The sequence below is a fragment of the Paraburkholderia sp. UCT2 genome, from assembly GCF_014397665.1.
GTDB classification, from domain to species: Bacteria; Pseudomonadota; Gammaproteobacteria; order Burkholderiales; family Burkholderiaceae; genus Paraburkholderia; species Paraburkholderia tuberum.
In genome coordinates, this window is record NZ_VZQO01000032.1 from 1 (window position 1) to 57,671 (window position 57,671).

Annotated in this window: 48 protein-coding genes and 3 pseudogenes (1 of these 51 running past the window's edge); 24 read left to right on the top strand and 27 right to left on the bottom strand. The window is 62.9% G+C overall.

Annotation, left to right across the window (positions count from 1 at the left end; all coding sequences use genetic code 11):
• Positions 1–78 precede the first annotated feature (78 nt).
• The 7 genes and pseudogenes from F6X39_RS23990 to F6X39_RS24015 form a co-directional block, all read right to left on the bottom strand.
• Positions 79–915 carry a site-specific integrase gene (locus tag F6X39_RS23990; RefSeq protein WP_187618392.1) on the bottom strand — a complete coding sequence of 279 codons (837 nt, stop codon included), beginning with the start codon at positions 913–915 and terminating at the stop codon, positions 79–81.
• A gap of 200 nt (positions 916–1,115) precedes the next feature.
• On the bottom strand, positions 1,116–1,397 hold the full coding sequence (locus tag F6X39_RS36960; RefSeq protein ID WP_410450316.1) for a pyridoxal-phosphate dependent enzyme: 282 nt from the start codon (positions 1,395–1,397) through the stop codon (positions 1,116–1,118).
• Positions 1,398–1,500: 103 nt separating this feature from the next.
• Positions 1,501–1,785, bottom strand: a pseudogene (locus F6X39_RS36965) (pyridoxal-phosphate dependent enzyme); the annotation flags it as partial.
• Positions 1,748–2,113: a pyridoxal-phosphate dependent enzyme gene (locus F6X39_RS24000; RefSeq protein WP_187618393.1), complete on the bottom strand. Its 366-nt coding sequence runs from the start codon at positions 2,111–2,113 to the stop codon at positions 1,748–1,750. The pseudogene F6X39_RS36965 and the gene F6X39_RS24000, both read right to left, overlap by 38 nt.
• A 55-nt stretch (positions 2,114–2,168) precedes the next feature.
• Positions 2,169–3,005, bottom strand: coding sequence for an alpha/beta fold hydrolase (locus tag F6X39_RS24005; RefSeq protein ID WP_187618394.1), 837 nt, complete (start codon positions 3,003–3,005; stop codon positions 2,169–2,171).
• A 40-nt stretch (positions 3,006–3,045) separates the two neighbouring features.
• Positions 3,046–4,359, bottom strand: coding sequence for an NAD(P)/FAD-dependent oxidoreductase (locus F6X39_RS24010; RefSeq protein WP_187618395.1), 1,314 nt, complete (start codon positions 4,357–4,359; stop codon positions 3,046–3,048).
• Between the two features lie 546 nt (positions 4,360–4,905).
• On the bottom strand, positions 4,906–5,679 hold the full coding sequence (locus F6X39_RS24015; protein WP_187618396.1) for an SDR family oxidoreductase: 774 nt from the start codon (positions 5,677–5,679) through the stop codon (positions 4,906–4,908).
• 92 nt (positions 5,680–5,771) lie between these two features.
• On the opposite strand from F6X39_RS24015, the gene F6X39_RS24020 reads away from it, so the two are divergent.
• Positions 5,772–6,407: a TetR/AcrR family transcriptional regulator gene (locus tag F6X39_RS24020; RefSeq protein ID WP_187618397.1), complete on the top strand. Its 636-nt coding sequence runs from the start codon at positions 5,772–5,774 to the stop codon at positions 6,405–6,407.
• Between the two features lie 1,032 nt (positions 6,408–7,439).
• Here the strand turns inward: F6X39_RS24020 and F6X39_RS24025 are convergent.
• The 4 genes from F6X39_RS24025 to F6X39_RS24040 are packed head-to-tail and all read right to left on the bottom strand — an operon-like array spanning position 7,440 to position 15,107.
• Positions 7,440–8,450 (bottom strand): Wadjet anti-phage system protein JetD domain-containing protein, encoded by a 1,011-nt coding sequence (locus F6X39_RS24025; RefSeq protein WP_187618398.1) that lies wholly within the window; start codon positions 8,448–8,450, stop codon positions 7,440–7,442.
• The gene (locus F6X39_RS24030) at positions 8,447–12,850 is read right to left on the bottom strand and encodes a hypothetical protein (protein WP_187618399.1); all 4,404 of its coding nucleotides are present in this window, start codon (positions 12,848–12,850) and stop codon (positions 8,447–8,449) included. The genes F6X39_RS24025 and F6X39_RS24030 overlap by 4 nt, the downstream gene beginning before the upstream one ends.
• A 2-nt stretch (positions 12,851–12,852) precedes the next feature.
• Positions 12,853–13,584, bottom strand: a complete 732-nt coding sequence (locus tag F6X39_RS24035) for a hypothetical protein (RefSeq protein WP_187618400.1) — start codon at positions 13,582–13,584, stop codon at positions 12,853–12,855.
• Entirely contained in the window at positions 13,581–15,107 is a 1,527-nt protein-coding gene (locus tag F6X39_RS24040) for a hypothetical protein (protein WP_262414792.1), read from the bottom strand. Before F6X39_RS24040 ends, F6X39_RS24035 begins: the two co-directional genes overlap by 4 nt.
• Before the next feature lie 208 nt (positions 15,108–15,315).
• On the opposite strand from F6X39_RS24040, the gene F6X39_RS24045 reads away from it, so the two are divergent.
• Entirely contained in the window at positions 15,316–15,651 is a 336-nt protein-coding gene (locus F6X39_RS24045) for a helix-turn-helix domain-containing protein (RefSeq protein ID WP_187618401.1), read from the top strand.
• Entirely contained in the window at positions 15,644–16,891 is a 1,248-nt protein-coding gene (locus F6X39_RS24050; RefSeq protein WP_187618402.1) for a type II toxin-antitoxin system HipA family toxin, read from the top strand. The genes F6X39_RS24045 and F6X39_RS24050 overlap by 8 nt, the downstream gene beginning before the upstream one ends.
• A gap of 770 nt (positions 16,892–17,661) precedes the next feature.
• Here F6X39_RS24050 and F6X39_RS24055 read toward each other — a convergent pair.
• Positions 17,662–18,144 (bottom strand): GNAT family N-acetyltransferase, encoded by a 483-nt coding sequence (locus F6X39_RS24055; RefSeq protein WP_187618403.1) that lies wholly within the window; start codon positions 18,142–18,144, stop codon positions 17,662–17,664.
• Positions 18,141–18,413 carry a DUF1778 domain-containing protein gene (locus tag F6X39_RS24060; protein WP_187618404.1) on the bottom strand — a complete coding sequence of 91 codons (273 nt, stop codon included), beginning with the start codon at positions 18,411–18,413 and terminating at the stop codon, positions 18,141–18,143. The genes F6X39_RS24055 and F6X39_RS24060 overlap by 4 nt, the downstream gene beginning before the upstream one ends.
• A gap of 418 nt (positions 18,414–18,831) precedes the next feature.
• Here F6X39_RS24060 and F6X39_RS24065 point away from each other — a divergent pair, with 418 nt between their 5' ends.
• Positions 18,832–21,303 carry a DEAD/DEAH box helicase gene (locus F6X39_RS24065; protein WP_262414793.1) on the top strand — a complete coding sequence of 824 codons (2,472 nt, stop codon included), beginning with the start codon at positions 18,832–18,834 and terminating at the stop codon, positions 21,301–21,303.
• A gap of 91 nt (positions 21,304–21,394) precedes the next feature.
• On the opposite strand, the gene F6X39_RS24070 is transcribed toward F6X39_RS24065, so the two are convergent.
• From F6X39_RS24070 to F6X39_RS24095, 6 genes are all read right to left on the bottom strand, one after another.
• Positions 21,395–22,579, bottom strand: a complete 1,185-nt coding sequence (locus F6X39_RS24070; RefSeq protein ID WP_090800543.1) for a Wadjet anti-phage system protein JetD domain-containing protein — start codon at positions 22,577–22,579, stop codon at positions 21,395–21,397.
• Entirely contained in the window at positions 22,576–25,947 is a 3,372-nt protein-coding gene (locus F6X39_RS24075; RefSeq protein WP_187618405.1) for an ATP-binding protein, read from the bottom strand. The genes F6X39_RS24070 and F6X39_RS24075 overlap by 4 nt, the downstream gene beginning before the upstream one ends.
• Positions 25,940–26,596, bottom strand: coding sequence for a DUF4194 domain-containing protein (locus F6X39_RS24080; RefSeq protein WP_090800540.1), 657 nt, complete (start codon positions 26,594–26,596; stop codon positions 25,940–25,942). The genes F6X39_RS24075 and F6X39_RS24080 overlap by 8 nt, the downstream gene beginning before the upstream one ends.
• Positions 26,597–26,598: 2 nt before the next feature.
• Entirely contained in the window at positions 26,599–28,059 is a 1,461-nt protein-coding gene (locus F6X39_RS24085) for a DUF3375 domain-containing protein (protein WP_187618406.1), read from the bottom strand.
• Between the two features lie 583 nt (positions 28,060–28,642).
• Positions 28,643–29,623 carry an amidohydrolase family protein gene (locus F6X39_RS24090; RefSeq protein WP_187618407.1) on the bottom strand — a complete coding sequence of 327 codons (981 nt, stop codon included), beginning with the start codon at positions 29,621–29,623 and terminating at the stop codon, positions 28,643–28,645.
• 51 nt (positions 29,624–29,674) lie between these two features.
• A complete protein-coding gene (locus F6X39_RS24095) occupies positions 29,675–30,958 on the bottom strand; it encodes an MFS transporter (protein WP_187618408.1) in 1,284 nt (427 codons plus the stop codon).
• A gap of 125 nt (positions 30,959–31,083) precedes the next feature.
• Between F6X39_RS24095 and F6X39_RS24100 the strand changes: the two genes are divergently transcribed.
• From F6X39_RS24100 to F6X39_RS24155, 12 genes are all read left to right on the top strand, one after another.
• Positions 31,084–31,986: a LysR family transcriptional regulator gene (locus tag F6X39_RS24100; RefSeq protein ID WP_184066088.1), complete on the top strand. Its 903-nt coding sequence runs from the start codon at positions 31,084–31,086 to the stop codon at positions 31,984–31,986.
• 120 nt (positions 31,987–32,106) lie between these two features.
• A complete protein-coding gene (locus F6X39_RS24105; protein WP_187618409.1) occupies positions 32,107–32,706 on the top strand; it encodes a 2'-5' RNA ligase family protein in 600 nt (199 codons plus the stop codon).
• Positions 32,707–33,213: 507 nt separating this feature from the next.
• A complete protein-coding gene (locus F6X39_RS24110) occupies positions 33,214–33,615 on the top strand; it encodes a DnaJ family domain-containing protein (RefSeq protein ID WP_187618410.1) in 402 nt (133 codons plus the stop codon).
• Positions 33,612–34,340 carry a tRNA adenosine(34) deaminase TadA gene (gene tadA / locus F6X39_RS24115; RefSeq protein WP_187618411.1) on the top strand — a complete coding sequence of 243 codons (729 nt, stop codon included), beginning with the start codon at positions 33,612–33,614 and terminating at the stop codon, positions 34,338–34,340. Before F6X39_RS24110 ends, tadA begins: the two co-directional genes overlap by 4 nt.
• A gap of 26 nt (positions 34,341–34,366) precedes the next feature.
• Entirely contained in the window at positions 34,367–35,293 is a 927-nt protein-coding gene (ldcA, locus tag F6X39_RS24120) for a muramoyltetrapeptide carboxypeptidase (RefSeq protein WP_187618412.1), read from the top strand.
• Between the two features lie 319 nt (positions 35,294–35,612).
• Complete coding sequence (locus F6X39_RS24125) at positions 35,613–36,326, top strand: GntR family transcriptional regulator (RefSeq protein ID WP_187618413.1); 714 nt, start codon at positions 35,613–35,615, stop codon at positions 36,324–36,326.
• Positions 36,327–36,693: 367 nt separating this feature from the next.
• Positions 36,694–38,175: an NCS1 family nucleobase:cation symporter-1 gene (locus tag F6X39_RS24130; RefSeq protein ID WP_187618414.1), complete on the top strand. Its 1,482-nt coding sequence runs from the start codon at positions 36,694–36,696 to the stop codon at positions 38,173–38,175.
• A 48-nt stretch (positions 38,176–38,223) separates the two neighbouring features.
• On the top strand, positions 38,224–39,006 hold the full coding sequence (locus tag F6X39_RS24135; protein ID WP_187618415.1) for an aspartate/glutamate racemase family protein: 783 nt from the start codon (positions 38,224–38,226) through the stop codon (positions 39,004–39,006).
• 194 nt (positions 39,007–39,200) lie between these two features.
• Complete coding sequence (puuE, locus tag F6X39_RS24140; protein WP_187618416.1) at positions 39,201–40,151, top strand: allantoinase PuuE; 951 nt, start codon at positions 39,201–39,203, stop codon at positions 40,149–40,151.
• Positions 40,148–40,669, top strand: a complete 522-nt coding sequence (gene uraD / locus F6X39_RS24145; RefSeq protein WP_187618417.1) for a 2-oxo-4-hydroxy-4-carboxy-5-ureidoimidazoline decarboxylase — start codon at positions 40,148–40,150, stop codon at positions 40,667–40,669. The genes puuE and uraD overlap by 4 nt, the downstream gene beginning before the upstream one ends.
• Before the next feature lie 67 nt (positions 40,670–40,736).
• Positions 40,737–41,747 carry an allantoicase gene (gene alc / locus F6X39_RS24150; protein WP_187618418.1) on the top strand — a complete coding sequence of 337 codons (1,011 nt, stop codon included), beginning with the start codon at positions 40,737–40,739 and terminating at the stop codon, positions 41,745–41,747.
• Positions 41,744–42,256, top strand: a complete 513-nt coding sequence (locus F6X39_RS24155; protein ID WP_184066077.1) for an ureidoglycolate lyase — start codon at positions 41,744–41,746, stop codon at positions 42,254–42,256. The genes alc and F6X39_RS24155 overlap by 4 nt, the downstream gene beginning before the upstream one ends.
• A 95-nt stretch (positions 42,257–42,351) precedes the next feature.
• Here the strand turns inward: F6X39_RS24155 and F6X39_RS24160 are convergent, their stop codons facing one another.
• The 4 genes from F6X39_RS24160 to uraH form a co-directional block, all read right to left on the bottom strand.
• The gene (locus tag F6X39_RS24160; RefSeq protein WP_187618419.1) at positions 42,352–43,698 is read right to left on the bottom strand and encodes a type II toxin-antitoxin system HipA family toxin; all 1,347 of its coding nucleotides are present in this window, start codon (positions 43,696–43,698) and stop codon (positions 42,352–42,354) included.
• The gene (locus F6X39_RS24165; protein ID WP_187618420.1) at positions 43,695–43,961 is read right to left on the bottom strand and encodes a helix-turn-helix domain-containing protein; all 267 of its coding nucleotides are present in this window, start codon (positions 43,959–43,961) and stop codon (positions 43,695–43,697) included. Before F6X39_RS24165 ends, F6X39_RS24160 begins: the two co-directional genes overlap by 4 nt.
• Positions 43,962–44,232: 271 nt before the next feature.
• Complete coding sequence (locus F6X39_RS24170) at positions 44,233–45,426, bottom strand: urate hydroxylase PuuD (protein WP_184022672.1); 1,194 nt, start codon at positions 45,424–45,426, stop codon at positions 44,233–44,235.
• Between the two features lie 169 nt (positions 45,427–45,595).
• On the bottom strand, positions 45,596–45,949 hold the full coding sequence (gene uraH / locus F6X39_RS24175) for a hydroxyisourate hydrolase (RefSeq protein WP_187618421.1): 354 nt from the start codon (positions 45,947–45,949) through the stop codon (positions 45,596–45,598).
• A gap of 461 nt (positions 45,950–46,410) precedes the next feature.
• On the opposite strand from uraH, the gene F6X39_RS24180 reads away from it, so the two are divergent.
• The gene (locus tag F6X39_RS24180; protein ID WP_262414794.1) at positions 46,411–47,799 is read left to right on the top strand and encodes an 8-oxoguanine deaminase; all 1,389 of its coding nucleotides are present in this window, start codon (positions 46,411–46,413) and stop codon (positions 47,797–47,799) included.
• Between the two features lie 100 nt (positions 47,800–47,899).
• Here F6X39_RS24180 and F6X39_RS24185 read toward each other — a convergent pair whose 3' ends face one another.
• Complete coding sequence (locus tag F6X39_RS24185; RefSeq protein WP_187618422.1) at positions 47,900–48,832, bottom strand: LysR substrate-binding domain-containing protein; 933 nt, start codon at positions 48,830–48,832, stop codon at positions 47,900–47,902.
• 281 nt (positions 48,833–49,113) lie between these two features.
• On the opposite strand from F6X39_RS24185, the gene F6X39_RS24190 reads away from it, so the two are divergent.
• The 4 genes from F6X39_RS24190 (at position 49,114) to F6X39_RS24205 (ending at position 54,039) form a co-directional block, all read left to right on the top strand.
• A complete protein-coding gene (locus F6X39_RS24190) occupies positions 49,114–50,712 on the top strand; it encodes an ABC transporter ATP-binding protein (protein ID WP_187618423.1) in 1,599 nt (532 codons plus the stop codon).
• Between the two features lie 93 nt (positions 50,713–50,805).
• Positions 50,806–51,912 (top strand): ABC transporter permease, encoded by a 1,107-nt coding sequence (locus F6X39_RS24195; protein WP_187618446.1) that lies wholly within the window; start codon positions 50,806–50,808, stop codon positions 51,910–51,912.
• Positions 51,913–51,951: 39 nt separating this feature from the next.
• A complete protein-coding gene (locus F6X39_RS24200) occupies positions 51,952–52,881 on the top strand; it encodes an ABC transporter permease (RefSeq protein WP_187618424.1) in 930 nt (309 codons plus the stop codon).
• A gap of 63 nt (positions 52,882–52,944) precedes the next feature.
• The gene (locus F6X39_RS24205; RefSeq protein WP_184022676.1) at positions 52,945–54,039 is read left to right on the top strand and encodes a BMP family ABC transporter substrate-binding protein; all 1,095 of its coding nucleotides are present in this window, start codon (positions 52,945–52,947) and stop codon (positions 54,037–54,039) included.
• Between the two features lie 109 nt (positions 54,040–54,148).
• On the opposite strand, the gene F6X39_RS24210 is transcribed toward F6X39_RS24205, so the two are convergent.
• Positions 54,149–54,358, bottom strand: a complete 210-nt coding sequence (locus tag F6X39_RS24210) for a dodecin (protein ID WP_018435559.1) — start codon at positions 54,356–54,358, stop codon at positions 54,149–54,151.
• Between the two features lie 297 nt (positions 54,359–54,655).
• Between F6X39_RS24210 and F6X39_RS37650 the strand changes: the two are divergent.
• The 3 genes and pseudogenes from F6X39_RS37650 to F6X39_RS24225 form a co-directional block, all read left to right on the top strand.
• Positions 54,656–54,731 (top strand): annotated as a pseudogene (locus F6X39_RS37650) (NAD(P)-binding domain-containing protein); the annotation flags it as partial.
• 27 nt (positions 54,732–54,758) lie between these two features.
• A pseudogene (locus F6X39_RS37655) lies at positions 54,759–54,905 on the top strand (NAD(P)-dependent oxidoreductase); the annotation flags it as partial.
• A gap of 93 nt (positions 54,906–54,998) precedes the next feature.
• Entirely contained in the window at positions 54,999–56,591 is a 1,593-nt protein-coding gene (locus F6X39_RS24225) for an ABC-F family ATPase (protein WP_187618425.1), read from the top strand.
• A gap of 107 nt (positions 56,592–56,698) precedes the next feature.
• Here F6X39_RS24225 and F6X39_RS24230 read toward each other — a convergent pair whose 3' ends face one another.
• Both F6X39_RS24230 and F6X39_RS24235 read right to left on the bottom strand, forming a co-directional pair.
• Positions 56,699–56,902: a DUF1289 domain-containing protein gene (locus F6X39_RS24230; RefSeq protein WP_090800501.1), complete on the bottom strand. Its 204-nt coding sequence runs from the start codon at positions 56,900–56,902 to the stop codon at positions 56,699–56,701.
• 32 nt (positions 56,903–56,934) lie between these two features.
• A protein-coding gene (locus F6X39_RS24235; protein ID WP_262414796.1) for an Nramp family divalent metal transporter crosses the window boundary here: on the bottom strand, positions 56,935–57,671 show its 3' portion. The gene runs 496 nt beyond the window's last position; the window shows 737 of its 1,233 coding nt (coding positions 497–1,233); its start codon lies beyond the right edge, outside the window — the gene reads right to left on this strand; the stop codon is at positions 56,935–56,937.

The window sequence follows — 57,671 nt, forward strand, 5'->3', positions numbered from 1 at the left end:
GACCGATTGCTGGCGTTCTTGAAGGGCCTGTAGGCCATGCCTATGTCCCGCTGCGCACGGCCGGCTGATGTCGTCCCGTCAGTCTCGTGCGTCACGGGACATAGTTCCGCACGGGAGATAGTCCAGCTTCTTGTGGCCCAGCAATACCTGGATGACACGGATGTCGACTTTCTGCTCCAGCAGATGCGTCGCAAAGCTGTGGCGTAACGTGTGCATCGAGACGCGCTTGTCGATGTCCGCGGCCACGGCGGCGGCATGAATGGCACGGTTGAGTTGCCGCGTGCTGAGCGGATCAACCGGATCGAGGCCCGGAAACAGCCAGCCGCCCTCCAGCATCCGGCCCTGCGCGTGCGCCACGCGCCACCAGACACGCAGGCGTTCAAGCAGCACCGGCGATAGCATGGCGTAGCGGTCCTTGCGGCCCTTGCCCTGCTCGATGCGCAGCGTCATGCGCTGGCCGTCGACGTCGCCGACCTTCAGCGCCACCACTTCACTGGCTCGCAGGCCGGCCCCGTAGGCGACTGACAGCGCGGTCTGGTGCTTCAGGTTGCCGGTGGCAGCGATCAGGCGACCCACTTCGTCGGGGCTGAGTACGACCGGCAGCACGCGAGGCACGCGCACGGGTTGCATCCGGCCCATCAGCTCGGGCTCGTGGAGTGTGATCTCGAAGAAGAACTTCAGACCGGTGATCGCCGCATTGAGCGACACCGGGGACGTGCCGTGATCGACCAGATGCAACTGGTAACGCCGCAGGTCCTCGACGGTGGCGGTGTCGGGCGGCCGCCCCAGAAACCGGGTGAACTCGCGCACGATGCGCAGATAACTGGCCTGCGTCTTCGGCGCCAACTGGCGCATACGCATGTCCTCGAGCATGCGCTGGCGCAGCGGGCTGACAGTCTGGTGAGTTTGAGTCATGACTCTGCTCCCGTTGAACGGCGAGGCGGATTGCTTCGCCCATCAACATGAAAACAGAGTCGGTTTCCTCCCCATTGCCACTACCGCCGGCCGCAGCCCCTTACCGCGCGAGCGGTTTAGTCCTGCGGCCAGAAGGAGACGGCTGAAGCTTGCGACAGAATGATGCTAAGTTTATCCGTGCGCGTATGACCCGCCGACGGTCAGGATCGACGCCAGAACGTCGTGATCGATACTGCCCCTGAAAGCACTGCGACTACTCGTTTGCCGGTGAAAAATGGATGATGGGCGGCCGCGAGCGCCGCGGCACCAGCACCTTCAACCACCAGGTGATTGTGTTTGGCCAATTGGCGAACCGCGTCAGCCGTTGCTTCGAGCGACGACACGACAACACCGTCCACCATCGCGTTGAGGAATGGCCAGTTTGATTGCAGTACAGTCGAGACCCAAATGCTCGCGACGAAAAAATTCTTGTCGACCGGCACCTCGACCGGGCCACCTGCCGCCAAGGCAGAACGCAGCGGTGCCGCAGCTTCCGGCTCGCACGGCATACACCAGTGCGTGGGAACCCCAAAGGCTGCACGCCAGTGCGACGCCTGTCACCAGGCCGCCACCGCCGAATGGCACCAGGATGACGTCCACATCCGGCAAGTCTTCGACAATTTCCTTCCCTATCGTCGCGTTACCGACAATTACGGCACGACCCGAGCACGGATGAACGAGCGTGCCATCTTCGCCGGCTGGCGATTCACCGCACACAGGATCGACCAACAGTCGTCGAAACTGATCGCAACGACTTGCGCGCCCAACTCGCGGAGGGCGGTGATCTTGCTTTTCAGGCCGTTTCTGTGACATACACGCGCACCTCGGCATGGCGCGCACGAGCGGCCTGTGTCAGTCCCAACGCAAAATTTCCGGTGCTCGCCGTGTAAACCCCCTTCGATAGCTGGGCGGGTGCAAGGTCCAGAACGGCATTGAGTGCGCAACGTATCTTCAACGATCCACGCGGTTGCAGGTTCTCTGGCTTGAGAAATATTGAGCGCCCCTTGGTTGGCGCCATGCAAGGGAGGAGAGGTGTTCGAATGATTTCCTTGGCAAGGGCGCGCGATGTTTGCTCAATATCTTTGCGGGCAACATCGGCCAGAAAATTCGGTTCGGCGAGAGGCTTACGACGATTGTGAAAAATGTCTGGAAGTGCCATTTTGTCCTCCGGTGTACACAGCCGCGACGGAAAGCTGCCTGAGCTTCGGAACACTTCAGCGTGGACTGAGTTGCGAGCGAAGAAAGGGAACGACCGTGCCGGCAACGGCCTCAGGATTATCAACGAAAGGCCAGTGACCGCTGTCCGGCAGGATCAACACTTCGGCGCGGGGAAAGACCTCGCGCTGTCGCTCGGCGAAGTCCACTGAAATATAGGGATCGTGGGCGCCCCACACCACTTGCGCCGGCAGATCCAGCGGGCGCAGTGCGTTTGCGAGGTCCTGCATGGCACTTTTCGTTTCGCGGGTGTTGCGGTAGAGCCGCAGCACGGCGCGTCGAGTGCCAGCATCGAAGCTGTTAAACGCCTGATCGACATATTCCACGGGCAAGCCACGCGGGTTGCCGTGCCGAAGCAGGAGCCGCATTCCGGCACGCGTTGTCGTGGCCATGAACAGTTCGCCCAGCCAGCGCGTCTGCCAGATGCGCGCCAGATAGTGCCATCGGTAATCAAGCAGTACGCCTGTGTCGATCAATGTCACGCTTGCAACGGCGTGAGGATTTGTAGCGGCCCACGCGAGGCCCCACGGGCCGCCAAAGTCGTGCATGACGAGGTGAGCATGTCGGACATCGCACTCGGCCAGCAGCCGGCCGAGGTGGCGCGCGTAGCCAGGCACGCTGTAGTCGAAATGTTCAGGTTTGTCCGCAGCGCCGAAACCCGGCATGTCCATGGCGACGGCGCGGCCGAACTCACCCACGCTGGCCACGAGCCGGGGCCAGTCAGCAGTCGATCCCGGATTGCCATGCACGAAAACGACAGCCTCGTCGGCTCCGCGCGGCCCAGCCTCCAACAGGGGAGAGCGGATTCCGTCGACGCGGACTGATGTCTCTTTCACGCGTCTCTAGGGTGGCTGTAAATCGACGCGAACCTGCCGGTCAGACCGGCGCGTCGGGTTGCGCAGAGCGCGCGGCGGGCTGTCGCAGATCGACCCACGCCGCCCTTACCAGTGCGCCGGGGGAAAGGAATTTGGCCGGACCGATAATGCGTGCGCCAAAGGCATGCAGATGTCTTGACGCTGCAGTGTCCTTCGCGGCAGCCGAGAAAGTGAGCCGTTCGATGGCGTTGAATCCATGCCGGCGCGCATAGTCGAGAATCAGGAAGCGATGGCCGCGGAGTTGGCGTGAAACACGTTTTGCATAACGCTGCAGCGCGGGCGAAATCGGGCGCCCCTGCCGTAGCGCCGGCGTAAGCGTGTCAACCAGCCATTCCGCCGTCTGGAATGCGAAGCCGCAACCGACGCCCCACAGGGGATCGATACTCATCAGCGCATCGCCGACGAACGCGACGTTACCGACCGCAGCTGGCCGCCACAGATTCGGATAGTCCTTGACAAGCAAGGTGTTACCGACCGGCTCGGCGGCGGACAGATCGGGGGCATCGGGAAATCCGGCCATGCTGCGCTCCAGTGCCTCGCCCGGCTCGGTGCGAAAGCCGTCGAGCTTGTCCTTGGTCGCCATGTAGGCAATCACTGTGACGCCGCCGTCGTTGGGAAACACGTAGCCGGTCTCCGGACCGCGCAACCACATTTGCGAGCAGGTTCCGCGCCGCAGTGTGACGCCGCGGTAAGCGCGAATTGCGCCGAAGCGGCTGTTCTCCGAGGATGCGGGCTGGATGCCGGTGAGCGCCGCCAGCGGCGAGTTTCGCCCGTCCGCGCCAACGATCAGCGGGGCCGAGACCACGCCCGTGCGGCTCCCACCGAGCTCGACACCACTGACGACGCCGTCCTGCTTCACCAGCGCGCGCACACCGCAGCCGAACATGGTTGTGACACCTGGGGTATGCGACGTCAGTTGCCGGAGGATCGGATCAAGGGTCCGGCGCTGAATGTTGTACCCGAAGACAGGTTCACCATTCTGGTCGAGCGGCGCGACGTCACCGGTCCAGCCATAGCGGGTCCAGATATCAACGCCATTTCGCAACCCACCGGCGTCCTCAATCAACTGGTCAAGACCCAGACGCCGCAGGGTGGGCGTGGCCGACGCCTGGATGAAATGCGTGCATAACTGCTTGAAAGCCGCGATGTCGGCGTGGTGTTCCACAAGCGCGACATGCAACCCGTCCAACGCGAACAGTCGCGCGGCGGTACAGCCAGCGAGCCCTGCACCGATGATGACGACATCAAACGCTTCCTGTTGCGTCGGTGGGGCCAGTAGTGGCGCCTCATCGCCGTCGACCGTGTTGTTGTTCACCTTTCTTCTCGCCCGAACTCATGCCCGCACAATGGGCAAACTTGAATCAGTATAGGCGGCGCTTGTGGGATGAACTATCGACAGCCAAGAAATCTGCATCGCTTGGCGAATAACAAAGTTGGTCGAACTCGGCCGGTCGCGATCGTCGCAAAGCGCCCTTGGAAGCCGCCATTGGCGTGGTCTCGGGACGAACGACGGTAGTGGGTCGATCACGGTCTTCCGCGTCGGGCAGCGGTCGGCCACAAACGGACAGTGCCGCGCATGAAGCCAATGTCCGCAGCCCGCGCGGTTCCGGTCACAGGATCACTCGATTGCCACCGGGCAACTGTAGTTGACGCGGCTGTTTGCCATCAGGTGACGAGCCGATGGCCTGGAGATGAAATAGGACTCGCATCGGCCATGCACACCGCCAGAAGGCTTCGCCCATGGTGGGGCTTGGAGACGCGAGCGAGTCGCGCCATTTCTCTCGTTTAGTAGTGCACGTACGCATACGTCCACCATCCTTTACGCGCTGGCGCGACCTTTAATATCTAGCGGACGCAATGGTTAGAGGCGGGCACCGCCCGTCGCGTCGATCACCTGTCCCGTAGTCCAGCGTGCCTCATTCGATGCAAGGAAGGCGATGACGTCAGCCACATCGGCAGGTTGACCCACTCGCGAGAACACCGACATGGCCTCCGCGCCGGCGCGCGCCTCCGGTACCGTTATCCACGCCGCATTCATGTCAGTCTCCGTCACGCCCGGCATGACCGTGTTCACCGTGATGCCGCGAGGACCGAACTCAGGGGCAAGCGCTAGTGTGAGGGTTTCAAGGGCACCTTTCGACGCGGCGTAGGCAGGATGCGTTGGAGCCGCGACACGCGTAAAGCCCGTCGAAACGTTGATGATTCGTCCATTGTCTCGGATGTGATCTGCAACAGTCTGAATCAGGAAGAACGGTGCCTTGAAGTTGACGGTCATGACCTCGTCGAAGACGGACTCACTGGTCTGAGACAGGGGAATCGCCGGTGCCACGCCAGCATTGTTGACGAGAATGTCAAGCCAAGGCTCGCCCGTGGCGGCGATCGCGGCTGCCCTGAACTGATCCCAGATACTGTCCGTTGCTTCTTTCCCGCGACGCAAGTCCGCATTGATGGCGACGGCTTTTGATCCGAGCGCCTCGATCTCGCGGATGGTGGCGTGAGCAGCATCCGCGTTGCTGGCGTAGTGCACACCGATGAGCGCGGCCCCTTCTCTCGCAAAGGCCAGTGCTACAGCACGGCCGATACCACGCGAGCTTCCTGTTATAAGGGCCACCTTGCTTGAAAGTTTTTCAGACATCGACCACTCCTTCTCGATAAAATTTATAGTGATCACTAGCATATTTATACTGGAAGCCATCGTCAACGATTTTTGTAGGACTCGATATAAAAATGAGCGAACCCGCCCGGAAACGTGGCAGACCGAGGTTGCTGGACCGCGATGTGGGGCTCGATGTCGCCGCGCGGCTGTTCTGGGAGCGTGGATACGAGGGCACGTCGATCGCCGACCTGACCCAGGCCATGGGCATTCCGCCGCCGTCCCTCTATGCAACGTTCGGTTCGAAGGAGGACCTTTACAGACAGGCGCTCGACCATATCAGCGAGCGTGAGAACAAGCAGTGGCTGGAAGCGTTGCAAGGGAAGATGCCGGCCTACGATGCGATAGCGTTCTACCTGCACGACGCCGCGGCACGCTTTACTGACCCGGGACGGCCGCGCGGCTGCATGATTTCGACTGCTGTTCTTCAACATACTGAAAAGAGCGAGTCCGTCGCCCAGACCGTGGCCGCACGGCGGGAGCTTGGGCTACAGGCCATCAAGGCACGCTTCGACCGTGCCGTAGCCGAAGGTGAGCTTGCCACTGACACCGACACCGAAGCGCTCGCACGCTTTTATTGCGCAGTTGTGCAAGGCATGTCGGCGCAAGCCTGTGACCGTGCATGCAGGGCAACACTGAAGCGGCTGGCTGATATTGCGTTGTCGGCATGGCCTTGGCCCCAAGGTCATCGCCGGAACCCGGTTCCGTGAGTGCATTGGTTTTCACCAAAGACGACACGGCTGTACCGCTGTGGTTCGGCCACAAGGAGTCAAGCGAGATCGATACGCGAACGACTACCTTTGTTTAGGTTTGTAGGATGCCTGCCCTCGACCACGGATATGAGCGCACGCCACAGGCACATGCGGGCAGGCGTCGTACAAACCTAAACAAAAGCCGACGTGGAGCGCGCCGGGACGACGGCTCGCCATGGAGGCGAACTCCGACTCAGCCCGACGCGTGCTAGCGTGTCCTGATCGGCTCTGAGAATCGCGCGGGCTCCCCGATGCGGGGTTTCGCGATACGCACAATTGCCCTTGACATGAGTTTGATCGCGCCTGCTGAAGATTGAGACACTTGCCAGTCGTGGTTGCGCAGCATCTTCCGGTCGAGCGGCCGCTGCGCTCGCCGGGATTGCAGCACGGTTTGCATCGTTTCCGGTCGGTAACATGGCCGCGGTTGGGATCATGGCTTCTTCAAGCTTTGCCAGGATCGCGCTGGAAAGTGCCTGACGGTATCGAAGACGGTATTCCTGAAGAAGTCGGCATTCGGATGCCCTGTGTTCGCGATGTTTGAACGAAAGTGCGCGTGGATTCTCTGTTGCGGTCTGTCCAGAGCTGAAAACTGCCGACTGGATTTTTCGGTATGGCTGACGGTATCGTCACTCCAGACCGGCCGGAGAAGCCGTATACACAAGGGTCCCCGTCACCGATTGACAATCGAGTGGGAGTGAGGGGCTCTTGAAATTCCCTTTTGAATCAAAGGCTTGTGATGATCGATAAATCACGCGTGCCAGATTCTAAATTGCCGAGCGCAGGTCCGTAAGTCCTTGATCGCTAGGGGAATTGTCAACCTGCGCCTGCGCCTGCGTGGAGGCCGAGCAACTGTCATTTGACGGTATTTCTGACGGTATGTATGGGCAACATGTGGATGGGCTTGCTTGATACCGTCAGCGGTGCCGACGGTATCCTTGACCGGTTAAAGCCATGCGCTTTGGCGCTCAGCCGTCCAAGCCGCCGGTGGGTTCAGCCATTGATGCCAATGGCACCAGAATGGAGTTGTTCAGTGCCCAGCGCCTCCTGAGGCAGCCACATGCTTGCAGACCAAACTGTTTCTAGTTTTGCGGCGAGTTCTGCGCCGAGCCAGGCAGCCGCCAGTCCTGCTACATAGGTTGCACACTCGGGTTTTTCACGCCGCACTCCGTTCGCAAGCAACCAGCGGTACAACGGGAGCGCCGCAGAAACGGTCGGATAGCCTGGCTCGACGGAACGGTTGAAATCCACGGGAATTGACAAGCCCTTCGGGTCCAGGTCGCCGAAGTACTCCGCTGAAGAAGCTCCTGTTTCTTGCATCGCTTGGCGCAACGCTCGCCCAGTAAGCCTGAAGTTTTCACCTCCGCCATAGATGACCGCCGTGTATCGCCGCGTGGCCTCGTTCCATCCGGCGAAGCTCCAGTACGTGTTGTGGTTTTCGACAACGAGTACGGACTTGCCAAGCGCATCAACTTTGCGATACGGCAGCGGCTGGGGCACTCGGAAGCAACCGATGACGGATATTGGAAGTCGCCCACCAAAGAGGGAGTCTCCGACACACATGTTGTCGAGCCGCTTCTCGTCGCCGAAGATTTCCAAGGAACGCTCCTTGATGGGAACCGAGGAGAAAGCCCCTCGGCGTCGGAGTAGGAAGTCATTGATGGGCCGTAGCGCTGACAACTGCGATGGCCTCAACTCCGGCCAGAACCCCAGCTCCGGCGCCCAGGTCACGTCGGCATGGTTGACAGAAACCTTGGAGCGAGGTGAGCTCTTCAACGTGACCCAAAGTGGAAGAGCGGGCGAGCCGGCCTGTTCCCAACTTCCGGTAGCCGGCAGCGAGATGGCGCCGTCAGCTTCCAGTTCCTTCAGCGCCCTCAGCAGCAGCACACCACGGTCCGGGCTGTTCTGGACATCTGGGTACAGCGAGAAGTAGTGCCGGCGCAGCTCGTCGAGCGGCACACGCTTGCGCGGCGACGACAGTAGCGCTGCAAGGAACGCACTCAAGCCGTCAACTCCTCGGGCACGTCGTTGAGCTTCAGGTTCGCGAACTCGAGGTGCCAGCGTCTCGTCTTGCTGTTCTGTCCGGCGCGGCGCAGGCGGATGAATCGCTGGAACTCGCCGAGAGCGTTGAAGTCCTGAAGTGCCGTGGCGAATATCAACTGGACGTTCATGGCCTCGGCCAGCAGCCGTTGGGCACGCCACATGGCGGGGCTGGTGGCCTTCGCGAACGGGTTGTCGAGGATGAGCGGCCCACCGGCGATGCGATGTACCTGCGCGTGGTTCTCAGCCCGCAACTGGTTGATGACCAGGTACAGGAACATCGCCATGACGACGCCTTCGCCACCGGAGTTCGAAACCCGCTCAACCGGTACGTACTGCTCTGTCTCCTCGATGGACATCTTCAGGACTTGCAGTCCCAGCGGACGCCCATAAACGCGCGCCATAGCGTCGGCGATGAGGTCCGTACCGCGCGGAGGGAACACGTTCGTATCAACCAACGTGTCGAGGTAGGCGCTGAGGGTCTGGCGTCGCGTCTCGACTGGGACCGTGCCGAAGTTTGCCCGCATCTTCAGGACTTGCTTGCCGCCAACGTATGGGGCGCCCATTGGCACTGACTTGTCCTTGCTCGTCACGCGATTGAGCGTCGTGATGGCCGAGCGGACGACGGCGAGCACCTCCTCGACGCAGGCGTCGAAGTCGGCTTGCATCGACCTCAGCGTTGCTTCCGTCGTCGCGATGCGGTCGTCCAGGTGCTCCAGTAGGCGTTTGGCATCCGTGCACGCGGCACCGAACTCGTTGGCAATCATCTGCTGCGCAACATCGGGGTCAACCTCGCGGAACGCTTGCTCCGACGCAGCCACCTTGACGAGGTCGAAGGCGGCACGGGCCTTCGTCTGCAGTTTGCTGACGCCTTGATTCTTCCCTGTGTAGTCCTTCAGCAGCGCGTTGACTTGGTTGCTGGCGTCGGCCTCGAGAACAAGGCTGTCGGGGTCCGGCACCTCCAAGGTCATTCCCACTTGGGCGCCGATTTCCGCTGCGATGAGCATAGGGTCGGGCTTGTCTTCAAATCCCATGCTGCTGCGCAGCAGCGCCTCAACCGTCCCGTCGGCCTCCGCTGCTGCGCGCTTCCGATTGGCTCGGTCCGCAGCCTGGTTCGCAACTTCGTTGGCTGTACGCATCCGCTCCAGCGCCTCGTTCACGCGGGTCTCGGCCTCGGCCATGAGCGCGGCCAGGGCATCCAGGTCCAAAGCCTCGTGAGCAGGTACCACAGGCCCGATGTTCGTCTTGTTTGAGTAGAACCACTTTTTTGACTCGCCGTTCACGACCTGCAGATTCGAGGCGGCGTTTACCTGCTCTGGCTTGGCTGCCTCCAGTGCGGTCGCGACGTTGGCCAACGCTTCTTCATGGTTCGCATCCATGAAGGGCCTAAGGTCTGCCATCTGAACGCCCTTGAACTCGCGGGTGAACTCCTTGGCTTTGTCCTCGCGGCGCTTTCGAGCGTCCTCCAGCTTGTGCGCCAATAGCCCCAGTCGATCTTTTTCCTCGGCCAAGTAGGCAGCTTCGGCGTCGCGATAGATGCGGCGCAATGTCTCCACTGGCCGTGGGTTCTGCAGCAACTGTTCCTGGGCCGGATAGTCCTTGTCATAGTGAGCAACGCCCGCCCGCTCTTCGCCGGCAAGCCCGAGCTCATGGTCCGTGCTCACGCGCAAGCGCTGGTCGCGGTTGTGTTCCTCCTGCAGCCGCTCGAGGTTCTCGTCCGCTGCCGACTTTCTCTCCTGTGCTGCGCTGATGTCTTGCATTGCCTCCGCCAGTCGCCGGACGCGCTCTGTATGGTCGGATTCGTGCTCGCTCTGGAAGCTGCGGACTGCTGACGAAGACAGGACTGCGGCCTGGCGTCGCGTATCGGCTGCCTGTGCTTGTTGCTCCAGCCCTTGCGCCTTCTCATCGAGTTCAAGGGCCAGCGACTCGAGGGACTCGGCCCGTTCCTTCGCCGTGGCAACGTCTTCCTCCAGGGCTGTCTTGTCAGCTTGCGCCTGCCCAAGCCTGCCGTCGCCGAACTCCTTCGTATACGCATCCAGCTCGTGAATTGCCCGCAGCGTTTGGTCGTGGCGCTCCCGATACGCGGACCGGCGCTCATCTTCGTCGGTGACGCGGAGTTCGAGGGAAACGCCCAGCTTCGCAGCAGCCTCGACGTTGAAGGCCGAATCATCCTCGGCAGGGACGACCACCACGTGCTCCGCCACGTGCGCTGCTGGCTCAAGTGTTGCCGCTGATACGACCACGGGGCGCGTGGGCAGGCGCGTCGCCCAGGAGACGGCCTTGGCCTTTTCAAGTTCCGTGGACGCTACGGAGACGCCAAGGAAGCGGGCTGGGTCGCTCGCGACGAGCGCTCGTGCCTTGGAGGCATCCGGCAGCGCACGAGAGATGTACTCGTTGTAGGCTTTGGCCGAGCGAACTCCCGCCTGTAGAAGCGTCTGGACGACGAGTGCTACATCGGCACTGTAGCCGGCAACCCCGGTCTCCTCAATAGCCTGTTTGGCGGCGCGCAACTCCGCAAGCCGAACGTCTCCCAGCGACACCTGCTTTGCCGAATCAGAGACGACTTCGCGCAGGCGAGCAGGCAGGGCTGCAGACAGCGGGTCGACGCGGTCGGATTCGACGGCGTTCAGAAGGACAGGCAACTGAGCCAGTCGTTCTAGTTCGGCCTCTCCTCGTGCGATGAACTCGCCGAGTGTCTGAGCGTTGCCAGACAACTCGGCTGCACGCACGTGTTCCGCTGCGGCAGATTGTCGATGCACCCGCGCCTCCTTGGCGCAGCGTTCCCGGGATGCTCGATGCACGTCACGCTCAGCAGCCGCAGTCGCAGCTTCATCATCAAGGCGTTCGAGCGCCTCGCCTGTCGTCTCTTCTGGTCCTCGAAACGTCTTGTCCGCTTCTAATGCTTCACGACGCCGGACATAGGATTCCTCGGCCGCTTGAAGCTTCGAGCGTTCCTCCACGTAGCGAATCTCTTCGGTTTCGGCGTTGGCCCGCTGGTTGCGAAGAGATGTTCGCTCGTTGTCCCGTACGCGAGCCCTTTCGTCGAGTGCCAGGAGTGCTGCCTTAAGCCGTTGCTCTTCGTTGAACAGTGCACGACGGAGCAGTGCCCCTTGAATTTCAGCGTGGTCCTTCGTCGGCTTGAGATTTGCCCGTTCGGCCTCGGCCAGCGCGTCAAGCTCCTTGAGCTCTTCGTCGATGCCAACGATTTCCTTCTGGAGCCGTGCGGCCCGGATGAGCCGTTCGTCCCGCTCCAGGTCTTTTACCCGGCCATCGGCAGTCTCCTTGCGCGCCTTTGCCTGCGCGCTGCACTTCTGATGCCAAGCCCAGGTGACCGTTGCCTGCTCCTTCGTGTGGAGCGTCGAGTCCGCAAGCGCAGCCGAAGCCAGTTGTCGCTGGGTCTGCTCGAATTCCGCCTCTCGGTCGTGGTCGAGGCGAAACGAGACGGCGCGGGCCTGCAGAGCCTGGACCATCTGAGCGCCCCGAATCAACATTGAGCGCTGCGCAGCCAGCGTCTCGAGGTACAGCTGGGCAGCTTCGGCGAAAGCGTTCAGCGACGCCCGGAACTTGGTCAGCTCATCACGACGCTTCTGGAACTGAGGCTTGCGGCGATGCTTCTCGCATACCGCAACTACCAGCTTGCGTGCTTCGTCGGCCTTCGTGGTGTCGCTGGTCAGGTGCAGAAACTTGCGCAGGAACTCGCCTTCCGTCTTGAAGTCGAGGAAGCCCGTGTCGAAACCGCCTTCCTGGGCCGAGAAGTTAACCTGCATGCGCAGCATGTCCAGGTCAATGAGACGCTCGTCTTTCAGATGCCGCTGCCACTCCGCTTGGCGGTTGTGGCTGATGAAAACGTCACCCGGGTACTTCTTCTGCTGCGCGTGTAGCCAACGTGAGAACTCCTGCATGGAGGTCGGCGTGGGCTGGGCCAGGCCGGGAGCCGGGATGTCCGCGAGGCCGAGGTCGGCGTGCTCCTCGAATGAGAAGAACATGCGGTCGACTTCCGGTGGCTCGGTGTGCGACCTTACCGCGACTGCCTGACCGATCACCAGACGGTAGGGCTTGCCTCCTGCCATTCTGGACGGCATGAGCCATTCAACGATGATGAAACCAGGCGCGCCATCGTGAGTGAAGTACTGAGAGAACGTGTTGTGCTTGCTCTGGATGTGTTTGAGAAACCTCTCTTGAGCGGTCTCGAAGCACGAGAACACAAGCCCGATGAGCGTGGTCTTGCCGCCGCCATTCTCCAGGTTGATGAGCGTGTCGGTGGGTTGGCCGCTGTCCGGGTCAGTCAGCGCGAAAGTCATCCCTTCGTACCATGCGGTGCGGTATCCGCAGTTGCCCAGGTGGATGCGGGAAATCTTCTGCATAGTCACGCTGCCTTGCGCTCGGTCGTAGCCAGTTGCGCCATCTCGTAGAGTCGCCGAAGCGCCAGTTCTCGCAGCTGCACACGCAGCCGAAAGGTGGGCGTGTAGGTCGCAGCCGCCTCGTCTTCCGCGTCGCGGTCAAGCCGAACAAGGCCGTTCTGCGCCATCTGGTTCAGCGCAATCTTGACGACGCCGACAACCGAGGCATGCGACGCTCGCTGACCTGACGGGATTGCTACTGGAAGTGCTGAAATCGTCTCCCAGCCGGGAGCAAGCTCAGATGGAATGTCCGGCGGAAGGTCAGATGTCTCCTTCAGGCGCCGCGCTAGCGCGTAGAGTGTATCGCGGCAGGTGGCCACAGACGCTGGGGGCGGGGAGTAGTTGTCGTCGTCCAATCCATCAGTCGTAGGGAAGAAGACTGCGGCGATGGCGATGTGGGCAAGTACAAGTGCGGCCTTCTGGTCTGGAGTCATGCCGCTGCGGATATCCGTGAGACGCACTGCGAAGCGGCTATCCTTGGAGGCCGGAACTACAATGAGCCCACGCTGCTCGCTCAAGTCGAGAATCTGCAGTTCCATGCCGGCCGCGACATCCTCGACGTATCGTCTGAATGTCGGGTCCGCCCTGCACAGGGCAAGTAGTTCGCGGTACTCCGAGTCATTGATGGGCGACATCGTTGTGTGCAGCGCCTTGTAGGTCAGTCGCGCGGCGTTGCGCACGGTAGGTTCTGCATTCATTCTGACTCTCCCTGGGGAACGAACTCGAGAGCGCTGCCCTGAGCGATGTCGAGGTGGAAGGTGTCTCCCGTGAGTTCGACGCTCACGTTCTTGAACTCGCTCTCAGACCGCGCGAACGAACGGAACAGGATGAGAACGAGGCACCGCCGCGTCGTCCGGTCTAGGCCCTCGTCCTCGGCGGTATCCAGCAACTGGTCGATACGCAGCCGTTGGCCGGCGGAGAACTTGCCTGCCAGCCAGTCGTTGGCGCGTTGTACAAGTTCCTTCGAAAACTGGTCGGGCAGGGGTTCAAGCTTCTCAATCGAGCCTGGGTCAGTCTCGACCTCTGCATCTTCCCCACGCTGCTCTAGTAGCAGGGCGAACACCGAGTTCAGGTCGTACACCCTCGGCCACACCGGTGGGTATAGCGCACTGGTGAAGATGTCCGCCTCTGCCGAGAGTACCTGGGTCGGAAGGTTGACGAGTTGCGGAAGGAGTTGCGGCTCAAGGTCCGGGAGACCGGTGGGCTTGCGTGCACGGAAGACCGCGCGCTGCGCTTCGATGAAACGCTCGGGCGCTACGTTGATATCAGTGACAAGCTGTAGTCGGATGAGGCTGGCGCTACGGATGGTTTCCTTCAGCTGTACGAGACTCTCGCGCGTCTTCGGTTCATCGGCGCCAAGCAGGGCCTCGCCAACGGCTTCCTCCATCCGAGCGTCCTCGGCTTGGCGCTGACGAACGTGCGTCCGCGCCTCGTCGAGCCGCCCGGCCATGTCGCGGCTCCAGTTGACGCTGCCTGGCGCGCGATAGGCCTGGTAGAGGCGATCACGAATGAGGTGGCGGTACTCGATGGATAGCTTGCGCGCACGGCGTGCGATTTCCAGAGCTGCATCGAAGCGCCCGCGCTGGACCAGAAGGTCCAGCATCTTTTCCAGCAGTTCCTGGGAGTCCTCCGGCGAGAGATCCAACATTCCGAGGTAGACCAGATAGCCTTCCGCCGTTGGGCGGTACCGATATACATCTTCGGCGTCGGGCTCGAACCGTACAAGGCGGAACTGAATGCTGTTGGTGCTCCCGCTTAGGGCATCAAAATACTCGAAGCTGAACTCGCGATGGTTGTTGGCCTTGTTGTCCAGTGCATCAAGGATGACCTCCGCCACGCGCCGAGCCTGAGGCGCCGAGAGTGTCGGTTTCATCCGTATTGCGACGTCGGCAAGATGCGTCAGGATTTCTGTCGAGGTACTACCACTGGAAACCGTGGTGGCTTCCATCATCTGATCGAGTGCTGACAATGCAAGGTAATGCGTGTCGATACTCTGGAAGAGGCTGCGGTCTGAACTGCTTTCGTCCCCGAGCATCATCTTATAGCGCTCAAGCTGGAATACCGGGCGAAGTAGCAGAAGGTTGCGCTGTTGCCGGGACAGGTCGAGCAGGCCAAAGCCGCCTAACGTTGTCAGCGTGGCGGCAAGGGCGGTGGTTGTCGCTTGGCCATCCATCAGGACCCTATCCGTATTTTCAATGAAATAAATTTGAAAGGTCATCATACTACCGCAATTGTTACCAGATTTTGCCGAGCTTTGCGACGAGTATGACGGTACCGATTACCGTATCTTTCACGAATTATCTTGAAATATCGGCTCTTCGCGGTTTATGAAATGGCTTGGCCCTTGATCGTCCTCCGTAGTTCATCGTAGGCGATTGGTGTTATCTTCGTGATACATTATTGGATGTAACGACTTACGAAGGTTGCAAATGCCGACTCCTCACGCTCCTTCTGCCGGCGTCCGGCGGGCGCTGCGCAAATTGGGCGCCGATATTCACGACGCGCGTCGTCGTCGCCGGTTGACCATGGCGGTGATTGCCGAACGGGCTTTTACGTCCAGAGCGACTTTGCAGCGCGTCGAAGCGGGTGATCCGGGCGTGAGCATCGGCATCTATGCGGCCGTGTTGCAGGCACTTGGTCTACTGGGCGGGCTGTCGGAGATCGCCGATGTGGCCCGGGATACGGTAGGGCAGTCGCTGGCAACTGCGGCATTGCCTCAGCGCGTCCGGTTGCCCCGAGGCGGAGGAAGGGGTGACCATGACTGATGTCGAGGTATATATCGATCTCGACGGCACGTCGCGACCGGTAGGGCTACTCAGGCGCCATACATCGCGCCGGGAAGAAACGGTCACGTTCGAATACGACGAGACCTGGCTGGCCGACGACGAGCGCTTCTCGATTGAGCCGGCACTGGCGTTGACGCGCGGTGTCTTCCCACCGCCGCCTGATCAACCCATCTTTGGTTCGATTGGCGATTCGGCGCCCGATACGTGGGGGCGCCGCCTCATGCAGCGCGCGGAGCGTCGACAGGCCGAGCGGGAAGGCCGGCGTGTCCGGACGCTTGGTGAACTTGATTATCTGCTGGGCGTAGCAGATGAAACACGCCTGGGTGCGCTGCGATTCCGCTGGAGCGGAGAAGATGAATTCCAGGCGCCCGTGCCCGCCGGTGTCCCCGCGCTGATCGAATTGGGACGGCTGCTTCAAATCACCGAGCGCATCCTGCGGGACGAAGAAACCGATGAGGATCTGCAACTGATCTTCGCGCCCGGATCATCACTCGGCGGCGCACGTCCCAAGGCATCGATCATCGACCAGTACGGCCATTTGTCGATTGCCAAGTTTCCGAAGGAGACCGACGACTACAGCATCGAGACCTGGGAGGAAGTCGCCCTGCGATTGGCTGAACGTGCTGGTATCTCCACCCCGCATCACGAACTGCTCGAGATAGCGGGCAAGCCTGTGCTGCTGTCGCGTCGCTTCGATCGCGCGGGGAGCAATCGCGCTCCCTTCCTCTCGGCCATGTCGATGACGGGATCGCGGGACGGCCAACGCGGCAGTTATCCCGAACTGGTTGACGCACTGGCACAACATGGTGCGAAGGCGCGGGCCGATGCCACGCAGTTGTATCGCCGCGTGGCCTTTAATGTACTGGTCTCCAATGTCGATGACCATCTGCGCAACCACGGTTTCCTGTGGGTGGGGCACGATGGCTGGGTACTGTCACCGGCATATGACCTCAATCCCACGCCAACCGATGTCAAGGCACGCATCCTGACGACCAATATCGATCTCGACGAGGGAACCTGTTCGGTTGGCCTGCTGGAAAACGCCGCGGAGTTCTTTGGTTTGTCGCTGAAACAGGCTCGGTCGACAATTCGGGAGGTGGCCAACGTGACCCGGACATGGCAAGCGGTTGCTCAGGAAGTTGGTTCCAGGCGCGCAGAGATCGCCCGCATGGCGAGTGCCTTCGAGCACGATGACCTTTGCGCCGCATTACGGTTGTGACGGTATCGAGGGCCGCATTCGAACGAGCCTGACGGTATCAGCGACGGTATCGTGTTCACAAATCGCCTTGGGGCGGCCAGTGTTCGCGATTTTTCAAATGAAGCTGGCGCTGATCCTCCGGTGTGGTTCGACAACAGCCATCAACTGCTGGGCAGGATTTTCGGTACCGCTGACGGTATCGACGTCGCGTGATCGGGCGGAAACGCCGTCCCGACAAGGCTCCAACCCCAGATTGACAATCGAGTGGGAGTGAGGGTAAAAATATCTCAATTAAATCAATGGATTACGAGGCGACGGTATCAAAGGCGGTACCAGTGTCGGTAAACCGGACGGTATGGTTCCGTTCGAAATTCGGGTTTCAATTGTTACCGTCAATGCGATTCCGGGCATGACGGTAAAGTTCTCCCCGAAAAGCTAGACTCCGCGTGGGTTTGCGGGCGTCTGTAGGTCTTGTGGTTGGTGACGGTAAAAAGTCGTCCCAACCACGAGAACGACACACGATGGTCACCGAATTCGCGCTTCGCAACCTCAAGCCCCGTACAACTCTGTACAAGATTGCCGGCCAGCCTTTCTGAGCGTCATTCGTCAGCTTCGGTACTACATGCCAGGGCTTCATGAAGCCGGGTTTCGGTCGTGCGCAAGCTCGTACACGGACAGCAATTTCCGCTGTCCACGGCACGTGTACCGACGTAAATTGTGGACAATTCTGTAGTGGCGGAAAGTTGGCCAGGTGAAGAAAAGCCGCACCCTGCGGCTTTTCTGCGCACTCGTCATGCCAGTCGGAGCATGAGTGTGAGGGGATGAATCGGAGAAGGTGTGAGCCCGTACGACTCATAGAAAGTCGCTGCGTGTGCGTCAATCGCATGCACAAGCATCGCACGTACGCCAAGATCTTTTGCGATCGAGCTAGCGCGATTGAGGGCGTCTTTCAAAAGGGCAGCGCCGAGTTGGATGCCTTCTGTATTTACGTCTCGCGCTAGCCGGCCAAGCACAACCACCGGAATTGGATCCAGCATATTTCGACGAACGTTGCCGGTTGCATCGACATGGGCAACGGCTCCAGCCGCGAGGGCATAGTAGCCGTAGACGCGACCGGTATCATCGGTCGTTACAAATACACGGCTTGCCCCACTGTTGTGGTTAATCAGGGCGCGCCGCTTCAGCCTGTCGTCAAGCTCCAGCCTTCCGCAGGAAAAGCTGGCAACGTCGTGCTCGGCCAGCGGCGGCTGCGGAGCAGAAAGCTTCCGATTCATTCGCTGTTTTCATTCCAAGGGGTTTTCACGTCCGTAAGACGTGCAAGACCCGCGTTTGCGACTTTCGGCGCGTCTAGCAATTCGGTGAACTGCTTAAATTTTTCCGAATCAAGCCCAAAGAAAGTGCGATCCAGGACGACGGCCTGAGCGCGCTCGCAAGCGGCCTCCAACATAAAGTCAGAGCGGTTTTTGCCAAGCAGGCTCGCTGCGTAATCGATCAGATCACGTTGCTCTGGCAAGGCGCGAAGATTAATAGGTGCGTCGCGCATGATGCACTCCATACTGTATATACGATAGATATACATATGGCAGGGCAATGTATATCTGATGTCAATACGCGCCGTGGCAGAATCCGTCAAGTTTCAGCCTGGCGACTGGATCGAGAAGTGCCTGGATCGAAGGGTAGAGCTACGTGCCGAAACTATTGCCCGAGATGGGGTAGTGCCGGTGCTGAGTGCCACCTTGTGTGTCGAATCTGCGGGCGATGGAGGACGAGGCCCGGGATATACTGTGTGTCCTCTTTTTTACCGAGCCGGTAGGCAATCAAGGACGCCTTACGGACTCGATCCGGGGGGCGGATTCAGCCGTTGGCGGATTGACTGGATCTGCCCGCGTGGGAGGCAATCCGAGACCCGCTGGACTTCGCATTGTTGGAGCGGGTCGGTCGCGCAAATATCACGTCAAGTCATGACTAGCAAACACTCTTCCACCAAGTCACGTCGATCCTCGAAGCTTTCCCGCATCCACGCCCCCGATCACATGTCGCCCGCCGACTGGCAGCGCGCCTTGCGTCGGCAATTCGGGCAAGAGCAAGCGTTCTCGCTGGAGAATCTCGGGACGGAGACGTATTTCTCCGAATTCCGCGTCGGCAATCCGGAGTCGAACTTCAGCTATCGCGTGTCGATTCGTGGGACCTGCCCGGGCGACAACTTTTGCGACTGTCCCGATTACGCCACCAACGAACTCGGCACCTGCAAGCACATTGAATTTACCTTGTCGCGACTGCTGCGCAAGCGAGGCGCAAAGGCGGCCTTCGCCCGTGGTTATCAGCCCGCATTCTCGGAGCTGTATTTGCGAAACGAGGGAGGGCGAGCGGTCCATTTTCGCGCCGGCGCGGATTGTCCGGCAAAGGTAGCCAAAGCGGCCGCCGCTTTGTTCGACGAGTCTCGGCGATGGCATCTGCCGGAGGACCGTTTTGAAGATCTCGGGCGCTTTCTCTCCAGGGTGGCGAAGGCCGGGCACGAATTGCGCGCCCATGACGACGCGCTCGATTTCATCGCCGGCCGAAACGATGCGGCGCGCCGTGCCAGGATGCTCGACGGGCAGTTTCCGCAAGGAGGGGCGACGCCCTCGCTGAAGAAGCTGCTCAAGGTGCCGCTCTATCCTTACCAGGCCGAAGGCGCATTGTTCGCCGTGCGTGCCGGGCGCGCCTTGATCGGCGACGAAATGGGCCTCGGCAAGACGGTGCAGGCCGTCGCGGCGGCGGAAATCCTGATCCGGCATTTTGGCGTGTCGAAAGTGCTGGTGATTTGCCCGACTTCGCTCAAGTATCAGTGGCAGAGCGAGATCACGCGGTTCTCCGGCCACGCTTCGAGGGTAGTCGCGGGCGGCCTTGCCCAGAGGCGGGGCGAATATGCGGCCCAGGATCTCTACAAGATCACCAACTATGAGAAGCTGAAATCGGACCTTGACATGATTTCCGCGTGGGCGCCGGAGCTGGTCATCGTCGACGAGGCGCAGCGCATCAAGAACTGGAACACCATTGCGGCGAAGGCTCTCAAGCGAATCGACAGCCCCTATGCCGTCGTGCTGACGGGAACGCCTCTCGAAAACAAGCTGGAGGAACTCGTTTCCATCGTTCAATTCGTCGACCAGCACCGTCTCGGGCCAACGTGGAAGCTGCTGCACGAACATCAGGTCAAGGACGAGGCGGGACGCGTGACGGGATACACGGGCCTCGAGAAGATCAGCCAGACCCTGGCACCGATCATGATACGGCGTCGCAAGTCCGAGGTGCTGCTGCAGTTGCCCGGGCGCACCGACCAGAATCTGCTGGTGCCCATGACCGAGCTGCAGATGGCGTATCACACGGAAAACGCGGACATCGTGGCCAAAATCGTCCGGCGCTGGCGTAACACCAGGTTTCTGTCGGATCAGGACCAGCGGCGCCTCACCTGTGCTTTGCAGAACATGCGCATGTCGTGCAACAGCACCTATCTGCTGGACCAGGAAACCGATCATGGCGTGAAGGCCGACGAGCTGGCGACGTTGTTCGAGTCGCTTTTCACGCAGCCGGACGAGAAAGTCGTGGTGTTCAGTCAATGGACGCGCACGCATGAGATAGTCATTCGCCGGCTCAAGAAGCTCGGCATCGGCTACGTCAGCTTCCATGGCGGCGTGCCGTCGGAAAATCGGCCCGCGCTGGTGCAGCGCTTTCGGGACGATTCGGACTGTCGGGTATTTCTGTCGACGGACGCAGGTAGCACGGGGCTCAACCTCCAGCACGCGTCGACGCTCGTGAACATGGATCTGCCGTGGAACCCGGCGGTGCTGGAACAGCGCATCGCGCGCATCTATCGGTTGGGCCAGAAAAAGCCGGTACAAGTCGTCAATTACATCGCGAAGGGAACGATCGAGGAGGGCATGCTGTCGGTGCTGGCTTTCAAGCGCTCGCTGGCGGAAGGCATCCTCGATGGCGGCGCCAGCGAAATTCTGCTCGGTGGTTCGCGCCTGACCCGCTTCATGAAGGATGTCGAAAACGTCGCGGGGCGCATGGGAGAGAGCGAGGTCATGGCCGCGGCGGAGGAAGCCGCGAGCGGCGCAGTCGTGTCCGGCGACGCGGCGCGTGACGCGAGCGCCGTGGAAACCGACCTCGCCGGTACCGGAGAGCGGCCTCAAGCTTCGACCATCGATACAGCGCAACGAGGCGCGTCCTTCGAACCGTGGTCAGGGTTGCTGCAGTTCGGCGCGGCGCTGGCGTCGGCGTTGAATGAGCCGGGCGATGGCGCGGTTGCCGCACACCCGTGGGTCGAGCGCGATGCCGTGACGGGCGCGCGAAGTCTCAGGTTGCCGCTGCCATCTCCCGAGACGGCAAGACGACTGGCTGAGGCGCTGTCGACGATCTCGGATGCTCTGCTGCGCAACGGCAGCGCAAACTAAAGTCGCTGAACGTGGGAGTTGGGGCAGGCATCTTCGAGGCGGCCTGCTTCGAGTCGTATTCGAGTTGTACCTCGCGGTGAGATGGGAAGTTCTAAGCGCAAGCCCGCTCTTCGAGCGCCGCCCTGACCCACCCGAATCCCACGCGCTCCTGCTCGAGCCGCAATCCATGGCGAATCCGGTTGTCGCGCAGGTCATCGAAGAGTTCCCGCTCTTTGGCAGTGAGCCGCGGCAGATCGCGCGTGACCTGATCGCCTTCTTCTCCCCAGAACGCTTCATGCGCCACCAGCGTCGCGCGGTCCATCAAGAACGATCCAACATGCGGGAACCGGCTGCGCAATTGATCGAGAATGGCGAAGCCGTGCGTGTCGATGTCGCCCCAGTAGTGGAGCGCACAGTCCGTGAGCCATCGCGCCGGCTCGAGAGCTTCCCAACCGTAGCCCGCCCCGAAGAGCACGATCGACTGCGGAACGTCGGGAAACGCCAAAAAATTTATCTCGTTCTCCGTAATGAACACGTGGCGGCATGGCAGTGTGAGGCGCGCGAAGCTGTCAGCGTCGAGTGCGATGTCGGGCCGGCCCATGCCGGGCAGAACGGCGAGCCTGTCATCGAGCGCGCGAAATCGAATCCGAGGCGGCTTCTCGCGGAACCCGTAGCGAGCAGCGAATTGGGCGGCGGCTGTCCGGCTGCTGTCGATTGACTCCGACGGCAGCACGAGATCGAGCCATTGGGCGAGGACGCCGCGCCGCGCCTCGATGAATTTCGTGTCGACGTTGGCGATTTCGGCTTGGCGAAGATATACGCCCGGCTGCGGATGTGCTTGCAGCCAATCGACGACTGCCAGCAGTCGTTCCCAATCGCCTGCGAATTCGAGTGCTTGCAACGGGCGCTGCGCAAGCCACGTGGTGAGCTTCGGCTGGCGGGAGCGTGTGATTTCGAGCAGCCGCTCGAACTGCGCTGCGTCGCGGCGCTTGCCGGCGACCGCGAGCGCATCGTCCAGACTGTCCACCCAAGCTGCTTGTGGCAAACGCTGCAGGCCGAGAATTCGATGATTGATTTCTCGCCATTCGATGCGTACGCGCGGTGTCGCGGCAATCTCCGCGATCCATGCGCGTACCGCGTCGAAGCGTTCGGCCAATTCGGACGAGCTCGGGCCTTTTATCGTCAGACGTAGCGGGAACAGCCCCTCGGTGCCGTCTACGAGGCTCCGCAGCCATTCGCCACGCTCCCATAGGCGCTGGAGGCGAACGCGCAGTTCGGCGGTCGTCGTCCAATTCATTGCTCGAACTCCGCCTTGCGCGCGCGGTACTCCTCGATCGACAGGTTGCGCAGCTTCGAGGCGCGTCCGCCCTCGTTCTGAACGAATCCGACGCTCGAAACGAACGGCTCGATGATGTGAATCTTCTGCAGCGGCGTGACGATCAGCAGTTGCAGGTTCAGTTTTTGAAACAATGTGAGACCGTATTGCGCCGATTCGTCGGAGCCTCGTCCAAACGCCTCGTCGATGACGACGAAGCGGAACGAACGAGAACGCACGGCGCCCCATTCGAGGCCGAACTGATAGGCGAGACTCGCGGCAAGGATCGTATAGGCGAGCTTTTCCTTCTGGCCGCCCGATTTACCGCCCGAGTCCGAATAGTGCTCGTATTCGCTGTCGTCCTCACGCCAACGCTCGCTGGCGGCGAACAGAAACCAGTTGCGCACGTCGGTCACTTTGGCGCGCCAGCGCCGGTCCTGCTCGGTCAACCCTTCGCGGCCGCGGAAGCGGTCAATGATCCGTTTGACTTGCAGGAACTTGGTCTCCGAGTATTGGCTATCGTCCGAGCCGGTGAGTTCGCCCTCGGTGCAAGCGCGCAGGTCGCTCTGGAATTCGCGGATCTCCGCGTCGGGGCTGGACTGACTCTCGAGGACGATGTATCGGCCCGCGTTGTAGTCGATTTGTCGCAACGATTCGTTGATGCGTTCGATACGTTCCTTGATCGTTTGCCGTTCGCGGGCGAGCTGGGCGTGGAAGTTGGCGATCTCGTTGATCGTATTGACGTTGAGCAGCTCTTTGAAACGCGCTTCGAAGCGCGGCAGATCGTCCGCTTGCAGCCGCGCGAGCATGTCACGGTACTCTGAGGTCGCGTCGAGGCTCGCATCGAAGTCGGCCGTTTCGAGCTTGTAGGCATCCTTGAAGGCCGCCATGGCCTTGACGATTTTTTCGGCAAGGCGGCCGAGCGACTTCGTTTCGTTGTCGATACGGGTTGTCAACGCCTCTCGCACGTCCCGCTCGCGGTTGTCGCATGACTCGACGGAAAGCTGGTGTTCGCCGAGAATCTCCGCTCGCAGCGCCTCGATTCGCTCGGCAAGTTCGGCATTCACTTCCGCAACGAGCGCGTGCGTCTCGTCGCGCAACGTTTGCGCTGCCTCCCGCCTGGCCAGGATACCGCCCAGTTCCGAGTCGGTTTCCGAGATCGCCGCTTCACTCTCTGTCAACGACGCTTGCGCCGAGTCCAATTGGGCCGTTAGCTCCGCGAGGGCGTCGCTTGCCGCTTCGAGGCGGGCTTTTTCGTCTGCCAGACGTGCGATCGCGGTCGCGCAGCTTCCCCAGTCGATGTCGCGGAAGTCGACGAACTCGCCGATGCGCGCAAGCGCTTCGAGCTGCTCGCGCACCTTCGCGTGCTCGCTTTGAGCTTCTCCAAGCTTCTGTCCGATCTCGCCAAGCCGAACCTCGAGCGCTCGCCGTTGTGCTTCGAGGGCGGCAATTTTGGCCGTGTTGCTCCAACCCAGCACGTAGCGGCTGCGATCGTCAAGCGCGCGGCGGTCGTCTTTTTCGTGGCGCTCGCCAAGCGCTTTCGCCTGGCCCGCACGCGTGATCGCGCGCATCTCGCGCCGAAACTGCTCCTGCGTATCGCAGCATGCATAGTCGAACCGGCGGCCGATTTCGCGCTCGAGCCAGCCATAGAACGGCGAATCGGGCTTGATCGCGAGCTTGTGCGCGAGCGAGTGGCGGTGTAGCTCGATGGTCTCGGCTGCACGCGCGGCGCGTTCAGAGCGCACGCGAAAGTAGACGAGCCGCCCCCGGAGATGAGTGCGATCGACCCACGCCGCGACGTTCGCATAGTGCTCGTCGGGCACGAGCAGCGACAGGCCGAAGTTGCGCAGGACGCGCTCGGCGGCGCCCTCCCAATCGCGCGCATCCTCTTGCACCTGAATGAGTTCGCCGGCGAACGGCAGGGCGTCTTCCTCCAGACCGAGCGCCGAGCATAGGCTCGCCCGCATCGCGACTTGTTCCTTCGGGATGTTGTTACGTCGAGCTTTCAGGCTCGCGATTTCGTCCTCTAGCAGATCACGCTGCGCTTTCCCTTCGCGAAAGGCCACGCTCCATTCGGTAATCGCATTTTGCTCTTGCGCTTCGTCGTCGACGAGCGAGCTGCGCCGCTCGGCCAGACGTTGGCGTTGGGAAGCGAATGCGGCCTCATCCGTGGCCTCGGTTTCGCCGAGCAGCGTAACGATGGCGGCATAGCGTTGCGCGCGTTCGCGGCGACGCGCGCTTTCTCGCTCGTGCTGGCGGATTTCGACCTCGAGCTGCGCGATGCGATCGCCGCCTTGTTCGGCCACGGCGCGGCGCAAATCGTCCACGCGCTGGCGCGCCTGGTCGCGCGCTTCTTCGTGCCGCGCCTTGCGTGACATTGCACGCGCGTGATCCTCGTCGAGCAATTGGAGGCGGCGCTCGATGAGGCCGAGCTTGAGCCCGGCGAAGTAGGGTTTCAGTGCTTCACGGCACGCTCGCCAGCCGTCGAGAACGTGTCCTTGCTCGCTGTGGCGATCGCAGTCGTCGACGAGCGGTGTCAGTAGTTCCACCTGGCGCTTGGCTTTCAGTACCGCCTCGTGCGCGCGATTCAGATCGTCGAAGTGAGTGATCAGTGCATCGACGCGCGGTGCAACGTCGAACGGCTCAAGCATGTGGCTGCGTACGAAGTCGGTGAGATTGCCCACCGATTTCATCGATACCGTTTGATGGAAGAGCTCGAGCGCTTGCTCGTTTTCGATTCCGAAGCGCCGCCGGAACCAGGCGCTGTATTTCGGAAAGGTGTCCTCGATTTCGGCACCCAGCCCGCGCAGCTTTTTGCGCAGCTGTGCGATGTCGGTGCCGAAGCGCGAGAAGTCAGCGGCGATCGAGAGATCGCGTTCGGCACAGACGAAGAATCGCGCGGGTTGAGCCTGTGCGTCTTTCATCCAGAACACCTGCGCGAGTGTGACTGTGGCATCGTACCCGGCGTTACGAAACACGCCCAAAACCACCGAATAGCTGTTATGGTCGCGCAGGCTCACGGGCTTGGCCGTCCCCGTGACCTCGTTGCGCTCCGACTTGTAGTAGCCAAGCACATACGAGCGTAACGTACGTTCCTTGCTGTCCGCGCCTGCCGCCTTGTTGTAGGCGATGCGCTGCGCGGGCACGAGGAGGGTGGTGATGGCGTCGACGAGCGTCGACTTGCCGGAGCCGATGTCTCCTGTCAGCAGGCCGTTGCGGCCATCGACCCGCAGCACCCAGACTCGTTGGTCGAAGGTTCCCCAATTGAAAACCTCGAGCCGCTCGAGGCGAAAGCCCGTCAGGGCGTCGTCGACGGCAAAATCGAGGCCGAGCGTACGCGGCTCATTCATCGCGACTCTCCTGTTGGTCAGAAACCGTCGAATCTTGAAGGTGGTGCGCCCGATAGCTCGCGAGCCGCGCGTCGAAATCGAGCAGCCATTGCGCATCGACGAACGCCTTGAGAATGCGCCGCACCTCGAATGTGGGCGGTCCGCTCGTGGTCTTCATCCGGCGTAGGAAGCCGAGCTCGACGATCTTGTTCACGTGTGTATCGATTTGATCGACCAGGCGCGCCTCGTTGGTGCTCGCGGGAAGGAATACGCGTACGAGCTCGACGATGTCCTCGCGCGCAAGGACGAGCCGCGTGTCGCCGCCGCCAGCATCCCATTCCGCCAGCTTCTTTCGCAGCAGCGCGAGCAGCAGGCTCACGGGGAACGAGAGTGGACGCCGGGCAACGAGCCGGGGTAGCTTAGCCTGTTCCCCATCGACTTCAGCGTCATGCGCGGCGCGGCTTTTTACGAAGGCGTAGCCTTCCGCCTCGTCCACGACGAGCTCGAGGCCAAGCACGGCGACGTAGTCGCGCGCGTGCGTTTGCAATTCGAGCAGTGCGGCCCAGAGGCGCTCGTTTCCATCACGATAAACCACGCCCTTGAGCAGCGCGATGGCAACTGTCGACAAATCACCTCGACCAGGCGACGAGGCTTGCTGTTCTTCCGTCATCTCTACCTTGTGAAAATCACACGCGGCATCGTCGTGCGCTTAATGATTGGTGTTCCGTTGGCGTCGTTCGCCTGCCACTCGATCGTATCGGAAATGGTCTCATCGACAGTCGCGCGAAATGATCCAGCTTCGGCGCTCAGTTGCAAATAGGCGACGAGCTCGGCGAGCCCATGCTCGAGAGGCTGCGAAGCGGTCAGTTCGGCAAGCGTCACTTGCGGCCGATCTTGCAGGCATCGGCGGATATGGCCCGCGAGGCGCGCGCGATCGACGACGATCTGCGTGTAGAGTGCCGAGGCATCGAGGTTCGCCTCACCGGTTTCGATTGAGACGTTGGCAATGAGAGGGCGCAGCGCCGGCGCGTAAAGCGGGCGTTCCATCGGCAGCTCGATGTCAGTGGATGCGGTCTCGATCTCCATGACGGAGCCTGGTGGGGGCGCTTCGCGCAGCGCAAGCGCTTTCGTTTCGATACCGCGCAGAATGTCCATGATGCGGCGGTTTTCGAGCCACGCTTGATCGTCGAGGAAGCGTCGAAGCTGCTGCGAGAGCTGAGCTACCGTGCGCTGCGTATGCTCGCCGGCTTCCAGCCAGTCATAGTGGACGCGCCGCGTGCGCGCGTCGGGCCTCATTTCCATGACCGCCGGCAGCGCCAGCACGCGCTCGAGCCGTTTCGAGAGTTCCTCTTGACGGCGGCTCGACATCAGGAAGTCCCAAAACGCCCTGAAGCTGCTGCCCTGGTCCGAATCGGCGATCGCGTCGCGCTCGCCCATGATTTCCTCGATGAGCGCACCCTTCGATCCTTCCCAGAGCGCGATTCGCTCGCGCACATGTCGGTCCAGCAGCCGAAAGTTTTGTTCGACTTCACGGAAATCCGTGAGCAGGTCGCGCGCCATCTGCATGAATTGCTGAAAGCGGTCCTTGAGCGCGGCATCGTCGAGCAGCCGAACGTCACCGGCCTCCACGCGGGCGATTTCTTCGTCGATCTGGCCGCGCCGCGTGTGGAGCTCGGCAAGACGCTTTTCGGGGTCCGCCTCGCTGCCTTCGCCCATTTGCCGCAGCAGCTCGAAAAGTGTCAAGAGCCTCGATTCCGTGCCGACAAAGCTGCGTTCCGTCAGCGTGCCGAGCCATGCGATCGCTTTCTCCGTGGCGGGTGTCAGGTCGAACTGCGGTTCATCGGATCCTTGGCGATAGTACTTGCGCAACCATCCCTTTTCAGGGCTGGCCCAGTCGTTCAGATACTCGAGCGCCGGCTTCGGGAAGGCGTCATCGCCGAGTTGTTCGCGCAACGCGTAAAGCTCATCTTCGAGTGCTTCGGCAAGAAGCGGAGCCGCCACCACGCGCACGTTTGGCGCGACGAACACGCGGTGCAGGAAGCTGACAGTGAGCGGCGCGTGGTCGGAGCGTAACAGGCGCCAAGCTGGATGGCGCGTGCGCAGCGCATCGAGGGTAGGGTAGTCGAGGGGCATCGGTGCGAGATGACGGGTTCGGCACCCCTGAGGAGATCGCCGAACTTTGGCTCAAAAGGCCAGTATCCTACTCCGACTGTCATCCCAATTTTGCAAGGCTCCGCTCTGGAATGAGTCTCACGGTGTTTCTGGCGGTGTACGTGGGCGCCCGCGCAGGGGTTCGCTCACGGTATCGACGACGGTATCGAATCGGCTTCAGATGCTCGGTCTTGCTGGCTTTTTAAACGGAGCGGGTGCCTATTGTCCAATGCCGTGCAATGGAAGCCATTAACTGCCGAGCCAGAATTTCGGTATGACTGACGGTATCGACCCCGCGTGACCAGGCGGAAACGCCGTTCCCACAAGGCTCCAGCCGGCTGATTGCCGATCGAGTGGGCGTGATTGGACGTCCCGCACGTACCGGCACGATCGGAGGACCTGATGCGCCGGAATACGCTGGCAATTCTGTTCCCGCAACGACACCTCGCCCTTGCACCGCGCGCGACGACTACCGCGGCGCTCGCGCGATCAGATCGTCGAGCAGCGCCGCGTAGGTGGCGACCAGCTGACGGTTCCTGGCAGGTAGCTGCCGCCGCGACTCGCGTCAGAACCCGAAGACCCGCAGCGCGTTGTTGCCGCGGATCGCGTCGCATTGCTCCTTCGGCAGACGCGCGGTGTTGGCGAACGCGCCGCGAATGTCGTACACCTGATGCGGCCAGTCGGTCCCGAACATCACGCGATCCGCGCCGACCACCGAGACGAGAAATTCGAACGACGCCGGGCTATACGTGATGCAGTCGTAGTAGATATGGCGCAGATAATCGATCGGCTTGCGCTTCATCTTGCGACGTTGCGGGATCTCGACCTCGTTGCCTTTCTCGAAGCGGCCCGCCAGATAAGGCAACGCGCCGCCCGCATGTGACGCGATGAGCTTCAGATCCGGATACTGATCGAAGAAGCCTTCGAAGATCATCCGTGTGATGGCGAGCGTCGTGTCGAACATGAAACCGACCGCCCAGCTCAGATCGAACTTCGTCATGTCCATCAGATCGACGCCGGGCGGATCGGTCGGATGCACGAGCACCGGCAACGCGCGACGGTCGATCTCGGCCCAGATCGGCGCGAACATCGGATCGGTGAGGCTGCGTCCCGCGATGTTCGCGAGCACCATCACGCCGCTCGCGCCGTTCTCGCAGGTGCGGCGCAGTTCTTCGAGCGCCGCTTCCGGATATTCCCACGGCAGCGACGTGAACCAGCGGATGCGGCCGGGATATTTGGCCTGTGCTTCGGCGATCGTGTCGTTCGATTCGCGCGCGGCGAGGCAACTGGTTGCCTGATCGCCCCAGTACACGTTCGGGCAGGTCAGCGACACGACCGAAATATCAATGCCCGATTCATCCATCTGGCGGATCCGCATGTCGAAATCGAAGTGGCCTTGTTGCGGAATCACGACCGGCGTGTTGCCGCGAAACACTTCCTGCTGACCGTCGGGGCGCGTCTGAATGTTGTACGCACCGCCGCGCTGCCGCAGCAGTTCGAGCCATTTGTGCGTGAAGATGTGCGTATGAACGTCAATGACAGGCATGCGGGATCTCCCGGAGAAAGTGCGGGTAAGAGGAAAACGGGGATGAGCGGGCTACTGGGTGGCGAACTCGTTCACCGGCGCGGCGCGGCGTTTCAGCATGAACGCGCCGATCAGGCCGAGCGCGAAGAACAGCGCACAGAAATGCGCCGGCATCATGTTGTTGCCAGTCACGTGCAGCAGCCACGTCAGCACCATCGGCGAGAAGCCGCCGAAAACGGCCGCGCCGATGTTGTACGAGATCGCGAGGCCGGTCGAGCGGACTTCGGTCGGGAACAGGCCGGCGAGCGCGGTCGGAATCGGCGCGTTCGACGCGCTGATCAGCAGCGCGAAGCCGAGTTCGACGGACATGATCGACGCGAACGACGGCGCGTTGACGATCCAGTAGTAAGCGGGGTACAGCACGACGAGAAACAGCGCGAGCGCGACGCGAATCATCCGTTCGCCGCCGATGCGATCCGCGAGATGACCGAATAGAGGAATCGTCACCACGCGCAGCAGCACGCTCGCGAGCAGCACGGAAAACGGCAGCGTCACCGGCATATGAAGGTTCTGCACCGCGTAAATCGGCAGATACGTGATGATCACGTAGGCCATCACGTTGAGCGCGGCCGACAGCGCGGTCGCGACGAACAACTCGCGCGGATAGTGCATCACGACGCGCGAGAACGGCACCTTCACACGCGCGCCGAGCTTCTGGAACGCCTCGGTTTCGGGCAGGTTGCGGCGGATATAGAAGCCGACCGGGCCGATCAGCAGACCAAGCAGGAACGGAATGCGCCATGCCCACGACTCGAGCGCCTCATGCGTGAACAGATGCGTGAGCGCGCTGCCCATCGCGACCGCGAGCAACGCGCCCAGGGCCTGCGCGAACATCTGCCAGCTGCCATACAGATTGCGGCGCGCTGTCGGTGCATATTCGATCAACATCGCGGTCGCGGTGCCGAATTCGCCGCCGGCCGAAATGCCCTGCAACAGACGCGCGCACAGCACGATCGCCGGCGCGATCAGGCCGATCTGCTGGAAGCCGGGGGTGAGCGCGATCATCGCGGCGGCCACCGTCATCATCGCGATGACGAGCGTGAGCCCTGCCTTGCGGCCTTTGCGGTCCGCGTACATGCCCAGCAGAATCCCGCCGAGCGGCCGCACGACGAAGCCCGCGCCGAACGTCGCCGTGGTGAGCATCAGCGCGGCGTACTCGCTGTGGCTGGGGAAGAACTGCTTCGCGATGATGATCGACAGAAACCCGAACACGACGAAGTCGTACCACTCGAGCACATTGCCGAGCGTCGACGCCATTGCGCCGATCAAGCGTTTGCGCGAATCGATTGCTGTCACGACTGTCTCCTGTCGTTTTTTGAACGGCTGCGCGCTGCGTAGGAGAGCAATGTAGGGTACCGTCCGAATGAAAACAATCGAACAAAATCAATGGTCCCATAAAGTAACTTTATGATTGCGCTTCCATGACCCCAACCATCAAACAGTTGCGCGCATTCGCGCTCGTCTGCCGTTTCGGCGTGCTGACGCGCGCGGCCGACGAGATGTTCATCACCCAGCCCGCGGTCAGCGTATTGATCCGGCAAATGGAGGAGGCGCTCGGCCTGCGGCTGTTCGACCGCACGTCGCGCTCGTTGCGGCCGACCGCGGCCGCGCATGAAATCCTGCCGACCGTCGAGCGGATGCTGCGTGATCTCGAGTCGATCCAGTCGAGCGTGAAGGAGCTGGCCGGGCGCGAGCGCGGTCGGCTGCGCTTCGCGGCGACGCCGTCGATCGCGGCGGCGATCGTGCCGAAACTGCTCGCCGAATATCGCGCGCTGTACCCGAATATCGAGGTCTCGGTCGACGACGCCGCGCCCGATCGCCTGACCGCGTCGACGCTGACGGGCGACGTCGAGTTCGGCATCGGCACGATCAGCGAGCGCCCCGAGGGCATCACGCTGCAATGCCTCGCGCGCGACAACTTGTGCGCGATCTGCCGCAAGGATTCGGCACTCGCGAAAAAGCGGCGTGTGAGCTGGAAGGATGCGCTGCAGTATCCGTGGCTCGGCATCAAGTCGACGAGCGGCATCCGCAAGTTGATCGACGAAACGTTGTTCACGCTCGGCATGCGCAAGGCGGTCGAGTACGAAGTGTCCTATATGACGACCGGGCTTTCGATGGTGCAGGCCGGTCTCGGCATCGCGATTTTTCCGGGCATTCTGCTCGGGTCGTTTCCACATCGCGATCTGGTCGCGCGCAGGCTCGAAGCGCCGCTCGTCACACGCGACGTGAATCTGATCCGACGCGCCGAGCATTCGCTGTCGCCGGCGGCCGAGTCGTTTATCGAGCTTTGGTACAAACGCATCGGCAAGCCGGCCGATCTGTAGCGCGTCGCAGTGGCACACGGCCTGTCATACTGTATGAATATACAGTATCATGACTGCAATGGGCCGCTTGTGCGGCGGTGTGCGGATCGACGGAAAGAATCAGCGAAGGAACGAGGCGCGATGCCTGAACAACTGTGGTTGCCCGGGCTCGAGGCGCCGTCCCCGCCCACCGACGGGCTCTTTTTCGCGGTCTATCCCGATGCCAATACCGCGGCCGGTATCGCGAAGTTCGCGCAGCAGCTTTGTGTGGAGGCACGCGTGCGCAGCGGCGTGCGCGGCAAACCGCTCGCGGCGAACCGCTTGCACGTCACGCTCAGGCATCTCGGCAATTTCGCGGGCGGCTTGCCGGCGAATGTGGTCGAGGCGGCGAAACGGGCGGCCGCGGCGGTCAGCATGGCGCCATTTACGGTCGAATTCGACGCGGTCGCCAGCTTCGCGAAAAGGCCGCGGCTCGGGCCGGCGGTGCTGGTGGGCGAGCACGGTGTGCACGGACTGCAAGCGCTTCACGATGCGCTCGAAGCGGGCTTGCGCGACGACGGCATCGAGCCCGACGCACGTTTTACGCCGCACGTGACGCTGGCGTACGGGATGCAGTGGATCGAGCGCCATACGGCCGAGGCGGCGTGCTGGAATGTGCGCGAGTTTGCGCTGATGCACAGCCTGCTGGGACGGACCAGACATATCGTCCTCGCACGTTGGCCGTTGGTGGGGCCGAGCTGAGGGAGGGGCGTAGGCCACCTCGGTAACGAATTCGCGGCTGTTTCGCGAGGCGCCGGCTAGAACCGCACGCTCGTCCCGCAGCCCCCGGCATAGGCGCCGCCGCTCGCCGCGGCGCCACCGCAAAAAACGCCGCAGCCGGAAAGCAGTGCGGCCGCGGTAATCGCCGCCAGCGCGCTACGCACGCCGATCCGCCGAGACGCTTGCTGGCCCCCTCGCACTGGCTGCGCGGCGCAGATCGGATGCGGTTCCGCGACGGGAAGAGCACTGGGACGGCCGATCGGTTTGAATGGCATGGCGGCGTCAAATTCGACGAGAGGGAACCTCTGCGTGCCGCGCGGGTTAAGCGCCGCGCGCGTTGTGCGACTTGATGACTTACTCTAAGTCCACGCTGAAGCACCGTCAAATGCCGGGTTGCCGGCAAATCGGCGCCTTTATGCCGTCAAGTGAGCACGGAGCGCCCGTGCGCTCCCTGATAGAATGCTCGGGCCGCAACGTTGTGGATTGCAGATGAAATTGCTTGATGCGCTTGTCGAACAGCGTATTGCCGCCGCCGCCGCGCGCGGAGAGTTCGACGACTTGCCGGGAGCGGGCGCGCCGCTGGCCCTCGACGACGATGCGTTGGTGCCGGAAGAGGTGCGCGTCGCCAACCGGATTCTGAAAAATGCGGGCTTCGTGCCGCCCGCCGTCGAGCAGCTTCGCGCGTTGCGCGATCTGCAAACGGAGCTGAATGCCGTGAGCGATCAGCCGACCCGTTGCCGTCTCCAGGCGCGCATGCTCGCGCTCGATATGGCGCTCGAATCGCTGCGCGGCGGCCCGATGGTCCTGCCGCGCGAATATTGCCGCCGCATCGCGGAGCGTCTCTCTGAGCGCGTGGGCAATGTCGATGTAACCGCCGCGGGTTCGCAGTGAACGAGCCGCTCCCGTGTGCCGCCTCGATCGGCTCTTCTGCGCAAGCCGAGGCCGGTGAGAAATCCGTTGGCGCTTGCATCGGCGCGGTCTTCGCACCGGCGGCTGATCACCCGATGGCCGCTGCCGCCATCCCTCCCGGAAATTCCGACGCTCCCATCATCTCCGAACGCGACCTGCGCTTCATGGCGCTTGCTCAGGCCGCCGCCGAAGAAGCGCGCGCAGCCGGCGAAGTACCGGTCGGCGCGGTGCTCGTGCGCGGCGACGAAGTCATCGCCACGGGCTTCAATCATCCGATCGGCGCGCATGACCCGTCCGCGCACGCCGAAATGGTCGCGCTGCGCGCAGCCGCGCAGTCGCTCCAAAACTATCGTCTGCCGGGTTGCGAACTCTATGTGACGCTCGAGCCTTGCCTGATGTGCGCCGGCGCGATCATGCACGCGCGCATCGCCCGTGTCGTGTTCGGCGCGCGCGATCCAAAAACGGGCGCGTGCGGCAGCGTGGTCGATGCGTTCGCGAATCCTCAGCTGAACCATCACACGACGGTCAGCGGCGGTGTCCTCGAAGCCGAATGCGGTGCCGCGCTCAGGTCGTTTTTTGCCGAGCGGCGTCGGACGAGTCGCGCAGCCCGCGCGGCGGCGCGCGGCGAAACGGCTGAAGCGGCCGAAGCGGCCGTTGACACCGCCACACCCTCCAGCAGCGAACCGCCCCCAACCACGCCGCTCTAAAACGACAACGCCCAACGGGTCTCGCCATGACCGCATCTCGCACCATCGAACTGATTGCGCCATCCGGCTATCCGCATGATACGGAGGTGCTGCATCGCGCGCTGCATCGGCTGCGTGCGCAGGGGCATCGAGTCGACGGCGAGGAGGCCGCGAAGCGCCGCTACCAGCGCTTCGCCGGCACCGACGGCGAGCGCGCGGCCGATCTGAACCGGCTCGCCGATCCATCGCGTGAGCTGCCCGATGTCGTGTTGGCCGTGCGCGGCGGCTACGGCGCGGTGCGGATTCTGCACGGTCTCGACTATGAGGGGCTGCAGCGGCGGCTCGCCGATCAGCCGATAGCGCTGGTCGGTCACAGCGACTTCACCGCGATCCAACTGGCGCTGCTCGCGCGCGCCGGCTTGAAGACCTTCGGCGGCCCGATGCTGATGAGTGATTTCGGCGCCGAGCAGCTCAGCGAATTCACGATGCGGCATTTCTGGTCGGCGTTGACGCAGCCGACCATCACGGTCGCGAGCGACACGCCGCAAGCGCAGAGCGTCGACGTAACGGGCACGCTGTGGGGCGGCAATCTGGCGGTGGTGGCGTCGCTTGTCGGCACGCCGTACATGCCGCCGGTGCAGGGCGGCATCCTGTTCGTCGAGGACGTCAACGAGCAGCCGTTCCGCATCGAGCGGATGATCTATCAACTGCATCTGGCCGGCATCCTCGCGCAGCAGAAGGCGCTCGTGCTCGGTGATTTCTCGGGCGGCAAGCCGTACGACTACGACAACGGCTACGACCTGCACGCGATGGTCGAGCAAGTGCGCTCGCTGATCGGCATTCCTGTCGTGACGGGGCTGCAGTTCGGGCACGTTCATAACATGGTGACGCTGCCGGTCGGCGCGGCCGCGCATCTGGTCGCCAATGCGCATGGCTTCAGGCTGACGGCGTCGGGCTATCCGAGCATTGGCTGAAGCCGTCGTGGGCGGGGCGGCGGCGGGCGGATCGCCCGCTTTTTATTGCGTCAGTAACGCAACTAACTGTCAGTATTTCCACACTCACCACCTCCCACACCCATCGCCAATGTTTGCAGTTTTTGTTGACAAAAACTGGCTGCCAGTACTCGTCTTAGCGTCGTCAAAACCGGGTAAGATTCCCGCCAGACAGCCGCGCAGCTTGGCTCAAAGCCTTCCGCTGACGCAACGCAGCACAAAAACTGTCGAAAATCGACGCAAAAATTGTTGACAATATTTGTGTCCGTCCTATGATGACCAACATACCGAGACGCCAATCATGTTCGACACCGAATCCGTCGCGAACAGTTCGAAGCCCGAAGCAATCGCCGAGCGCATCCGCGCGGCGATCCTCGAGCACCGGCTGGCACCCGGCGCGAAGCTCACCGAAGCTCAGCTATGCGAAGTATTCGGTGTGAAGCGCGGCCCCATCCGCCAGGCGCTGTCGCAGCTGGCGAGTGAGCGCCTCGTCGATCTCGAGCCGAATCGTGGCGCGTTCGTTGCGAGTCCGTCGTTGCAGGAGGTGCACGAGGTGTTCGAAATGCGCCGCATCATCGAGCTGGCCGTCGTCGAAAAGATCTGTACCGGACACGGCATGCGGCGTCTGAAGCACATCAGCGGCATGATCGGCCGGGAACGCAAGGCATTCGAAACGCGGGATTTTCCGGCATGGATCCGCTTGTCGGGCGAGTTTCATACGGAGCTCGCGAACCTGACCGGCAACTCAGTGTTGTGCGATTGCCTGAACGGGCTGGTCGCGCGTTCCACGCTGATTTCCGCGCTGTACGAATCGCTCGGACGCAGCCCGTGCTCGTTCGAGGACCACGAAGCGATTCTCGCCGCGCTCGACGCCGGCGATGTGAAGCAGGCGGCCGCGCTGATGTCGCGCCATCTGCAAAGCGTCGAGTTGAAGATGCTGGATCGCCCCGCGCGCGGGGCAGCGGATCTGCATGAAGTATTCGGCGCGCTTGCGTCGAAAGAAGCATCCACCTAGACAGCCGAAGCCGACTCCACCCCAGGCTGAGGCAAGCAGCAGGCGAGCGCCCGTTCGTGGTGCGCGCCGCACTGAATTGAACTGAACCGATAGATGCACGGCCAGGCGGCCTCGCGTGAGCGCCGCCGGCCTGAACACGCACGTCCGTCGCGAGACGACGGAGCTCGGGTAGCGACGCATCGCCGGAAAGCCGCGGCGGCTGGCGATGCGACAACCACAAGTACGTCAGTACGGAGACACGCGCGGCACGGTCCGGGACCACGACGCCGACTTCTTCGGCCCACGCGGGACGAGAAGCGAGCAACTGGCATGGCCGATGCAATGTCCGTCGATGCTCTTTCGACGGTCCCTATCCAAAGGAGGAATCATGGCTCAGTTCAGTGCAGCGCCAGGCAGTCACCCCATCTCCAACTATCCGGACGGCACGGCTCAAACCGATCCGTCGATGCCGGCCGGCTACAGCGAGCGGCTCTACAACGAGGACCTCGCGCCGCTGCGCGCGCAGAACTGGAGCGCGTACAACATCTTCGCGTTCTGGATGTCGGACGTGCATAGCGTGGGTGGCTATGTATTCGCGGGGAGTCTGTTCGCGCTCGGCCTGACGAGCTGGCAGGTGCTGGTGTCGCTGCTGATCGGCATCACGCTCGTGAACGTGCTGTGCAACCTGATCGCAAAGCCGAGCCAGCTGAACGGCGTGCCGTATCCGGTCGCGTGCCGCGCGACCTTCGGCGTGCTCGGCGCGAATGTCCCCGCAGTGATCCGCGGCCTGATCGCGGTCGCGTGGTACGGCATCCAGACCTATCTCGCGTCGAGCGCGCTCGTGATCGTCGTGCTGAAGTTCATGCCGCAACTGCTGCCGTACGCGGACGTGCATCGGCATGGCCTGCTCGGTCTGTCGACGCTCGGCTGGGCGGGCTTCATGCTGCTGTGGGTACTGCAGGCGCTGGTGTTCTGGCACGGCATGGAGACCATCAAGAAGTTCATCGACTTCGCCGGGCCAGCCGTCTACGTCGTGATGTTCATTCTCGCCGGCTACATGGTGTATCGCGCGGGTTGGCGCAACATCGGCATCAACCTCGGCGGCGTCAAATATCACGGCATGGAAGTGGTACCGGTGATGATCACGGCGATCTCGCTGGTGGTGTCGTACTTCTCCGGACCGATGCTGAATTTCGGTGACTTCTCGCGCTACGGCAGGAGCTTTCGCAGCGTCAAGCGCGGCAACTTCTGGGGCCTGCCGGTCAACTTCCTCGCGTTCTCGCTCGTCACGGTGATCACGACCGCGGCCACGCTGCCGGTGTTCGGCGAACTGATCACGGACCCGGTCGAGACGGTGGGCCGCATCGACTATCCGATGGCCGTGATTCTCGGCGCGCTGACCTTCACGATCGCGACGATCGGCATCAACATCGTCGCGAACTTCGTGTCGCCGGCCTTCGACTTCTCGAACGTTGCACCGCGTCTGATCAGCTGGCGCGCGGGCGGCATGCTCGCGGCGGTCGCGTCGGTGTTCATCACGCCGTGGAACCTGTTCAACAATCCGGCCGTGATCCACTACACGCTCGACGTGCTCGGCAGCTTCATCGGGCCTTTGTACGGCGTCCTGATCGTCGACTTCTACCTCGTCAAGCGTCAGAAGATCGTGCTCGACGATCTGTACACGGTCGCGCCGAGCGGCTCGTACTGGTATCGCAACGGCGTCAACTATCGCGCGGTGGCCGCGTTGCTGCCGGCCGCGCTGATCGCGGTGATCTGCGTGATGGTGCCGGGGCTGGACGGCTGCGCGAATTTCTCGTGGTTCATCGGCGCGGGACTCGGCGCGCTGTTTTACCGGATGCTCGCACGCTGAGTTTCACGGGCTTTCGCCGCTGCAATAACGAGTCGAACAGGAGTCGCCATGCGTATCAAACTGATCAATCCGAACACGACGCGCCGCATGACCGAGGCGATGGGGCGCTGCGCGCGCGACGTCGCCGCGCCCGGCACCGAAGTGATCGCCGTCAATCCGACGATGGGGCCGCCGTCGATCGAGGGCTATTACGACGAAGCGCTCGCCACGCCCGGTCTGCTCGCCGAAGTCGCGGCCGGCGAACTGGACGGCTGCGACGGCTACGTGATCGCGTGCTTCGGCGACCCCGGTCTCTATGCGGCCCGCGAGTTGGCGCGCGGCCCGGTGATCGGCATCGCCGAGGCGGCGATGCACGCGGCGAGCGTGCTCGCGCCGGGCTTTTCGGTCGTGACGACGCTCGCGCGCACCTGCGGCATGGCCTGGCATCTGGCCGAGCGCTACGGCATGAAGCGCTTCTGCCGCAACGTGCGTGCGACCGACGTCGCCGTGCTCGATCTCGACAAGCCGGGCTCGGCGGCGCGCCGCATCATCCTCGACGAGTGCCGGCGCGCGCTCGCCGAGGACGGCTCGGACGCGATCGTGCTCGGCTGCGCGGGGATGGCCGAACTGTGCGCGGAGATCGAGGATGCGCTCGGCGCGCCGGTGATCGAAGGCGTGACGGCGGCCGTCAAATGGACCGAGGCGCTGGTGACGCTGCGTCTCGCGACGGCCAAGCGCGGCGACTACGCGCGGCCGCTCGCGAAGCGCTACGACGGCGCGCTCGCGTCGTTCAGCCCCGGTCCGCTGCGGGTAAACGCCGAGTCGGCGGACTCGCACATACACTCGCTGTAACACGCACTATCTGCCCGGCTGTATGGGCGCACCGGGGTGTTTTCGCTACACTGGGTCAACTCGGCGCTGCGGTTTCCGCAGCCGCTGAAGCCGCCTGTTGCGTGGCTACACGTGTGAACCCCGCATCGTTGCCGAGGGGTTTCGAACCGCGTTCACGCGCATTCCTGGTCCCGTCACTACGCATCCGTCAAACCATGCCACTCGACCCGAACTACCCACGCGATCTGATCGGCTACGGCCGCCACCCGGTGCATCCGAACTGGCCGGGGCGAGCGCGCGTTGCGGTGCAATTCGTCCTCAATTACGAAGAGGGCGGCGAAAACTGCGTGCTGCACGGCGATCCCGGTTCCGAGCAGTTCCTGTCGGAGATCGTGGGCGCGGCGGCGTATCCGGCGCGGCACATGAGCATGGAGTCGATCTACGAATACGGCTCGCGCGCGGGCGTGTGGCGCATCTTGCGCGAATTCGAAAGGCGCGACCTGCCGCTGACGGTGTTCGGCGTCGGCATGGCGATCGAACGGCATCCAGAAGTTGCGCGGGCGTTCGTCGAACTGGGACATGAGATCGCGTGCCACGGCTATCGCTGGATTCACTATCAGGACATGTCGCCGGAGCAGGAAGCGCAGCACATGCGCCTCGGCATGGAGGCGATCGAGCGCGTGACCGGCGTGCGGCCGCTCGGCTGGTACACCGGCCGCGACAGTCCGAATACCCATCGGCTGGTCGCCGAATATGGCGGCTTCCTGTACGACTCCGATTACTACGGCGACGACCTGCCGTTCTGGATGGACGTCGAGGTGGCGGGCGGCAAGACCGTGCCGCAACTGATCGTGCCGTACACGCTCGACACCAACGACATGCGCTTCGCCACCCCGCAAGGCTTCAACACCGCGGACCACTTCTTCACCTACCTGCGCGACGCATTCGACGTGCTGTACGAAGAGGGCGACGAAGTGCCGAAGATGCTGTCGATCGGCATGCACTGCCGGCTGCTCGGGCGGCCGGGGCGTTTTCGGGCGCTGCAGCGCTTTCTCGATCACATCGAACAGCACGATCGCGTGTGGGTGTCGCGGCGCGTCGATATCGCGCGACACTGGCACGAAACTCATCCTTACCAGCAAGACAGCCGCGAGGCCGCGGCATGAAGGCGATGCAATACACCCTGGACCAACTCAACAGGATCTCGACCGACGCGTTCGTCGCGGCGCTGTCGGGCATCTTCGAGCACTCGCCGTGGGTCGCGGAGATTGCGGCGCGGGAGCGGCCGTTCGCGAGCATCGACGAGCTGCATCGCAGGATGTCGCAGATCGTCGAAACGTCTGGCGAGGACAAGCAGCTCGCGCTGATCAACGCGCACCCGGAACTGGCCGGCAAGGCCGCGGTGCGCGGCGAGCTGACCGCCGAGTCGACGCGCGAGCAAAGCGGCGCGGGTCTCGCGCAATGCACGCAGGAAGAGTTCGACAAGCTGCATGCGCTCAATCAAGCGTATCGCGAGAAATTCGGTTTTCCGTTCGTTCTCGCGGTACGCGGCTACGACCGCCACGGCATCATCGCGAACTTCGAATCGCGCGTGAACAACAGCCGCGCCGACGAACTGCGCGCGAGCCTCGATCAGATCTATCGCATTGCACGTTTGCGGCTCGACGACCTGATCGGCGCGTGACGCGCACTGCGTCACGCAGCGAGCCGTAACGTTTTTCCCGCACCAATCGATCTCAAGGACGACAAAGATGGCACTTCCGATTCTCGACCCCAACGCACCGGAATTCACGCGCCGTTACGTGAACCTGGCGGACCCGCGTCTGGGCGCGCAGGCGCTCGAGGCCAGCGACGAATTCTTCGCGCCGAAGGACCGCATGCTGAATCCGGAACCGGCCGTCTTCATTCCGGGCAAGTACGACGACAACGGCAAGTGGATGGACGGCTGGGAAACGCGCCGCAAGCGCACGACCGGCTACGACTGGTGCATCGTCAAGCTCGCGCGGCCCGGCGTGATCAAGGGACTCGACCTCGACACGAGCCACTTCACCGGCAACTTCCCGCCGGCGGCGTCGGTGGAAGCGGCGCGCGTTGCGGATGGCGAGCCGAATCCGGCGACGCAATGGACCGAGATCGTGCCGTCGACCACGTTGCAGGGCAATAGCCACCACTACCTCGAAGTCGGCGACGCGAGCGCGTACACGCATCTGCGCGTGAACATCTATCCGGACGGCGGCATCGCGCGTCTGCGTGTTTACGGTCAGCCGCAGGTCGACTGGGCCGGCGCGAACCGCACCGAGCAGTTCGATCTCGCGGCGATGGAAAACGGCGCGTATCTGGTCGGCGCGAACAACCAGCACTTCGGCGCGGCCTCGACGCTGCTGATGCCGGGTCGCGGCGTGAATATGGGCGACGGCTGGGAAACGCGTCGTCGTCGCGAGCCGGGCAACGACTGGGCGATCATCGCGCTCGCGCAGCCGGGCGTGATCCGCAAGATCGAAGTCGACACCGCGCACTTCAAGGGCAATTATCCCGATCGCTGCTCGATCCAGGCCGCGTACGTGAAGGGCGGGACCGACAGCTCGCTCGTCACGCAGGCGATGTTCTGGCCGGTGCTGCTCGGCGAACAGAAACTGCAGATGGACAAGCAGCATTTCTTCGAGAGCGAGATCGCGGCGCTCGGTCCCGTTACGCATGTGCGCTTCAACATCTATCCGGACGGCGGCGTGTCGCGTCTGCGTCTGTGGGGTACGCTCGAATGAAAACGCTCGCCATCGAACCGCTGACGAAAGCGGCGTTCGCCGCATTCGGCGACGTGATCGAACTCGAAGGCGCGAAGCAGATTCCGATCAACCTCGGCACGACGATCCGCTATCACGACCTCGCGAAGGTCGACGTGACCGACGAGCACGGCCGCACGCTCGTCAATCTGTTTCGTGGCCAGCCGCGCACGCTGCCGTTCGAAGTGAAGATGCTCGAGCGTCATCCGCTCGGCAGCCAGGCGTTCGTGCCGCTCAACGACAAGCCGTATCTGGTCGTCGTCGCGCCCGCGGGCGAACTCGACACGAAGAAGATCCGCGCGTTCGTCACCACTGGCTGGCAGGGCGTCAACTACGCGAAAGGCGTGTGGCACCATCCGCTGATCGCATTGGGCGAGACGAGCGACTTTATCGTCGTCGATCGTGGCGGCGAGGGGCTCAATCTGAACGAGCAGGATCTGGCGGAGTCGCTGTGGCTCACGGAAGATGCGCTGAGCGCGGTGGCGGTTTGATGGCGATGCGGCTGCCGGGTCGCCGGCAGCGTTGTGGTTCGAAGAACAGGCCCGCGACGTGCGTTACGTCGTGGGCTTTTTTGCATGGATGGCGATCACTTGCGCTTGCCAAGCAGCGGCGAATGCCCGATGACTTCCCTTGACCGTTCGGGCGGCTCCGGCGCCGAAAATCCCGCTGCTTCGATGGCCGGCTTGAGCCCCCTGAATTGCAGGCTTTTCTTCGGCGAGCGCAGCGATGTCATGCCGTCGTCCCATGCATGCAGCATCTGCTTGGCGACCGCACGCCACTGCGGTTCGTTGCGCGCTGCTTCGATCAACTCGTGGCCGACCTCGACAGCGGAGTCGCACAGCGCTTCAACCATCTGCGCATATTGCCGCGGGGCAATGCCCATGCGCGTGTTGAAAAATCGTTCCAGCGTTTTACCCGCTGCCCAGGTTTTGCGGCCGTCAACAGGCAGCCCGGGCGGATTGGCTGCGAAGCGCGGATAAGCCTGGGTCGTCACGACATCGTAGACGGGCGTGAACGCGACATCGTCGACCGAGGTATAGAACAGTGCGACGTTCTTGGTGTGGCAGTCCGCATTGCGCACGATGTAGTTCGTCAGCAAATGCCAGCCGAGCTGCTGGAGTTGCATCCGCATGGTGTCGCGATCGAGCAGATACGCTCTTGCCGCGTTGAGCATTTTCTCGCTCGTCGAATTGTATTTTTCGTGCGGCGGCAAGCCGAGCAGACCGCACAAGTCTTCGACGCCATACGCCGGCAGTCCCTGCGCGTCGACATCGAAGCGCTCGACGACGAGCGCCCTGCCATCGTCCGACATCCGCGTGCGCGCGACGTGCGCCACCCCCAGCCGCTCCAGCACCCGCATCGAATGGAACTCGTTGAAACCGAGAAAGGGCGTGTTGTCGTCCGAACCTTTGACGATGTGACGGCTCGTTCGAATCGTCGGCTTACCGAGCTGCACCGGTGTCGATGCGGCAGACTGCGCCTCCGGTGCGATGAACTTCGGCACGACGCCCGAAATGGCCGCTCGCGCGTATTCACGTACGAGTTGCGCGAAATGGTCGGCGGTGTTGTCGCCATGCAGGATGTGTTGGACGTCGAGCGCCTGGAGTTCGGTGCCCGGCGCCACGCCTTCGGGCGTCACGGTGACCCGGCCGATCCCCATCGAGCCCACGACGGCGAGCAGTGACAGGTCGGTTCCGTCGAGCAAGGGCCCGAATTGCTCGCGGATCAGATTCAGCAGATAGCCTTCGGGCAGGTTCTGCCGGAAAAACGGATGCAGGTCGCGTGGCCAGCGCCAAGGCTCTTCGCGCACGGGCATCGTCAGGCTGACGAAGTCGGCCGCGCTCGCATCACCGTGATATTTGAGGACATAGTCGTCGCGCTCGCGAAACAGCGTGGCAACGTTCTTGCCTAGCACCTGAACGTCGAGCTTCATGGCTGCGCGTCCGGGCTGCGCTGTTCAGCGAGGATGTCTTCCAGCGTGCGGCCATGTCCATGCGCGACGAACTTGAGGTCGTAACCGGCAGCCTCGAGCAGGCGCACGAGCACGGACACGCTCATATCGTTCCTGGCGAGCGTTTCCATCCGCGCGACGGTCGTGCGGGCCACGCCCGCGCGGCGCCCAAGTTCTTCCTGCGATAGTTTGCTGTCCCGTCGCACGGCTTTCAGCATGTCCGAGACATCGGCGAGGTTGGTCATTTGTAGCCTCAGGGCGTCAAATTCAACGTATTTGACATTTATTGTAGCCCAATAGACACAACAAGGTTATTCGCATTTGTGTCTCTAGGGCTACATTTTATGCATCTTTGGCGATTTTTGTAGCCCAAGGGCGACAAATTACCGATTATCGATCTCGCTGACCGCGCACGTCACCTTCCCAAACAACAACGGGCTTGCCGCTCTCGCGACAAGCCCGCTTCGCACTCCAGCCTCTGCCTCGGCACCGGCTCCGTGATCCGGACAGACGTCCTTACTTCGCCGCGCCGCCTTCGAACCACGCGGCGATCTTCATCCGCTCGTCGTCGGTCATATGCGTGACGTTGCCGAGCGGCATCGCCTTCAACGTGACCGCCTGCTGGTAAATGCGCTGCGCGTTTTGCGAAATTTCGTCGGGCGTATCCATCAGCACGCCGGCGGGCGCGCTGCCCATCATCGTCGGATGCGCGGAGTGGCAGGCCACGCAGCGCTGCTGCAGCACCGGCGCGATGTCGGCGACCTTCAGCGTCGGCGCGTTGGCGGCCTGCGCCTGCGGCACCACCGGACGCGGCATGGTCCACACGAGTGCCGTGCACATCAGCGCGACGCCGACGATCGGTAGATACCACAACACCTGGCCGCGATGGCGCATCACGAAGAACTGACGGATCAGCGCGCCGGCCAGCATGATGACGACGAGCACCGCCCAGTTGTACGGATGCGTGTAGGTCATCGCGTAGTGGTTCGACAGCATCGCGAACACGACCGGCAGCGTGAAATACGTGTTGTGCACCGAGCGCTGCTTGCCGCGCTTACCGTAGATCGGGTTCGGCGTGTCGCCCTTCAGCATCGCGTCGACCATCTTGCGCTGGCCCGGAATGATCACGAAGAACACGTTGGCCGACATGATCGTCGCGAGCATCGCGCCCATGATCAGATACGCTGCGCGGCCCGCGAAGATATGGCAGGCGAGATACGCCGCGATCAGCACATAAACGCCGACGCAGATGCCGAGAAGTTTGTCGCGTGTGCCGAGAATGCGGCACAGCGAGTCGTAGACGATCCAGCCGGCCGCGAGGAAGCCGATCGCCGAGGCGACGGCGACCACCGGCCCCATGTCGAGCACGTTCCTGTCGATCAGGTAGGTGCTCGGCGAGAACAGATACAGCACGGTAAAGAGACCGAAGCCCGACAGCCACGTCGTGTACGACGGCCATTTCGACCAGTGCAGGTCTTCGGGCATTTCGGGCGGCGCGACCGTGTACTTCTGCATGTTGTAGAAGCCGCCGCCGTGCACGTGCCACAGCTCGCCGAACACGCCGCGACGGCGCTGGTTCGGATCGGTCGGCGGCTTCAGGCTGTTGTCGAGCGCGACGAAATAAAACGATTCGCCGATCCATGCAATGGCGGCGATGACGTGGAACCAGCGAATCGCGAGGTTCAACCAGTCGGTGATAAAGCCTTCCATGAAACTCCTCCACTTCTGATTCGTTGCGTGCGCGATGACGTTCGACGTCGTCGGTCATCGCGCCGACTGCGGATAGAAGACGCAGCGCGGGTTGTTATGGGTATCGCGGGGCGTTGTGCCTGTCCGGGTCTGTTCGTGCCGGTTCGGACGCGGCTCGCATCCAGCAGGGCTAGCTGCCCCGATACGTGCTGTACGAAAACGGCGATACCAGCAGCGGCACGTGATAGTGCGCGTCGGCATCGGCGACGCCGAAGCGCAGCACGACGCGATCGACGAAGCGTGGTTCCGGCACCTTCGTGCCGAGCGACGCGAAGTAGTCGCCCGCGCCGAACACGAGTTCGTACTCGCCCGCGACGAGCGCGTCGCCTTCGAGCAGCGGCTCGTCGCAGCGGCCGTCGTGATTGGTGACAGTGGTTTTGAGCGCGCGGCGCGAGTCGCCCGCGAGCGCGAACAGTTCGACCTTGATGCCTGCGCCGGGACGGCCGTTCGCGGTGTCGAGCACGTGGGTAGTGAGCTTGCCCATTCGCAATTGTCCTTGTGTGAATGCGAGGTGTCGGCGGCGGCCCGATCCATTACGTTTGCGGCGGATCGAGGCTCCACGTCAGTGGCTACATACCCGTCGGCGAATCGAAGCGAGCGCCGTGGCAGCCATTGTAGAAAGGATGCTCTGTCCCGAGCGCGAGCGATAGGAAAGATAATAGTTCGCGCATGATGGACAGCCAGACGAAAGCCGCGCCGGCTCATCGGCCGATCGTACCGGCGCCAAAAATGCACCACTATATTGGCGGTGTGAAGTTGGGTATCGCAACCGCGCGGGTTGTCAGCGGGATTTTGGCTACCGAAGGTAAGCGCTGTGCGGCGCGACACACCCGTGCAAAGGCAGGCCTTTGGCACGGACAACCCCGAAGACGGCGACTCACGCTGGGTAACTGGGCCAATCGTGTTCGAACGGCTTTGCATGCAGGCAATCAGGCGGACAGACGAATGACGATGAATGAAGCACTGAAACAACCCGGTAAAACGATGCTCGTGAAGCACGCGGACGTGCTGGTCACGATGGATGACGAGCGGCGCGAACTGCGCGACGCCGGGCTGTATATCGAGGACAACCGGATCGTCGCGGTCGGACCGACCGCGCAACTGCCGCAAACGGCCGACCAGGTACTCGACCTGCACGGCCATCTCGTGATTCCGGGCCTCGTCAACACGCATCACCACATGTACCAGAGCCTCACGCGCGCGATTCCCGCCGCGCAGAACGCCGAGCTGTTCGGCTGGCTCACGAACCTGTACAAGGTGTGGGCGAACCTCACGCCTGACATGATCGAAGTATCGACGCTGACCGCGATGGCCGAGTTGCTGCTGTCGGGCTGCACGACGTCGAGCGACCATTTGTATATCTATCCGAACGGCAGCCGTCTCGACGACAGCATCGCGGCCGCGCGCCGAATCGGCATGCGCTTTCATGCGGCGCGCGGCAGCATGAGCGTGGGACGCAAGGACGGCGGCCTGCCGCCCGATTCGGTGGTCGAGCGCGAAGCGGACATCATGAAGGACACGCAGCGTCTGATCGAGACGTATCACGACGATGGGCGCTACTCCATGCTGCGCGTCGTCGTGGCGCCGTGCTCGCCGTTTTCGGTGAGCCGCGACCTGATGCGCGAATCGGCGGCGCTCGCGCGCCAGTACGGCGTGTCGCTGCATACGCATCTGGCGGAGAACCTCAACGACGTCGAGTACAGCCGCGAGAAGTTCGGCATGACGCCGGCCGAGTATGCGCACGATCTCGGCTGGGTCGGCCATGACGTATGGCATGCGCACTGCGTGCAACTCGACGACGCGGGCATCGCGCTGTTCGCGCGCACCGGCACCGGCGTCGCGCACTGTCCGTGCTCGAACATGCGGCTCGCGTCGGGCATCGCGCCGGTCAAGCGCATGCGGCTCGCGGGCGTGCCGGTCGGGCTCGGCGTCGACGGCTCGGCGTCGAACGACGGTGCGCAGATGGTCGCCGAAGTGCGCCAGGCGCTGTTGCTGCAGCGCGTCGGTTTTGGGCCCGATGCGATGACCGCGCGCGAGGCGCTCGAAATCGCGACCCTGGGTGGTGCGCGCGTGCTCAATCGCGACGACATCGGCGCGCTCGCGCCCGGCATGGCCGCGGATTTCGTCGCGTTCGATCTGCGTGAGCCGCATTTTGCCGGCGCGCTGCACGATCCGGTGGCGGCTCTGGTATTCTGCGCGCCGTCGCAGGTCAGCCATAGCGTGATCGACGGCAAGGTGGTGGTGAACAATGGGCAGTTGGCGACGCTCGAACTCGGGCCGGTGATCGAGCGGCATAACGCGCTCGCGCGGCAGCTTTACGAGGCGGCCGCTTGAGCTCGAGCGGAACGGGCGGCACTCGCGCCGCGCCGCGCGCAAGCCGCGAGTCGCTGATCCGTGAGCGGCGGCGCCAGGGCGATCGGCGCCGCATGCGGCGTCAGGGCTTGTCGATCAACGTCCGGGTCGCCTCGCCAACCACGCCGCGCAGCCAGCGCACTTCGTCGGAGTAATGCACGCGCTCGTGCCACAGCTGGTAGTACTGCATCGGCGGAAAGTCGAGTGGCGCGGCCACCACGGTCAGCGGCAGGAACTTCGCGTAGTAGTCGGCAAAGAGGCGCGTCGTCGTGAAGATCAGATCGGATTTGATCAGCACGTACGGCGCGAGATTGAAGTAGGGCAACGTGACGACCACATGGCGCTTGAGCCGCTCGCGCGCGAGATGCACGTCGATCGCGCCGCGCTGGCCGACCGAATACGGCGTCGGCGCGAGATGTGGCGCGTTCAGGTACTGGTCGAGCGTGAGGCCGCCGCGTTTGGCGAACGGATGCGTGTTGCTCATCAGGCACACGATCTGATCGACGAACAGGTTCGACAGATGCAACTGCTCGGGCGGCTCCGGCCAGTTGCCGACCACGATGTCGAGCTTGCCGTCCTCGAGCGCGAGTTCGTAGTCGAACGCGGGGCCGAGCGAATGGAATTCGAGCGTCGCGTTCGGTGCGGCCTTGCGGAAACGTTCTACGACCGTCGGCACGAACAGCACGTTCAGGTAGTCGGGACAGCCGATCCGGTAGCAGCGGATCGACGTGGCCGGATCGAAGTTGTGCTGCTGGAACTTGATGCGCTCGATTTCGCGCAGCGCGTTCTGCACCGGTTCGAGCAGGCGCAGACCGTACTCGGTCGGCACCATGCCGGACTTGCCGCGCACCAGCAGCGGGTCGCCGGTGATGTCGCGCAGACGGCGCAGCGCCGCGCTGATGGCGGGTTGGGACTGGTTCAGTTTGACGGCGGCGCGGGTGACGCTGCGCTCCATCAGTAGCGTGTGCAACACGCGCAGCAGGTACGTGTCGATCGCCTCGCGTTGCTGGCTCATGGATTCTCCGAATATATGTGCAGGCTGATCGAACGAACGTGGGGGTATATGCGTTTTAATATGGACGAAAAACGGCGTCAAGGGCGACATACCCGCAGAGCTTGTAGCGGCGGGGGTTTGCGGGAATTTTGTCAACTCGACTGAGTGGGGCGAATTAGGTATTGTCATCCGGTTGTGGTGACGGATCGCCCGCCGGCGGGGCGGACCGATAGTCCGCAATCCGGCGGCAATCCGGCGGCAAGCAGGCGGCAAGCAGCGTCACGAACGCACTACGGAATCTCATGAGCGACACTCCACTTAGCGACGGCGCGCAACTCACCGGCCAGGCGGTGCCTCGGCTCGCGCTGACGGGCATCACGAAGCAGTACCCGGCCGTGCGCGCCAACGACGACGTCACGCTCGTCGTCGCGCCCGGCGAAATCCACGCGGTGCTCGGCGAGAACGGCGCGGGCAAGAGCACGCTGATGAAGATCATCTACGGCGCCGTGCGACCCGACGCCGGCGAGATCCGTTGGGAAGGCGAGACGGTCGACATCGCGAGTCCGGCGGCCGCCCGCAAGCTCGGCGTCGGCATGGTGTTCCAGCACTTCTCGCTGTTCGAGACGCTGACGGTCGGCGAAAACATCGCGCTCGCGCTCGACGAACCGTTCGATCTGAAGACGTTGGCCAAACGCATTCGCGAGGTGTCGGCCGACTACGGGCTCGACATCGATCCGCAGCGGCATGTCCACAGCCTCACCGTCGGCGAGCGGCAGCGTGTCGAAATCGTGCGCTGCCTGCTGCAGAATCCGCGTCTGTTGATCATGGACGAACCGACCTCGGTGCTGACGCCGCAGGCGGTCCGCAAGCTCTTCACGACGCTGCGCCGGCTCGCGGCCGAGGGCTGCAGCATCCTCTACATCAGCCACAAGCTCGACGAAATCCAGGAGTTGTGCGACACCGCGACGGTGATGCGCGGCGGTCGCGTGACCGGCCATGTGACGCCGAAGAACGAGACGCATGCATCGCTCGCGCAGTTGATGGTCGGCCACTCGCTGCCGGACTACACGCGGCGCGAGCACAAGCCGGGCGCGGTGCTGCTCGACGTTAGGCAGTTGTCGGTCGCGAGCGACGATCCGTTCGGCACCTCGTTGCGCGACGTGTCGTTCAGCGTGCATGCGGGCGAGATCTTCGGCATTGCCGGTGTGTCGGGCAACGGGCAGGCGGAACTGCTCGCGGCGTTGTCCGGAGAGAAGCGCGCTGAAAAACGCAGCCTGCCGGCCGACGCGATCACGATCTGCGGCAAACCGGCCGCGCGCTTCGGCGCGGGCGGGCGGCGCGCGCTCGGCTTCGGCTTCGTGCCCGAAGAGCGGCTCGGCCGCGGCGCGGTGCCGGCGATGAGCCTCGCCGACAACGCGCTGCTCACCGCGCATCGGCAGAGCATGGTCAACTCGGGCTGGATCAAAACGGGTGTGATGCGCGCATTCGCGAAGCGCTGCATCGACGCGTTCGACGTGCGATGCGGCGGCCCCGACGCGCTCGCGCAAAGTCTGTCGGGCGGCAATCTGCAGAAATACATCATGGGCCGCGAAATTTTGCAGGCGCCGAAGGTGCTCGTGGTCGCGCAGCCGACGTGGGGCGTCGATGTCGGCGCGTCGGGGTTCATCCGTCAGCAACTGCTCGATCTGTCGGCGCGCGGCGTTGCGATTCTGGTGATCTCGGAGGAACTGGAAGAGCTGTTCGATATCTGCGATCGCATCGCGGTGCTCGCGGGCGGGCGGCTTTCGCCGGTGCGCGCGACCGGTGCGACCAACGCCGAGGAAATCGGCCGCTGGATGGCGGGGCTGTTCGGCGACCGCGAGGGCGCGGCGCCCGCGGCGGATCAGCCGGCGCATGCATGAGGCGAGGCGTTGCCCGCCGGCCACGCCAACACGCTAACCACGCACGCGAATGCGGACCCTGAAGAACAGAACCCGAACAAATACACGCTACCCATGATGCTTCCCTATCGACTCGAAGCCCGCACGTTGCCGTCGCGCACGATGCAGCTCGCCGTGCCGCTGATCGCCGCGTTGCTGACGCTCGCGATCGGCTTCCTGATCTTCGGCCTCGTCGGCCGCGACCCGTTGCAGGCGATGCACGGGTTTTTCATCGAGCCGCTGTCGAGCATCAACGGCTGGTCGGAGCTGCTGCTGAAGGCGTCGCCGCTGTGCCTGATCGGCCTCGGTCTCGCGATCGGCTATCGCGCGAACGTGTGGAACATCGGCGCCGAAGGGCAGATGCTGCTCGGCGGCATCGCGGCGAGCGGCGTCGCGATCTATTTCGATCAGGCGAGCGGCTGGTGGATCCTGCCGACCATGATGGCGGCCGGCATCCTCGGCGGCATGGCGTGGGCCGCGATTCCCGCGTTTCTGAAGAGCCGCTTCAATACCAACGAGATTCTCGTGAGCCTGATGCTCACGTACGTCGCGACGCAACTGCTGATCTATCTCGTGAGCGGCCCGTGGCGCGATCCGCAGGGCATGAACTTCCCGCTGTCGGAGATGTTCAGCGGCGACGCGCTGTTTCCGACGCTGTATGGCGACTGGCACTGGAAATTTCTGCGTGGCACGCGCCTGAACGCGTCCGTGTTCCTCACGCTGATCGCGATTCCGCTCGTCTGGCTGTTCATGCGCAAGAGCTTCGCGGGCTACCGGATGAACGTCGGCGGACTTGCGCCGCTCGCCGCGCGTTACGCCGGTTTCTCCGACAAGAAGACGATCTGGACGTCGCTGCTGATTAGCGGCGGCCTCGCGGGCCTCGCCGGTATGGGCGAAATTGCCGGTCCGATCGGCCAGTTGCAGGCGACGTGGTCGCCGGGCTACGGCTTCACCGCGATCATCGTCGTGTTCGTCGGCAGGCTGCATCCGCTCGGCATCGTGCTCGCCAGTCTGCTGATGGCGTTGCTGTATCTCGGCGGCGAAGCGGTGCAGACCTCGATGCAATTGCCGCAGGCGCTCTCGGGCGTGTTCCAGGGGCTGCTGCTGTTCTGCCTGCTCGGCGCCGACCTGTTCGTGAACTACCGCGTGCGGCGCCGCTCGGCCGCAGCAGTGGCTCGTTAAGTTTGCCAATCAGCTCGCTAATCCGCTTTCAGACTCGATATGGATATCCAGCAAGCCAGCGCGCTCACGTCGAGCGCGATCACCGCGTCGATCCCATTGATGTTCGCGGGCGCCGGCGAACTCGTCGCCGAAAAATCGGGCGTACTCAACCTTGGCGTGGAAGGGATGATGCTGATGGGCGCCGTCAGCGGCTACGCGGTCACGTCGATCACCGGCAGCCCGTGGCTCGGCGTGCTCGCCGCGATCGGCGCCGGTCTCGCGATGTCGCTGCTGTTCGCGTTCCTCACGCTGACGATGCTCGCCAACCAGGTCGCGACCGGCCTGTCGCTGACGATCTTCGGCATCGGGCTGTCCGCGTACGTCGGCAAGCCGTACACGTCGGCGGCGGTGCGCGCGACGATCGATACGTGGACGATCCCCGGCTTGTCGAGCATCCCGGTGCTCGGCCCCGCGCTGTTTACCCTCACGCCGCTCGATTACCTCGCGTTCCTGATGTTCGCCGCGATCGGCTGGTTCCTCTATCGCACACGTGCGGGACTGGTGCTGCGCTCGGTCGGCGAATCGCCGCAGGTCGCGCATTCGGTCGGCTTTCCGGTGGTCGGCGTGCGCTATGGGGCGGTCGCGTTCGGCGGCGGCATGGCGGGGCTCGCGGGCGGCTACTATTCGATCGTCAATCTGCACCTGTGGCAGGAGAACCTGACCTCGGGCCGCGGCTGGATCGCGCTCGCGCTCGTGGTGTTCGCGACGTGGCGCCCTGGGCGACTGCTGATCGGCTCGCTGCTGTTCGGCGCGGTGACGGGGCTGCAGTTCTACGCGCAGGCGATCGGTGTGCCGGTGCCGACGCAGTTCCTCGCGATGCTGCCGTACGTTGCGACGATCGTCGTGCTCGCGCTGATCTCGCGCAATCCGAACACGATTCGCCTGAATGCACCCGCGTCGCTTGGCAAGCCGTTTTTCTCGGCGGGCTGACGGCGACACAGGTTCTTTGTCGATCCGCTCAAACTATTCGCTCATTACGACAGGGGAAAAAACATGAAGAGAAGAAATCTGCTGACCGCTTTCGCTTGGGGTGCGGCGTCGCTGGCACTTGCGGCGCCGCTCGCGCAAACCGCGCAGGCCGCCGACGTGCCGGGCGTCGCGTTCGTCTATCTCGGCAATCCGGGCGATGCCGGCTGGACCTTCGCGCACGATCAGGGCTCGCGGGAAGCCGAAGCGAAGTTCGGCAACAGGATCAAGATCACGCGCGTCGAGAACGTGCCCGAATCGGCCGACTCCGAGCGCGTGTTCCGCGATCTCGCGAACAAGGGCAACAAGATCATCTTCGGCACGAGCTTCGGCTTCCAGGACTTCCAGCTCAAGGTCGCCAAGGACTTCCCGGACACCATCTTCCTGCACGCGACCGGCTACAAGAAGGCGCCGAACTTCGGCACCTACGACGTGCGCATGTACCAGGGCGCGTACCTGGCCGGCGTCGCCGCGGGCTACGTGACGAAGAGCAACACGCTCGGCTTCGTCGCGTCGGTGCCGATTCCGGAAGTGGTGCGCAACATCAACGCGTTCACGCTCGGCGCGCGCTCGGTGAATCCGAAGGTGCATACGAAGGTGATCTGGATCAACAGCTGGTTCGATCCGGGCAAGGAAAAGCAGGCCGCCGAAACGCTGATCGGCCAGGGCGCCGACGTGCTGCTGCAGAACACCGATTCGAGCGCGACGCTCGCGACCGCGTCGGAGAAGCACGTGCACGCGTTCGGCTGGGATTCGGACATGAAGAAGTTCGGTCCTGATGCGCATCTCGGCTCGGTCGTCGCGCACTGGGGCGTGTACTACAGCGCGGTGATCCAGCAGGTGCTCGACGGCAAGTGGAAGAACGATCCGGTGTGGTGGGGCATTCCGCAGAAGGCTGTCAACCTCGAGGACCTGAACACGTCGGCGATTCCGGCCGATGGGCAGAAGCAGGTTGCCGCGAAGCGCGACGAACTCGCGAGCGGCAAGCGCGACGTGTTCACGGGCCCGATCAAGGATCAGTCGGGCACGGTGAAGGTGCCTGAAGGCAAGACGCTGACCGATCCGGAACTGCAGCGCCTGAACTGGTACGTGGAGGGTGTCGACGGGTCGCTGCCGAAGTAAATCGGGCGGTCCGTTGTTGAAAAAAAGCTGCGTCCAGCCCCGCCTGGACGCAGCTTTTCTGTTTGCGGCTTGCGCGTGGCAACGGGCAAGCGTGTCGTGCGGTCGCCGCTCAGTCCTCGATGCGCAGGCCGACCTTCAACGTTACCTGCCAGTACGCGACCTTGCCGTTCTCGATCTGGCCGCGCGTTTCCGTGACCTCGAACCAGTGCAGATTGCGCAGCGTTTCCGACGCTTTGGCAATCGCGGTGGTGATCGCGTCGTCGATCGATTTCTTCGACGAACCGGTCAGTTCGATCTTCTTGTAAACGTGTTCTGACATGAGTTCCTCCTTGGTGTGCGCCGCTGGTCAGTAAAACGCTGCTCGGAAACGTGCATGGAAAAAAGTATAGGCAACGGTTCGCGCAGTCCGACGGACAGATGCGTCCTCGCCAGCGCAATCGCCTGCGCGGCGGACCAGACGTCGCCGCTCGAACCATCGATACTGCACATCGCATGCCCGGTATCGCGCGACTTGAGCGCCTGGCGCGGTCGCTATCATCCGTACGCAACATAAGCCATTCAATCTGATAACCGACGAGGTTCGAACGCGGAAACTGGTTTTTGCGGCCCCGGCCTGATGGGCGCGCCGATGATCCGGCACCTGCCGCGCGCGGGTCATAGCGTGCATGTGTGGAACCGCACGCGCGCGGTCGAGCAGATCGTGTTCGGCGCGGCGGGGGAGCGCCTACGAGACCGGCACGCCGATGCCGGTCGCGTCGACGGTCCAGCAATTGCTGCGACTGGGTGCGGCAATGCGGCTCGCCGACGCGGATTTTTCGGCCTTTATCGACATTCTGCAGACGCCGCGCAGCGGCTCGAGCGGGTGACGCGGGCCGCGCCGGAACAACTGTCCGGTTGAAATCTCCAAACCTGCTAAAATATTAGGTTTTTCGCCGATATCACATTCAAAGGGACGCGCTGTGCTGTCTACTGCCAATATCACCATGCAATTCGGGCCGAAGCCCCTCTTCGAGAACATTTCGGTCAAATTTGGGGGAGGGAATCGCTATGGCCTGATCGGTGCGAACGGCTGCGGTAAATCCACCTTCATGAAGATTCTCGGTTCGGATCTCGAGCCCAGCTCGGGCAACGTGATGCTCGAGCCGAACGTGCGTCTGGGCAAGCTGCGCCAGGACCAGTTCGCGTACGAAGACGTGCGCGTGCTCGACGTCGTGATGATGGGCCACGCCGAAATGTGGGCCGCGATGACCGAGCGCGACGCGATCTACGCGAACCCCGACGCGACCGACGACGACTACATGCACGCGGCCGAACTCGAAGCGAAGTTCGCCGAGTACGACGGCTACACGGCCGAAGCGCGCGCGGGCGAGCTGCTGCTCGGCATCGGCATCGCGATCGAAGACCACAACGGCCCGATGAGCAACGTGGCGCCCGGCTGGAAGCTGCGCGTGCTGCTCGCGCAGGCGCTGTTCTCGAAGCCGGACGTGCTGCTGCTGGATGAGCCGACCAACAACCTCGACATCAACTCGATCCGTTGGCTGGAAGATGTTCTCAACCAGTACAACTCGACGATGATCATCATCTCGCACGACCGGCACTTCCTGAATCAGGTCTGCACCCACATGGCCGACATGGACTATGGCACGCTGAAGGTCTACCCGGGCAACTACGACGACTACATGCTCGCCAGCACGCAAGCGCGCGAGCGTCAGCAGGCCGCCAACGCGAAGGCGAAGGAGCGCGTGGCCGATCTGCAGGACTTCGTGCGCCGCTTCTCGGCGAACAAGTCGAAGGCGCGCCAGGCCACCAGCCGTCTGAAGATGATCGACAAGATCAAGATCGAGGAATTCAAGCCGTCGTCGCGGCAGAACCCGTTCATCCGCTTCGAGTTCGAGAAGAAGCTGCACAACATCGCGGTGGTCGCCGACAGCATCTCCAAGAAATACGAGCGCTCGATCTTCGATAACTTCAGCATCAGCGTGCAGCCGGGCGAACGCATCGCGATCATCGGCGAGAACGGCGCGGGCAAGACCACGCTGCTGCGCTCGTTGCTCGGCAATCTGCAACTCGACCACGGCACGGTGAAGTGGGCGGAAAACGCCAACGTCGGCTACATGCCGCAAGACACGTACGAAGAGTTTCCGGACGACGTCACGCTGATGGACTGGATCGACCAGTACCGCAAGGAAGGCGACGACGAGCAGATGGTGCGCGGCACGCTCGGCCGGCTGCTGTTCAATGCGGACGACATTCGCAAGTCGGTCAAGGTGCTGTCCGGCGGCGAGAAGGGCCGCATGATCTGGGGCAAGCTGATGCTGGGCCGCCACAACGTGCTGCTGATGGACGAGCCGACCAACCACATGGATATGGAGTCGATCGAGTCGCTGCAGATCGCGCTCGACAAGTTCGACGGCACGCTGATTTTCGTGTCGCACGACCGCGAGTTCGTGAGCGGCCTCGCGAACCGGATCATCGAAGTGAAGACCAACGGCACGCTGAACGACTTCGGTGGCAACTATGAGGACTTCCTGACGAGTCAGGGCGTGCAATAAGCGCTTCGGTTCACGCTGATCGAATCGTGTCACAGCAAAAAGCCCGCTTCGTCGAAGCGGGCTTTTTTTATGGTCGCGTCAACCCGCGATGCGCGCAACGAACACCCTCACACCTTGTCGTTCTGAAACCGCATCGCCGTGCCTTCCCGTTCGATCCGGGTCCAGATCGCGCGCTTTTCCTCGTCGCTCAGAAACACCCAGTTCGACACTTCGGTGGCGGTGCGGCCGCAGCCTTTACAGACCTCGTCGAAGAGCGTGGAGCAGACGCCGATGCACGGGCTGTCGGGAAGATCGTGGAGATTCGAAGTCATCGGAAACCTTGCGGCGGGGAGGCGAAGTCCCGCTATGTTAACCGATGCGCGCCGTGCACGCGCCAGCCGCGCATCAGCGCCGCATCGGACGCGCAGCGGATCAGCGGCACGACCGCGAGCGGCAATTGCAGGCTCAGCACGACCTGGCTCGCGACCAGCAACTGATTCGAGCCATGCTGGCCGAACACGCCCACCGCGAGCAGGGCCGGCCCGATCGCGAGCGCACGCGTGAGCAGCGCGCGTTTCCAGCGCGGTAACCGCAGCCGCAGGAAGCCCTCCATCACCGTCTGACCGGCCAGCGTGCCGGTGACGGTCGCGCTGAGTCCGCACGCGAGCAGCGCCGTCGCGAACAGGATGCCGGCCCAGCGGCTGCCGACGAGCGGCGCGATCAGCCGATGCGCATCGGCCAGATCGGTCACGTCGCGATGACCGCTGGCATAGAACACGGCCGCCGCGACGATCAGCAGCGCCGCGTTGATCACGAACGCGAACGCAAGCGAGCCGAAAGTATCGAGATTGACGACGTGCAGCGCGGCCTTGATCTGCGCGTCGCTGCTGTCGGGCGCGTGATGCTTGACCAGCGCCGAATGCAGATACAGGTTGTGCGGCATGACCGTCGCGCCGACGATGCCGGCCGCGAGCCACAGCATGCCCGCGCTTCTGATCAGCTCCAGGCTCGGCGCGGTGCCGGCGAGCGCCGCGTGCCAGTCGGGCCGCGCGAGCGCGAGCTGCACGACGAAGCACAGGCCGACGAAGCCGATCAGCGCGG

Excerpts from the sequence above, each read along its gene's own strand:
- puuE (WP_187618416.1), top strand. The coding sequence starts at position 39,201 with ATGCCACTCGACCCGAACTACCCACGCGATCTGATCGGCTACGGCCGC.
- uraD (WP_187618417.1), top strand. The coding sequence starts at position 40,148 with ATGAAGGCGATGCAATACACCCTGGACCAACTCAACAGGATCTCGACC.
- F6X39_RS24090 (WP_187618407.1), bottom strand. The coding sequence starts at position 29,623 with ATGCCTGTCATTGACGTTCATACGCACATCTTCACGCACAAATGGCTC.
- F6X39_RS24205 (WP_184022676.1), top strand. The coding sequence starts at position 52,945 with ATGAAGAGAAGAAATCTGCTGACCGCTTTCGCTTGGGGTGCGGCGTCG.
- F6X39_RS24085 (WP_187618406.1), bottom strand. The coding sequence starts at position 28,059 with ATGCCCCTCGACTACCCTACCCTCGATGCGCTGCGCACGCGCCATCCA.
- F6X39_RS24075 (WP_187618405.1), bottom strand. The coding sequence starts at position 25,947 with ATGAATGAGCCGCGTACGCTCGGCCTCGATTTTGCCGTCGACGACGCC.
- F6X39_RS23990 (WP_187618392.1), bottom strand. The coding sequence starts at position 915 with ATGACTCAAACTCACCAGACTGTCAGCCCGCTGCGCCAGCGCATGCTC.
- F6X39_RS24000 (WP_187618393.1), bottom strand. The coding sequence starts at position 2,113 with ATGGCACTTCCAGACATTTTTCACAATCGTCGTAAGCCTCTCGCCGAA.
- F6X39_RS24070 (WP_090800543.1), bottom strand. The coding sequence starts at position 22,579 with ATGAATTGGACGACGACCGCCGAACTGCGCGTTCGCCTCCAGCGCCTA.
- F6X39_RS24065 (WP_262414793.1), top strand. The coding sequence starts at position 18,832 with ATGACTAGCAAACACTCTTCCACCAAGTCACGTCGATCCTCGAAGCTT.
- F6X39_RS24055 (WP_187618403.1), bottom strand. The coding sequence starts at position 18,144 with ATGAATCGGAAGCTTTCTGCTCCGCAGCCGCCGCTGGCCGAGCACGAC.
- F6X39_RS24160 (WP_187618419.1), bottom strand. The coding sequence starts at position 43,698 with ATGAAGCTCGACGTTCAGGTGCTAGGCAAGAACGTTGCCACGCTGTTT.
- F6X39_RS24020 (WP_187618397.1), top strand. The coding sequence starts at position 5,772 with ATGAGCGAACCCGCCCGGAAACGTGGCAGACCGAGGTTGCTGGACCGC.
- F6X39_RS24050 (WP_187618402.1), top strand. The coding sequence starts at position 15,644 with ATGACTGATGTCGAGGTATATATCGATCTCGACGGCACGTCGCGACCG.
- F6X39_RS24200 (WP_187618424.1), top strand. The coding sequence starts at position 51,952 with ATGGATATCCAGCAAGCCAGCGCGCTCACGTCGAGCGCGATCACCGCG.
- F6X39_RS24040 (WP_262414792.1), bottom strand. The coding sequence starts at position 15,107 with ATGATGACCTTTCAAATTTATTTCATTGAAAATACGGATAGGGTCCTG.
- F6X39_RS24060 (WP_187618404.1), bottom strand. The coding sequence starts at position 18,413 with ATGCGCGACGCACCTATTAATCTTCGCGCCTTGCCAGAGCAACGTGAT.
- F6X39_RS24165 (WP_187618420.1), bottom strand. The coding sequence starts at position 43,961 with ATGACCAACCTCGCCGATGTCTCGGACATGCTGAAAGCCGTGCGACGG.
- F6X39_RS24015 (WP_187618396.1), bottom strand. The coding sequence starts at position 5,679 with ATGTCTGAAAAACTTTCAAGCAAGGTGGCCCTTATAACAGGAAGCTCG.
- F6X39_RS24155 (WP_184066077.1), top strand. The coding sequence starts at position 41,744 with ATGAAAACGCTCGCCATCGAACCGCTGACGAAAGCGGCGTTCGCCGCA.
- F6X39_RS24105 (WP_187618409.1), top strand. The coding sequence starts at position 32,107 with ATGCCTGAACAACTGTGGTTGCCCGGGCTCGAGGCGCCGTCCCCGCCC.
- F6X39_RS24190 (WP_187618423.1), top strand. The coding sequence starts at position 49,114 with ATGAGCGACACTCCACTTAGCGACGGCGCGCAACTCACCGGCCAGGCG.
- uraH (WP_187618421.1), bottom strand. The coding sequence starts at position 45,949 with ATGGGCAAGCTCACTACCCACGTGCTCGACACCGCGAACGGCCGTCCC.
- F6X39_RS24185 (WP_187618422.1), bottom strand. The coding sequence starts at position 48,832 with ATGAGCCAGCAACGCGAGGCGATCGACACGTACCTGCTGCGCGTGTTG.
- F6X39_RS24170 (WP_184022672.1), bottom strand. The coding sequence starts at position 45,426 with ATGGAAGGCTTTATCACCGACTGGTTGAACCTCGCGATTCGCTGGTTC.
- F6X39_RS24110 (WP_187618410.1), top strand. The coding sequence starts at position 33,214 with ATGAAATTGCTTGATGCGCTTGTCGAACAGCGTATTGCCGCCGCCGCC.
- ldcA (WP_187618412.1), top strand. The coding sequence starts at position 34,367 with ATGACCGCATCTCGCACCATCGAACTGATTGCGCCATCCGGCTATCCG.
- F6X39_RS24210 (WP_018435559.1), bottom strand. The coding sequence starts at position 54,358 with ATGTCAGAACACGTTTACAAGAAGATCGAACTGACCGGTTCGTCGAAG.
- F6X39_RS24125 (WP_187618413.1), top strand. The coding sequence starts at position 35,613 with ATGTTCGACACCGAATCCGTCGCGAACAGTTCGAAGCCCGAAGCAATC.
- F6X39_RS24135 (WP_187618415.1), top strand. The coding sequence starts at position 38,224 with ATGCGTATCAAACTGATCAATCCGAACACGACGCGCCGCATGACCGAG.
- F6X39_RS24100 (WP_184066088.1), top strand. The coding sequence starts at position 31,084 with ATGACCCCAACCATCAAACAGTTGCGCGCATTCGCGCTCGTCTGCCGT.
- alc (WP_187618418.1), top strand. The coding sequence starts at position 40,737 with ATGGCACTTCCGATTCTCGACCCCAACGCACCGGAATTCACGCGCCGT.
- F6X39_RS24195 (WP_187618446.1), top strand. The coding sequence starts at position 50,806 with ATGATGCTTCCCTATCGACTCGAAGCCCGCACGTTGCCGTCGCGCACG.
- F6X39_RS24080 (WP_090800540.1), bottom strand. The coding sequence starts at position 26,596 with ATGACGGAAGAACAGCAAGCCTCGTCGCCTGGTCGAGGTGATTTGTCG.
- F6X39_RS24045 (WP_187618401.1), top strand. The coding sequence starts at position 15,316 with ATGCCGACTCCTCACGCTCCTTCTGCCGGCGTCCGGCGGGCGCTGCGC.
- F6X39_RS24130 (WP_187618414.1), top strand. The coding sequence starts at position 36,694 with ATGGCTCAGTTCAGTGCAGCGCCAGGCAGTCACCCCATCTCCAACTAT.
- F6X39_RS24230 (WP_090800501.1), bottom strand. The coding sequence starts at position 56,902 with ATGACTTCGAATCTCCACGATCTTCCCGACAGCCCGTGCATCGGCGTC.
- F6X39_RS24180 (WP_262414794.1), top strand. The coding sequence starts at position 46,411 with ATGACGATGAATGAAGCACTGAAACAACCCGGTAAAACGATGCTCGTG.
- F6X39_RS24035 (WP_187618400.1), bottom strand. The coding sequence starts at position 13,584 with ATGAATGCAGAACCTACCGTGCGCAACGCCGCGCGACTGACCTACAAG.
- F6X39_RS24030 (WP_187618399.1), bottom strand. The coding sequence starts at position 12,850 with ATGCAGAAGATTTCCCGCATCCACCTGGGCAACTGCGGATACCGCACC.